55 protein-coding genes, 1 tRNA gene and 2 pseudogenes (1 of these 58 running past the window's edge) are annotated in these 55,034 nt (G+C 64.4%); 25 read left to right on the forward strand and 33 right to left on the reverse strand.

All coding sequences use genetic code 11. The features are described 5' to 3' along the window. Positions 1 to 148: 148 nt before the first annotated feature. Both CVM73_RS23820 and CVM73_RS23825 read right to left on the reverse strand, forming a co-directional pair. Positions 149 to 697, reverse strand: coding sequence for a hypothetical protein (locus CVM73_RS23820; RefSeq protein WP_146006650.1), 549 nt, complete (start codon positions 695 to 697; stop codon positions 149 to 151). A gap of 323 nt (positions 698 to 1,020) precedes the next feature. Then, on the reverse strand, positions 1,021 to 1,251 hold the full coding sequence (locus CVM73_RS23825) for a hypothetical protein (RefSeq protein WP_146006651.1): 231 nt from the start codon (positions 1,249 to 1,251) through the stop codon (positions 1,021 to 1,023). Between the two features lie 397 nt (positions 1,252 to 1,648). Here CVM73_RS23825 and CVM73_RS23830 point away from each other — a divergent pair, with 397 nt between their 5' ends. Both CVM73_RS23830 and CVM73_RS23835 read left to right on the forward strand, forming a co-directional pair. Then, on the forward strand, positions 1,649 to 2,101 hold the full coding sequence (locus tag CVM73_RS23830; RefSeq protein ID WP_100234295.1) for a VOC family protein: 453 nt from the start codon (positions 1,649 to 1,651) through the stop codon (positions 2,099 to 2,101). A 289-nt stretch (positions 2,102 to 2,390) separates the two neighbouring features. Next, a complete protein-coding gene (locus CVM73_RS23835; RefSeq protein WP_100234296.1) occupies positions 2,391 to 3,029 on the forward strand; it encodes a glutathione S-transferase family protein in 639 nt (212 codons plus the stop codon). A 211-nt stretch (positions 3,030 to 3,240) separates the two neighbouring features. On the opposite strand, the gene CVM73_RS23840 is transcribed toward CVM73_RS23835, so the two are convergent. From CVM73_RS23840 to CVM73_RS23850, 3 genes are read right to left on the reverse strand one after another with little or no spacing between them, the layout of a single operon-like run. After that, positions 3,241 to 3,417: a hypothetical protein gene (locus tag CVM73_RS23840; protein WP_100234297.1), complete on the reverse strand. Its 177-nt coding sequence runs from the start codon at positions 3,415 to 3,417 to the stop codon at positions 3,241 to 3,243. A gap of 6 nt (positions 3,418 to 3,423) precedes the next feature. Beyond that, positions 3,424 to 3,681 carry a hypothetical protein gene (locus CVM73_RS23845; RefSeq protein WP_100234391.1) on the reverse strand — a complete coding sequence of 86 codons (258 nt, stop codon included), beginning with the start codon at positions 3,679 to 3,681 and terminating at the stop codon, positions 3,424 to 3,426. A 58-nt stretch (positions 3,682 to 3,739) separates the two neighbouring features. After that, entirely contained in the window at positions 3,740 to 3,994 is a 255-nt protein-coding gene (locus tag CVM73_RS23850) for a PilZ domain-containing protein (RefSeq protein ID WP_100234298.1), read from the reverse strand. A 225-nt stretch (positions 3,995 to 4,219) separates the two neighbouring features. Here CVM73_RS23850 and CVM73_RS23855 point away from each other — a divergent pair. Further along, positions 4,220 to 4,294, forward strand: a tRNA-Glu gene (locus tag CVM73_RS23855). Between the two features lie 81 nt (positions 4,295 to 4,375). On the opposite strand, the gene CVM73_RS23860 is transcribed toward CVM73_RS23855, so the two are convergent. Both CVM73_RS23860 and CVM73_RS23865 read right to left on the reverse strand, forming a co-directional pair. Next, positions 4,376 to 5,563, reverse strand: a complete 1,188-nt coding sequence (locus CVM73_RS23860) for a 6-phosphofructokinase (protein WP_167407024.1) — start codon at positions 5,561 to 5,563, stop codon at positions 4,376 to 4,378. Between the two features lie 51 nt (positions 5,564 to 5,614). After that, a complete protein-coding gene (locus tag CVM73_RS23865; RefSeq protein WP_283809940.1) occupies positions 5,615 to 6,829 on the reverse strand; it encodes a fructose-1,6-bisphosphatase in 1,215 nt (404 codons plus the stop codon). Between the two features lie 260 nt (positions 6,830 to 7,089). Between CVM73_RS23865 and CVM73_RS23870 the strand changes: the two genes are divergently transcribed. From CVM73_RS23870 to CVM73_RS23895, 6 genes are all read left to right on the forward strand, one after another. Then, a complete protein-coding gene (locus CVM73_RS23870) occupies positions 7,090 to 7,743 on the forward strand; it encodes a hypothetical protein (RefSeq protein ID WP_100234301.1) in 654 nt (217 codons plus the stop codon). 181 nt (positions 7,744 to 7,924) lie between these two features. Beyond that, positions 7,925 to 8,551 (forward strand): PilZ domain-containing protein, encoded by a 627-nt coding sequence (locus CVM73_RS23875; protein WP_100234302.1) that lies wholly within the window; start codon positions 7,925 to 7,927, stop codon positions 8,549 to 8,551. A gap of 104 nt (positions 8,552 to 8,655) precedes the next feature. Then, positions 8,656 to 8,928, forward strand: a complete 273-nt coding sequence (locus tag CVM73_RS40470; RefSeq protein ID WP_167407019.1) for a hypothetical protein — start codon at positions 8,656 to 8,658, stop codon at positions 8,926 to 8,928. Positions 8,929 to 9,224: 296 nt separating this feature from the next. Beyond that, on the forward strand, positions 9,225 to 10,265 hold the full coding sequence (locus CVM73_RS23885) for a PrsW family glutamic-type intramembrane protease (protein WP_100234303.1): 1,041 nt from the start codon (positions 9,225 to 9,227) through the stop codon (positions 10,263 to 10,265). Positions 10,266 to 10,339: 74 nt separating this feature from the next. Next, positions 10,340 to 10,918, forward strand: a complete 579-nt coding sequence (locus tag CVM73_RS23890; RefSeq protein ID WP_100234304.1) for an HdeD family acid-resistance protein — start codon at positions 10,340 to 10,342, stop codon at positions 10,916 to 10,918. A gap of 236 nt (positions 10,919 to 11,154) precedes the next feature. After that, positions 11,155 to 12,240 (forward strand): 3-deoxy-7-phosphoheptulonate synthase, encoded by a 1,086-nt coding sequence (locus CVM73_RS23895; RefSeq protein WP_100234305.1) that lies wholly within the window; start codon positions 11,155 to 11,157, stop codon positions 12,238 to 12,240. Between the two features lie 71 nt (positions 12,241 to 12,311). Here CVM73_RS23895 and CVM73_RS23900 read toward each other — a convergent pair whose 3' ends face one another. Genes CVM73_RS23900 through epmA form a run of 3 tightly spaced genes read right to left on the reverse strand, consistent with a single transcriptional unit; the run spans position 12,312 to position 14,756 of the window. Further along, on the reverse strand, positions 12,312 to 12,569 hold the full coding sequence (locus CVM73_RS23900; protein WP_100234306.1) for a hypothetical protein: 258 nt from the start codon (positions 12,567 to 12,569) through the stop codon (positions 12,312 to 12,314). A gap of 43 nt (positions 12,570 to 12,612) precedes the next feature. Further along, entirely contained in the window at positions 12,613 to 13,707 is a 1,095-nt protein-coding gene (locus CVM73_RS23905) for a lysine-2,3-aminomutase-like protein (RefSeq protein WP_100234307.1), read from the reverse strand. Further along, complete coding sequence (epmA, locus tag CVM73_RS23910; protein WP_100234308.1) at positions 13,704 to 14,756, reverse strand: EF-P lysine aminoacylase EpmA; 1,053 nt, start codon at positions 14,754 to 14,756, stop codon at positions 13,704 to 13,706. Before epmA ends, CVM73_RS23905 begins: the two co-directional genes overlap by 4 nt. 162 nt (positions 14,757 to 14,918) lie before the next feature. Here epmA and efp point away from each other — a divergent pair, with 162 nt between their 5' ends. The 3 genes and pseudogenes from efp to CVM73_RS23925 all read left to right on the forward strand — a co-directional run. Then, positions 14,919 to 15,485 carry an elongation factor P gene (efp, locus tag CVM73_RS23915; RefSeq protein ID WP_028177546.1) on the forward strand — a complete coding sequence of 189 codons (567 nt, stop codon included), beginning with the start codon at positions 14,919 to 14,921 and terminating at the stop codon, positions 15,483 to 15,485. Between the two features lie 44 nt (positions 15,486 to 15,529). After that, positions 15,530 to 17,131 carry a M23 family peptidase gene (locus tag CVM73_RS23920; RefSeq protein ID WP_245452416.1) on the forward strand — a complete coding sequence of 534 codons (1,602 nt, stop codon included), beginning with the start codon at positions 15,530 to 15,532 and terminating at the stop codon, positions 17,129 to 17,131. Between the two features lie 85 nt (positions 17,132 to 17,216). Beyond that, positions 17,217 to 18,191 (forward strand): annotated as a pseudogene (locus tag CVM73_RS23925) (DUF808 domain-containing protein); the annotation flags it as partial. 41 nt (positions 18,192 to 18,232) lie between these two features. Here CVM73_RS23925 and CVM73_RS23930 read toward each other — a convergent pair. Further along, the gene (locus CVM73_RS23930) at positions 18,233 to 18,736 is read right to left on the reverse strand and encodes a cupin domain-containing protein (RefSeq protein ID WP_100234310.1); all 504 of its coding nucleotides are present in this window, start codon (positions 18,734 to 18,736) and stop codon (positions 18,233 to 18,235) included. Positions 18,737 to 18,757: 21 nt separating this feature from the next. Beyond that, a complete protein-coding gene (locus tag CVM73_RS23935; RefSeq protein ID WP_100234311.1) occupies positions 18,758 to 19,237 on the reverse strand; it encodes a carboxymuconolactone decarboxylase family protein in 480 nt (159 codons plus the stop codon). Positions 19,238 to 19,291: 54 nt separating this feature from the next. Here CVM73_RS23935 and CVM73_RS23940 point away from each other — a divergent pair, with 54 nt between their 5' ends. Further along, a complete protein-coding gene (locus tag CVM73_RS23940) occupies positions 19,292 to 19,822 on the forward strand; it encodes a MarR family winged helix-turn-helix transcriptional regulator (RefSeq protein WP_100234312.1) in 531 nt (176 codons plus the stop codon). A gap of 24 nt (positions 19,823 to 19,846) precedes the next feature. Here the strand turns inward: CVM73_RS23940 and CVM73_RS23945 are convergent, their stop codons facing one another. Next, positions 19,847 to 20,098: a hypothetical protein gene (locus CVM73_RS23945; protein ID WP_100234313.1), complete on the reverse strand. Its 252-nt coding sequence runs from the start codon at positions 20,096 to 20,098 to the stop codon at positions 19,847 to 19,849. Positions 20,099 to 20,302: 204 nt separating this feature from the next. Here CVM73_RS23945 and CVM73_RS23950 point away from each other — a divergent pair, with 204 nt between their 5' ends. Continuing rightward, entirely contained in the window at positions 20,303 to 21,532 is a 1,230-nt protein-coding gene (locus tag CVM73_RS23950; RefSeq protein WP_100234314.1) for a lytic murein transglycosylase, read from the forward strand. A gap of 116 nt (positions 21,533 to 21,648) precedes the next feature. Here CVM73_RS23950 and CVM73_RS23955 read toward each other — a convergent pair whose 3' ends face one another. The 3 genes from CVM73_RS23955 to recJ form a co-directional block, all read right to left on the reverse strand. After that, positions 21,649 to 22,446: an aldolase gene (locus CVM73_RS23955; protein ID WP_100234315.1), complete on the reverse strand. Its 798-nt coding sequence runs from the start codon at positions 22,444 to 22,446 to the stop codon at positions 21,649 to 21,651. Positions 22,447 to 22,543: 97 nt separating this feature from the next. Beyond that, positions 22,544 to 23,353: an SDR family NAD(P)-dependent oxidoreductase gene (locus CVM73_RS23960; protein WP_167407020.1), complete on the reverse strand. Its 810-nt coding sequence runs from the start codon at positions 23,351 to 23,353 to the stop codon at positions 22,544 to 22,546. Positions 23,354 to 23,390: 37 nt separating this feature from the next. Further along, on the reverse strand, positions 23,391 to 25,232 hold the full coding sequence (gene recJ / locus CVM73_RS23965; protein WP_100234317.1) for a single-stranded-DNA-specific exonuclease RecJ: 1,842 nt from the start codon (positions 25,230 to 25,232) through the stop codon (positions 23,391 to 23,393). A gap of 289 nt (positions 25,233 to 25,521) precedes the next feature. On the opposite strand from recJ, the gene CVM73_RS23970 reads away from it, so the two are divergent. Beyond that, positions 25,522 to 26,598, forward strand: coding sequence for a methyl-accepting chemotaxis protein (locus CVM73_RS23970; protein WP_100234318.1), 1,077 nt, complete (start codon positions 25,522 to 25,524; stop codon positions 26,596 to 26,598). 224 nt (positions 26,599 to 26,822) lie between these two features. Here CVM73_RS23970 and CVM73_RS39790 read toward each other — a convergent pair whose 3' ends face one another. Further along, positions 26,823 to 26,960: a hypothetical protein gene (locus tag CVM73_RS39790; protein ID WP_158237603.1), complete on the reverse strand. Its 138-nt coding sequence runs from the start codon at positions 26,958 to 26,960 to the stop codon at positions 26,823 to 26,825. A 31-nt stretch (positions 26,961 to 26,991) separates the two neighbouring features. On the opposite strand from CVM73_RS39790, the gene CVM73_RS23975 reads away from it, so the two are divergent. The 3 genes from CVM73_RS23975 to CVM73_RS23985 all read left to right on the forward strand — a co-directional run bounded on the left by CVM73_RS23975 (position 26,992) and on the right by CVM73_RS23985 (position 29,745). Next, positions 26,992 to 27,735: an SDR family oxidoreductase gene (locus tag CVM73_RS23975; RefSeq protein ID WP_100234319.1), complete on the forward strand. Its 744-nt coding sequence runs from the start codon at positions 26,992 to 26,994 to the stop codon at positions 27,733 to 27,735. Between the two features lie 50 nt (positions 27,736 to 27,785). Beyond that, positions 27,786 to 28,202, forward strand: a complete 417-nt coding sequence (locus CVM73_RS23980; protein ID WP_100234320.1) for a cupin domain-containing protein — start codon at positions 27,786 to 27,788, stop codon at positions 28,200 to 28,202. A gap of 250 nt (positions 28,203 to 28,452) precedes the next feature. Then, positions 28,453 to 29,745, forward strand: coding sequence for an adenylate/guanylate cyclase domain-containing protein (locus CVM73_RS23985; RefSeq protein ID WP_146006652.1), 1,293 nt, complete (start codon positions 28,453 to 28,455; stop codon positions 29,743 to 29,745). A gap of 324 nt (positions 29,746 to 30,069) precedes the next feature. On the opposite strand, the gene CVM73_RS23990 is transcribed toward CVM73_RS23985, so the two are convergent. The 7 genes from CVM73_RS23990 to CVM73_RS24020 all read right to left on the reverse strand — a co-directional run bounded on the left by CVM73_RS23990 (position 30,070) and on the right by CVM73_RS24020 (position 37,567). Next, positions 30,070 to 30,990, reverse strand: coding sequence for a L,D-transpeptidase family protein (locus tag CVM73_RS23990; protein WP_430641318.1), 921 nt, complete (start codon positions 30,988 to 30,990; stop codon positions 30,070 to 30,072). 233 nt (positions 30,991 to 31,223) lie between these two features. Then, positions 31,224 to 32,228, reverse strand: a complete 1,005-nt coding sequence (locus tag CVM73_RS23995) for a 4-hydroxythreonine-4-phosphate dehydrogenase PdxA (RefSeq protein WP_100234323.1) — start codon at positions 32,226 to 32,228, stop codon at positions 31,224 to 31,226. Beyond that, entirely contained in the window at positions 32,225 to 33,763 is a 1,539-nt protein-coding gene (locus CVM73_RS24000; protein ID WP_100234324.1) for a tripartite tricarboxylate transporter permease, read from the reverse strand. Before CVM73_RS24000 ends, CVM73_RS23995 begins: the two co-directional genes overlap by 4 nt. A gap of 11 nt (positions 33,764 to 33,774) precedes the next feature. Next, positions 33,775 to 34,257: a tripartite tricarboxylate transporter TctB family protein gene (locus CVM73_RS24005; RefSeq protein ID WP_100234325.1), complete on the reverse strand. Its 483-nt coding sequence runs from the start codon at positions 34,255 to 34,257 to the stop codon at positions 33,775 to 33,777. 204 nt (positions 34,258 to 34,461) lie between these two features. Continuing rightward, complete coding sequence (locus CVM73_RS24010) at positions 34,462 to 35,454, reverse strand: Bug family tripartite tricarboxylate transporter substrate binding protein (RefSeq protein ID WP_100234326.1); 993 nt, start codon at positions 35,452 to 35,454, stop codon at positions 34,462 to 34,464. A gap of 49 nt (positions 35,455 to 35,503) precedes the next feature. After that, positions 35,504 to 36,763, reverse strand: coding sequence for a CaiB/BaiF CoA transferase family protein (locus CVM73_RS24015; protein WP_100234327.1), 1,260 nt, complete (start codon positions 36,761 to 36,763; stop codon positions 35,504 to 35,506). 9 nt (positions 36,764 to 36,772) lie between these two features. Continuing rightward, positions 36,773 to 37,567: an enoyl-CoA hydratase/isomerase family protein gene (locus CVM73_RS24020; protein ID WP_100234328.1), complete on the reverse strand. Its 795-nt coding sequence runs from the start codon at positions 37,565 to 37,567 to the stop codon at positions 36,773 to 36,775. Between the two features lie 116 nt (positions 37,568 to 37,683). On the opposite strand from CVM73_RS24020, the gene CVM73_RS24025 reads away from it, so the two are divergent. Beyond that, positions 37,684 to 38,349 (forward strand): GntR family transcriptional regulator, encoded by a 666-nt coding sequence (locus tag CVM73_RS24025; protein ID WP_100234329.1) that lies wholly within the window; start codon positions 37,684 to 37,686, stop codon positions 38,347 to 38,349. Between the two features lie 216 nt (positions 38,350 to 38,565). After that, complete coding sequence (locus tag CVM73_RS24030) at positions 38,566 to 39,537, forward strand: MBL fold metallo-hydrolase (RefSeq protein ID WP_100234330.1); 972 nt, start codon at positions 38,566 to 38,568, stop codon at positions 39,535 to 39,537. Positions 39,538 to 39,605: 68 nt separating this feature from the next. Here the strand turns inward: CVM73_RS24030 and CVM73_RS24035 are convergent, their stop codons facing one another. Together CVM73_RS24035 and CVM73_RS24040 are read right to left on the reverse strand one after the other, a co-directional pair. Continuing rightward, complete coding sequence (locus CVM73_RS24035; protein ID WP_100234331.1) at positions 39,606 to 42,752, reverse strand: efflux RND transporter permease subunit; 3,147 nt, start codon at positions 42,750 to 42,752, stop codon at positions 39,606 to 39,608. Between the two features lie 5 nt (positions 42,753 to 42,757). Then, complete coding sequence (locus tag CVM73_RS24040; protein WP_100234332.1) at positions 42,758 to 43,960, reverse strand: efflux RND transporter periplasmic adaptor subunit; 1,203 nt, start codon at positions 43,958 to 43,960, stop codon at positions 42,758 to 42,760. 180 nt (positions 43,961 to 44,140) lie between these two features. On the opposite strand from CVM73_RS24040, the gene CVM73_RS24045 reads away from it, so the two are divergent. Beyond that, positions 44,141 to 44,794 (forward strand): TetR/AcrR family transcriptional regulator, encoded by a 654-nt coding sequence (locus CVM73_RS24045; RefSeq protein ID WP_245452417.1) that lies wholly within the window; start codon positions 44,141 to 44,143, stop codon positions 44,792 to 44,794. A 48-nt stretch (positions 44,795 to 44,842) separates the two neighbouring features. Here CVM73_RS24045 and CVM73_RS24050 read toward each other — a convergent pair whose 3' ends face one another. The 6 genes from CVM73_RS24050 to CVM73_RS24075 all read right to left on the reverse strand — a co-directional run bounded on the left by CVM73_RS24050 (position 44,843) and on the right by CVM73_RS24075 (position 50,451). After that, on the reverse strand, positions 44,843 to 45,259 hold the full coding sequence (locus tag CVM73_RS24050) for an ASCH domain-containing protein (protein ID WP_100234333.1): 417 nt from the start codon (positions 45,257 to 45,259) through the stop codon (positions 44,843 to 44,845). Positions 45,260 to 45,336: 77 nt separating this feature from the next. Beyond that, a complete protein-coding gene (locus CVM73_RS24055; protein ID WP_100234334.1) occupies positions 45,337 to 46,056 on the reverse strand; it encodes a haloacid dehalogenase type II in 720 nt (239 codons plus the stop codon). Between the two features lie 151 nt (positions 46,057 to 46,207). Further along, on the reverse strand, positions 46,208 to 47,209 hold the full coding sequence (gene glpX, locus CVM73_RS24060; RefSeq protein ID WP_100234335.1) for a class II fructose-bisphosphatase: 1,002 nt from the start codon (positions 47,207 to 47,209) through the stop codon (positions 46,208 to 46,210). 172 nt (positions 47,210 to 47,381) lie between these two features. Further along, on the reverse strand, positions 47,382 to 48,698 hold the full coding sequence (locus CVM73_RS24065) for a homoserine dehydrogenase (protein WP_100234336.1): 1,317 nt from the start codon (positions 48,696 to 48,698) through the stop codon (positions 47,382 to 47,384). Positions 48,699 to 48,727: 29 nt separating this feature from the next. After that, the gene (locus CVM73_RS24070; protein ID WP_100234337.1) at positions 48,728 to 49,948 is read right to left on the reverse strand and encodes an LL-diaminopimelate aminotransferase; all 1,221 of its coding nucleotides are present in this window, start codon (positions 49,946 to 49,948) and stop codon (positions 48,728 to 48,730) included. A 227-nt stretch (positions 49,949 to 50,175) separates the two neighbouring features. Next, entirely contained in the window at positions 50,176 to 50,451 is a 276-nt protein-coding gene (locus tag CVM73_RS24075) for a hypothetical protein (RefSeq protein WP_100234338.1), read from the reverse strand. A gap of 253 nt (positions 50,452 to 50,704) precedes the next feature. Here CVM73_RS24075 and CVM73_RS24080 point away from each other — a divergent pair, with 253 nt between their 5' ends. The 4 genes and pseudogenes from CVM73_RS24080 (at position 50,705) to CVM73_RS24095 (ending at position 54,358) form a co-directional block, all read left to right on the forward strand. After that, positions 50,705 to 52,513, forward strand: a complete 1,809-nt coding sequence (locus CVM73_RS24080) for a PHA/PHB synthase family protein (protein WP_167407021.1) — start codon at positions 50,705 to 50,707, stop codon at positions 52,511 to 52,513. A gap of 63 nt (positions 52,514 to 52,576) precedes the next feature. Next, complete coding sequence (locus CVM73_RS24085; RefSeq protein ID WP_100234340.1) at positions 52,577 to 52,975, forward strand: MAPEG family protein; 399 nt, start codon at positions 52,577 to 52,579, stop codon at positions 52,973 to 52,975. Positions 52,976 to 53,175: 200 nt separating this feature from the next. Continuing rightward, positions 53,176 to 53,370, forward strand: a pseudogene (locus CVM73_RS41815) (ornithine carbamoyltransferase); the annotation flags it as partial. Between the two features lie 220 nt (positions 53,371 to 53,590). Further along, positions 53,591 to 54,358 carry an outer membrane protein gene (locus CVM73_RS24095; RefSeq protein WP_100234342.1) on the forward strand — a complete coding sequence of 256 codons (768 nt, stop codon included), beginning with the start codon at positions 53,591 to 53,593 and terminating at the stop codon, positions 54,356 to 54,358. A gap of 163 nt (positions 54,359 to 54,521) precedes the next feature. Here the strand turns inward: CVM73_RS24095 and argC are convergent, their stop codons facing one another. Then, positions 54,522 to 55,034, reverse strand: the 3' portion of a protein-coding gene (gene argC, locus CVM73_RS24100; RefSeq protein WP_100234343.1) for an N-acetyl-gamma-glutamyl-phosphate reductase. Its footprint extends 474 nt past the window's final position; only the last 513 of its 987 coding nucleotides appear in the window; the start codon falls outside the window, past its right edge — the gene reads right to left on this strand; the stop codon is at positions 54,522 to 54,524.

A 55,034-nucleotide genomic window follows, 5' to 3' on the forward strand; every position in this document is an offset into this window, starting at 1 on the left:
ACCCGCCTGATCGCCTTCAATTTGTAGGCCGTCGGAAACTGACGGTTCTTTGCTCGTACTGCCACAGGTCATCCTCAAAATGCCTGTCACAGGAATTATCGTGTCTCACTTAAGGGGGGCAGTCCAGCACGGTCACCGCAAATTTCGTCTAATCCGGCAGACTTTGACCTCGCAGGAAATTCAAATCGGTTACGGTGTCGCCACAAAGCTTTGTAAGAGCTTTGACTTCTGACAAGCTGAAGACGTTTTCACCGTGCTCACCGCGATCAAACTCGTCGATGTATTCCAAGTTCTGTTTAACGACGCCAACCCGGTAGGCCTGTCTGTGCTGACCATAAAACGCGCCCTGCCAGGTTTCGCCGTGGACCAAGAAATTCCGCTTGGAATGTATCTCTTTCAGGTTTCGATAGACCCGATCGACTATCGCTCGCTTCTCCGACGGAACGCCGGCGAACTCGACCCATTCCTTGAACCAACCGACTTTCGGTCCGAACGTCTTCTGGGAATATTCGTCGAATAGGCGCTCGATCGGTGCCTCGTTGATAACATCGACGTACAGCAGCATCGTAAATTCAACGCGGCCCATCTCCGTCAGAAATTCGCCGAGAGCTCTATTGAGCTGGTCAACGCTTCGCTGTGCGCGAACCTTGGCACGCCGCCGCCTGCGCGCACGCTTTGTTAAACGACTGCTAGTCATTGTCTCTTCTACGGTATCTCTCCTTTCCTGCTACCACTAATTGAACCTGATTTGTTGAGGAAATACCGGGATTCCGGAGACCGAGCACCAAATTTATTCGCTATTGCCAGTTCGCTAACTTGCGGCTGCGAGCGTGCTCGGCGGGCAGCGGCAATCGAGTGCACAGTCAACGTAGTTCTGAAGATTCCAGAATGCCGCCCCGACCTCGAGAGGTTGAGCGGTGACGCAATCGAGATAATCAAAGCCTCGCCGCGAGACGTGTAGCTTCAGTTCACGAAAGCACTGCTGACGGTTTGTCGGGGAGGATCCCGACTGGCCGCAGATCAGGGCAGCTTCCATGCCGCGATGACTAAGCCAGTAACCGTAAATGCCGTCGTAAAACACCATTGCCAGTGTTCTAGATAGAACTCGACCACGGTGTGCAAGAGCTTGGACGTCCAGTGGCGCTCGGAGCGACCTTGGATAAAGATGACCGGGATTCCCGGGACATTCTTCGGCGGTACGTATTCCCCGTTCCACCAGCGCTGCCACCACCGTCTTACGTAATCCTTCATGCGAATCTCCATGACGCTGACCATGGCCATGGATACCGAGCTGTTCTTGAATGGTCAGATATATGTCGGGTTTATCCGGGCTATTCGACCTATTCACAGCTAAAGGGATGTCCCACTTATCCAACTAATCCACAGACCGGAGGGCTTGCCTTTATCGAATACCCGTCTTCGGCGTTATCCTCTCTCACACCGAGGGGCGTTAAGATGGCTGCGGACAGAGACATGGCCGATGCTGACTACCGAGCCAGAATTCTGCACTAACCCGCCAAAACAAGGTGGGTCAGAACCCGCACATACCCTGCGTATGTGAGTGCCCTTCACTACATTTTCCTGCTATCTCTCGCCCGCCGTCCCGGCCCAAAGCAAAACCCTCCGTCCGTTCCAGGGAGCAACAACCATGCGATACCTCCACACCATGCTGCGCGTGCGCAATCTCGATGTCGCGCTGAAGTTTTACCAGGATGCGCTGGGCTTGAAGGAGGTGCGGCGGATCGAGAACGACAAGGGACGCTTCACGCTGGTGTTCCTGTGCTCGGCGGACGATCTCGAGGCCCTGAAGAAGCAGCCGCAGACGCGCGGCGCGCCGCTGGTGGAGCTCACCTACAATTGGGACGAGGAGAAGTACGGCGAGGATCGCTTCTTCGGCCATCTCGCCTATGAGGTCGACGATATCTACGCCACCTGCGAGAAGCTGATGAAGGCCGGCGTCACCATCAACCGTCCCCCGCGCGACGGCAACATGGCCTTCGTCCGTTCGCCGGACCTGCACTCGATCGAGCTGTTGCAGAAGGGCGAGCCGAAGCCGCCGCAGGAGCCGTGGGCATCGATGCCCAACATCGGCCATTGGTAAGGCGCCTGTCAGGAACAACGCCGCTGGCCCCACGTTCTCTCTTCAACGAAGCCGATTGGAGGAGGATGCGATGGCGAGAGGGCTGTTGCTGTGGATGCTTGGCGTGCCGATCCCGGTGATCATTCTGTTGTGGCTGTTCTTCGGCCGCTGACCGTCACGTTGAACTTTGCAATGGAAGCTCCGCCGCGTGCGGAGCTTTTTGCATGAGGGGCACGATGCAATCGCGCATCGCTCGGCGTGCCGAATTCCGCTATCACCCGCAGCATGCGACAATGCGGGGGATGCTTTGATGCCTGACACCAAGCTGACGATCTGGGGCCGCGCCAATTCGGTCAACGTGCAGAAGGTGCTGTGGTGCCTCACCGAGCTTGGCCTCTCCTACGAGCGCATCGATGCCGGCATGCAGTATGGCAAGACCCGCGAGGCCGAGTATCTGGCGATGAATCCCAATGCGCGGATCCCGACGCTGGTCGAGGACGACTTCGTGCTGTGGGAGTCCAATTCGATCATGCGCTATCTCTGCCTCGCGCACGGCCGCGGCACGCCGATCTACCCTGATGCGCCGAAGCAGCGCGCCTCGGTCGACCGCTGGCTCGACTGGACGCTGTCGACGGTGCAGCCGGTCGACCGCCCCGTGTTCTGGGGCATCGTGCGCACGGCGCCCGCCGAGCGCGACATGATCCAGGTGCAGCGCGATGCCGATGCCGCCGCCGAGGTCTGGGCCATCGCCGACCGCCTGCTCTCCTCGCGCCGCTTCATCGAGGGCGAACAGTTCACGCTGGCCGACATCGCGATCGGCTCCTATGCGCGGCGCTGGCTCGGCGTCGAAGGCATCAGCCGGCCGGCGCAGCCGCACCTCACCCGCTGGCTCGCCGAGCTCGGCAAGCGGCCCGGATTTGCGCAATTCGTCGCACCGCCGATGTCGTGAATGCTGGCGCGGCGTAAGCTGCGACGATCGCGCGGGGAATCGGCGTCGGAGCAAGCCGCGCGACCAATCGGCCGCATCTTTCGACGATGGCATCATACCCCTGTTTTGCCCGACGCATCGAGATTAATTTCGCAAAATCCAAATTACGAAAAACCTAAGCTTTTGCCGTGGCTTGGCTACTGTGCATGGGGTTGTTTTCGCAGTTTTTGTTTTAGGCCCCTAGCGGCCAGCCGCGCTCGACCAGCAGCACGCAGATGATCAGCAGCAGCGTCACCACGGCGGTGGCGAGGCGCGCGATCCAGCCGAGGCCGCGGCCGACCCACCACAAGAGCGCGCAATACATCAGCACGGGGACGAGGATATCGAGCCGCACCAGATCCGGCGCCATGGGCCATCAGCGCCGGATGGAGGTGTCGACGCTGATCGAGCCGCCGACCTTCACGCAGGTCCCGGTGCCCTCGACCATGACGAAGCGCGGGCCGTAGGAGGCGCACGAGCCCGCCCTGACCTTCCCGGCCGCGCCGTTCAGCGGCAGCGTCCTGCCGGTCTCCCTGCCCGCCTGCGGCCGCTCGGCAGGCGGCAGGCGCAGGCTCTCCGCCGCGGTCGCGGACGTAGCCAGCAACGAGATCAGGATGAGGAGCGGCGTGCGCATCGCCGCCTTGTAGCCCGGACCGGTGCCGCGCGCCATCGGGGCCGTCCGGGTCCCGTGGTCAGATGAACTTGACGCCGGCCGACTTGCCGCGGCGCCAGACCACCTGGCAGCTCCGCCCGGTGCGCGCGTCGCGTGCGAAGGCCATCCGGATCACGCCCGGAAGCTGGCTCGCGTCCTCGTCCATCGTGATCTTCGCGCCCGTGTCCGAGATGTCCTGGACCAGGCAGTGCCGCGCGGCGAAGCCGCCGTCGAGCGTGATCCAGGCGTGCCGGGACAGCAGCTTGCGCTCTGCGCGCTTTTTCGGCGGTGGCATTGGCGAAAATCTCCCCGTCCAGCGCTACGCAGGGAACCCTAAGAATCCGTTGAAATCGCCTCCGGATGATCCCGGGGCCGGCGCTGTCCACCGGAGCCAAAAGTCCGTTCCCGAACGGCTTGCCCGGGAGCGCAAAGGCCACTATACGTTCGCCCGCTGCAAGCCGCCGGGCACTGTTCGGCCGGCCAGCGGCCGTGCTGCGGAAAGCGGCGGGGCCCTGCGTTTGCTCCCTTCGTCTATCGGTCAGGACGCCACCCTTTCACGGTGGAGAGAGCGGTTCGATTCCGCTAGGGAGCGCCAAATTTCCAAGACATCTTTGATTTCCAAGACATCTTTGATTTCGTTTCGATTTTTGCGCGACTCGCAAACCAATATCCCTGCTCAGGACGCACGGTTGAGGAAGATCGGCAGCCCGCGCTTGTTGGAATAGAGAGGACGATAGCGCTCTGTGTTGTACGTGCTGGCGACGTCCAACACGCGCGGTCCGAGCCTGGCGTCAGGGATGGGTACAAGGTCGTAGCGGCCCTCGACCAGCGCCGACATGAGGCCTGTCTTACCTTCCAGGATGGCATCGTAGGCCATGTTGCCAAAAGTCAGGGCGACCAGCTTGTCGATGAAATCAGGATCGCCCGATCGCAGATCGTAGGTGAGATCAGAGACGATGGTCTCCTCGCCGGCGCGCCGCTTGATCTCGTCAGCAAGCGCTTCGGCGACGCTCGCCCTCTTGCGGTGACCGTAAGCGTCAGGCTCGCCGTATTCCTGCACCTTGTAGCCATCCCACTCCGCTCCCTCGCTGAGCACGATCAGCGCATAGTTGCTTGGGTTGGCGCGTTTCTCCTCGCGCAGCAACTCAATCAGCTTGCCAAGATTGACCTTGTACTCCGGTACCACGCATCGGATCGAGGTCGCGTACGCGGTATAGAGTGCCGTAAATCCGGCATCGCGGCCAAAGATGCGGAAAATGCCAATCCGCTCGTGTGAGCCGATAGTGGTGCGCTGCCGCTGGATGGCATCGCTGGCGCGGGTGATCGCGGTCGAGAAACCGATGCAATACTCGGTGTTGCGGACGTCGTTGTCCATCGTCTTCGGGATGGCGATGATCTTGACGCCGAGTCCGTTGAGCTTGTCCGCATAACTAAGTGTGTCGTCGCCGCCGATTGCGATGAGGTGCTCGATGCCAAGCCCCGATAAGTTCGCCAGTACCTGGCCGGTGACGTCCCAGGTCTTGGTTGTGACGCCGGCCTTGGTACTCTCCGAAATTGGAAGGCCTCGGCCGGCCAGATGATCGGGCAGCTTTTTCATTTTGGAGGGATTGGTGCGGCTCGAGTGCAGCACGGTGCCGCCGCGTCGGTCGATGACGCGCGTATTTTCCCGATTGAGCGGGATCAGGTAGTGGGATTTGCTGGCGGGGTCGTCCAAGTTCAGGTGCGTGAGGGCCTCCCAACCGCGCCGGAGACCGACGACCTCGATGCCGTCCTCGCTGCCGCGATAGGTCACGGTCTTGATGATTGCGTTGAGGCCGGGGACGTCGCCGCCGCCGGTGAGAATGCCGATACGTTTTCTCGCCACGCCCACCTCCCAGCATTAGCATGTCGCAATAGCGCCCGCGTCACACGTTCTCTACTCGGCCGCTTCCGGCTTGCGCTCCTCGCGCAGCCGAAAACGCTTCAGGAGTGCGGATACGGTGTCGCGGAAGCCGCCATACTCCAATTCGGAATAGGGCAGCATCGCAGCGCCGGACCAGCCTTGGCTGCGCATCTCGATTGCCTTGCTTTGCGCACGCCGGCGCACCTCGTCCCAGGCCGGATTGTCGAAGAAATCGGTATAGGACTCGGAAAAGCGGCCTTCCTTGTCGATCGAGAAGCCAGCGCAGGAAACGATCGGCAGGCAGTACATGCCAGTCACCGGCGTATTAAGCGGCACCGGCATCAGCGGCATCACGTGCGAGCCGCGTGCATCCCCACCCACGAAATGTGCCTTGGCGAAGGGCGAGACGATCTCCTCGGGAGCCGGGAAAATTCCCTGGTTCCTGATGATCGCGACCGGATCATCCTTGCCGGTATACTTGCCTGCGATTGCGTGAAGACGTTGCGCCGACACCGCGGCGGCAACCTCGCCATATGTTTGAGAAACGATGCGGTCGATGCCAAAACGCTCGTTGTCTCGGAGCAACGCGGCAATGTGGTAATTGTCAGCAGGCGCGTCGAGTTCGATCACGCTGTCGCCCGCCGTGCAATCCATGTCGATGACATGGAAACGGAATCCCTTGATCATCGGGGGCAGCATGAGCCCCGCGCAATACATGGGATCAGCGAAGGCGAGGTAGAGCGGCAGGTTGTAGGCGCCGGGGCCGCATTTGTCGGCGGCGAACACCATGAACGACTCCGCGGGCCTCCGGCCCGATAAGTGCTCGAAGCTGAGTTCGGCGACGCCCGGGCCGGCACCGCGAATATTTCCGGAAGGCGCGTCTGCGAGAAGATCCTGACCGGCGCCGTAGAGACCGGAAGTCTTCGCAACCGAAGTCGCCGCGAGAAACGTCTTCCAGGCGAATTGATGGACCTCGGAGCTGCCTTCGCCCCGCGTGTGCGTCATGATGATCGCGATGTCGTCGCCGGTGTGGCAGACGAAGCCGTCGATCAAAAGACCAGTAGCAATCGCCTTCCCGACTTCGACATCGACAGCCGCCATCATGTGTGAAGACGGTTTCGTATGCCCTCCAACAGAGCCAACGTCCGCCTTGATGACCGAAAGAGTGAGTCTCATAACCGTTCCTCCCCACGCAGGCTTGCGCCTCGGCCTCGGCGCTTGCTGCGCCGGGGCGACGGCGCTGCTCATTCACGGCAAGAACTCTCTGGTGTTGCGATAGGTTCCAGCGTTGAGTTGATAGCTCTCCGCAACTGAGTGAGCGGTCCTGCCCATTTGCTGCAGGCTTTGCCTTTTAGAAAAGTGGCAAACCAGTTGAGTTCGTTCGCACATCGCCCTTCGCTAGGAAGCGCCAGCTGCGAGGGCTCGCCAGGGGCGACAAATCTGCCGCCGCGACATGAACCTCCCCGCCTCCAACCTTCGACCAACGTCCGATCGGAACCGGTAGGCCCATGGAGCAGCGCGAGACCATCCCGAAAGGCCAGTCCGGCGCTGCCTCGGAGCCGCCGTCCTGGATGCATCGTACGGCCCCCTATGCGCCGGACCGGCGTGCCAAGATGCTGGAGCATATGGCGCGCGCCAGATCGCTTCCGCAGCGCCAAGCCCCGGCTGCGCAGTCGCCGCTCGCGGCCGGCATGACCATTCTCGGTGATGCCTACGGCTACGCAGTCCTGTTCGGCATCATTGCGCTGCTCTTCCAGTCCCGCGTTCCTCTCTACCTCGGCGCGTTTCTTTTCCTGACCGACGGCACGCGCATCGAAAGCGCGCTCGCAGCGATCGGTATCAGGCTCGAGCCCGATACGATCGGGCCCGATATCGTTAAGGGCTCCGTGTTCTGGTTCGCCTGGATCGCGCTGCTCGTGTCCATCAGAGGCTCCGTCCCGGCCTGGCTCGCGGCGTGGATGCCACCAGCCCAGTCATGGTCCGCGATCGCTGGCATCGCTCTTGAGCTCGCCATGGTCGATGCGCTCACGACATTGACTATCCGGCGCACAGTTCCGTGGTTCGGCCTGGCGATCAGGCCAGACGGCCTGATCTGGACAGGGATCAAGCTCGTCATTCTCGTCGGTGCGCTGGCGCTGCTGGTGCTGCTCGGGGCGGTCTGAACGCCACCGCCCGGATTACCCGATGACGACGTTGTGACTATCCGCCGCGCGTTATCGCGCGTCGCCGGGCCCCGTGCATTTACCGGAAATTTACCCCTGCTCATGTGCGCCGGTATCAATTGCTTAGAGTTTCGCCGCTACCGTGGAACTACGGGAATGATCCAAAAACAGATTGGCGCACATGTCCGTCGCAGAGTTCCTCAGGCAGCGAGCAGTTGACCTTGCGGTGAGCGGCAGCTACTCGCTGCCCCGCTGGTACGATTGCGAGGGCAAGCTCCGCAGCTTCGCCTGCCGAACCAAGCGTGTCTCGCCGTTCCGGATGATCGTGGACGTGCCTGTCGTCGGCAAGGTCGGCGAGCGCGTGACCTCCTACTTCCAGGATTTCGGCGAGTTCCAGTGCACCATCAGCGCGACACTGAAGGCGGGCTTCCTGATGGAGCTCGAGATGACGCGGGCGCGGCGCGCCTGGATGTCGGAAAAGCTGACCTGGCTCGAGAAGAAGCAGAAGGATGCCAGCGTTCGCGAGCTGCGGCGTGACGCGCGTTTCGTTCCGCAGGTCTCGCACACCGTCCTGACCCTCGCGGACGGCAGCAGTCACCCGTGCTTCATCATCGACGTCTCGACGGCCGGCGTCGCGGTGTCCTCCGAATACGATCCGACGGTCGGAACCCCGCTTGCGGTCGGCGCCTGCGTCGGGCGGGTGATCCGCAAGTTCGACCACGGCTTTGCGGTCAAATTCGCCGAAAAGCAGAACCGGGACGACCTCGACCGCCTGATCGTCCGCACGCCCTTGCTGAAGTCGGCCTGACCCTCGGCCTCGCTGCCCTATAGCGGCCCCAATGCCGGATCAGCTTTTGCAGGTCTGTGCCTGGTGCAGGACGTCATTTTGCAGACTTGCGATCGGGGGACCGAATGGCAGTCGACAAGATCACGGCTGATAAAATCAAAGTCGGTAAGATCACCTGGGACAGGGTCGGCCGGGTCACCGAGCCCGGACGCTACATGTACACGTTCGGCTGGCTCACCATCACCGCCGGCGATCTCGAGATCTGGAAGCGATACCCACAGGCCGCGTTCACGCTGCTGGTGCAGCATTCCGAGTCACACGAGTCCGTCGGCGAGGAATTCCATCTCGGCGCCTTCGACGTCGCCCCCGACGCACCGACTCCGATCACCACGCACTGAGCCGGAGAAGCGCGGGGCCGCCGCCGGACCGCGTGCGCCATGAATCGAAGAAACCTGCGTATTTCCTTGATCTGGCTCGCCAATCTCGATCCCTTATCTGGCGCGCGGTTGTTGCCATGGATGACGAGCATTCCTTGTCATGCAATTGATCGCGCTTGTATTCTACTTCTTGTTGGTCCGCGGCGCCGATGAACGGAAGCTGTCGCGCGCGTTAAGCGAGCCGACAGCTGGCGCATGACACATGGTCGCATCGGTGAGCGTAGATATGCGGATCAAGGGAACCTATTTTCGGCGCAATGTACCTGATCGAAGCGCTACCCACCGTCATTGGAACTGCCGCGATCGCCCCGGCGCTACTCATGCTGTGGCTTGTCATTGCCGCCGAAGAGCGCCCCGGCCCGCCGGCCCAGGTCTGGACTGCCTTCCTGTTAGGTGCGGCCAGCATTTCGCTGCTGGGCCTCGCCCGCGCCCCCTTCGCCAAGATGGTCGCCGCCCCCGACGACCCCTGGGCGGCGCTGGCCATGCATTCGATCTTCGGCGTCGCGCTGCCTGAGGAGGCCGTCAAGGTGATCGCCATCGTGCTGGTCTCCTCGACCAAGCGGCGGACCTTTGCCAATCCGATGGACACCGTGGTTTATGGCGCCGCGGTCGGCCTCGGCTTCGCCGCCTACGAGAACCTCGCCTATCTGGTCCAGCACGCCGAGATGTGGCGCTCGCTGGCCGCCCTGCGCAGCGTGCTGACCGTGCCATTCCACGGCGCGCTCGGCATCATTGCCGGCGCTTACCTGACGATCGCGCGCGCCGGCACGGCACTGGGCGCGAACCGCCACCATCGCGATTGGGCCCGTCTCTCCAGCCGGCTATTGATCTTCGTCGGCCCGCTCGCCCTGCATTCGGCCTTCGACTTCCCGCTGCTGACGCTTCAGCGCATGCCCGATCTCGATCCAACGCTGCGGATGTGGCTGGGTGCCGCGAGCCTCCTGATCGGCTTCAGCTCGATAGCCTTCGCCATCCGCCTGGTCCGGCGCGTCGCGCGCCACCATGCGCCGCGGACCGATGTGGCACGCGAGCGCCTCAGCCAGTTGCGGCGGATGTGGGCGTTGCTGCTGGCCGGCGGCGGCATCGGCTTTCTCGGGCTCGCCTTCGTGCTGACCTCGATCCATCACTGGCTGATCAATCCCGAGCGCAACCTGACGCTGGCCCTGATCCCGATTGGTTTCGTCTCGATCCTGCTCGGCCTCGCGCTTCTGATTGTCACAACGGCGATCTACATTCTCGGCCGCAACCGCATCCGCACCAGCGCGGAGGGTTTTTCCTCGGCGCCCGGCGGTGGCTGAGGCGCGGGGATGGCAAGCACGGTGCGCAGCTATTAGATTGAGTCGCATGGGCGGCTTACGGGATCGAGGCCATCATGACATCGCCTGAGGAATTTTCACGGCTGCAATCCGCGATGAGCCAGGCGGTCAAGGCGCATTGGAAGGCCTTCTTGTTCGAAGGCATCCTGCTCGTGGTTCTCGGCGTTGCCGCATTGATCCTCCCGCCGCTCGCGAGCCTTGCCACCGCGATCTTCCTCGGCTGGATGTTTTTGATCAGCGGTATCGGCGGACTGATCGCGACCTATTGGGCGCGCAGCACGCCAGGCTTCTGGTGGTCGCTGATCTCGGCCGCGCTGGCCGTACTCGCCGGTATGCTGCTGCTGGCCCGGCCGATGCAGGCCGTGCTGACGCTGACCATCGTGCTCGGCGCCTATTTCCTCGCCGAGGGCGTCGCCACCATCATGTACGCACTGGAGCACCGCCGCGAGTTGAGCAGCCGCTGGTCGTGGCTCCTGATCTCGGGCCTCGTCGACATCGCGATCTCGTTCATGGTGATCACGGGACTGCCGAGCTCGGCGGAATGGGCGATCGGCATCCTCGTCGGTATCAACCTGCTGTTCGGCGGCGCCACCCTGATCGGCATGGCGCTGGCGGCGCGCAAGAGCAACACCTGAGACGCCTCATCGCGCCCTGCGCCGTTTTGGGGGTGACAACCCGGCAGCGGCACGCTATATGGCCTGCCATGATCACCGTCGCCACCAGCTATTTTTGGTATTTTAGCTACGACAGCTCGCTGGCGGCGGGAGGATCGCGCTCAATCTGACACATTGCAGCAAACGTCCGAACAAGCCGCCAGACCTGGCGGCTTTTTTATTGGCCGGCAGGTTTCCAACACAGACAGGAGCCAGCCGTGCTGAGCACGACCGACGATCTTCGCATCCGTGAACTGAAAGAACTGAGCACGCCGGAAGAGGTCATGCGGGAGGTCCCGCGTACGCTCACCGCAACACGCGTGGTGATGGCCGCCCGCAACGCCATCCACGCCATCCTGAGCGGCCAGGACGACCGTCTGCTGGTCGTGGTCGGCCCCTGCTCGGTGCACGATCCCAAGGCCGCGCTCGACTACGCCGAGCGCCTCGCACATCTGCGCGAAGACCTTGCCGACCAGCTCGAGATCGTGATGCGGGTCTATTTCGAGAAGCCGCGCACCACCATCGGCTGGAAGGGCCTGATCAACGACCCCGATCTCGACGGCAGCTTCGACATCAACAAGGGCCTGCGGCTCGCCCGCAACGTGCTGTCGGCGGTGAACAATCTCGGCCTGCCCGCGGGCACCGAATTCCTTGATATGACGACGCCGCAATACATCGCGGACCTCGTGTCCTGGGCCGCGATCGGCGCCCGCACGACCGAGAGCCAGATCCATCGCGAGCTGGCCTCCGGGCTGTCCTGCCCGGTCGGCTTCAAGAACGGCACCGACGGCAATGTGCGGATCGCGGCGGACGCGGTGAAGTCGGCCTCGCATCCGCATCACTTCATGGCGGTGACGAAGCTCGGCCGTTCGGCGATCGCCTCGACCGCCGGCAACGAGGATTGCCACATCATCCTGCGCGGCGGCAGCAAGCCGAACTACGATGCGGCGAGCGTTGCGGCCGCCTGCAATGAATTGACCAGATCCGGCGTCGCGCCGCTCGTGATGGTCGATGCGAGCCATGCCAATTCAAGCAAGAAGCCGGAGAACCAGCCGCTGGTGATGACCGATATCGCAGGTCAGATCTCGGGCGGCGAGAGCCGCATCATGGGCGTGATGATCGAGAGCAACCTCGTTGCCGGTCGACAGGATGTTGTGCCGGGCAAGCCGCTCACTTACGGCCAAAGCATCACCGACGGCTGCATCGACTGGCCGGCCACGGCAACCGTGCTCGAGCAGCTCGCCGACGCGGTCGAGATCCGCCGCAACACCCGGCGCGCAGGGCTGCACGAGCGGTCGGCGTAAGGCATGACGAGGCGAAGTGTCAGTCGCTTGCTCCGCTCCTCACCTCTCCCCTTGCGGGAGAGGTGAAAGCCTCAGCAGCCGCGGCAGATGCTCTTGATCTTGCGATCGAGCTCCGCGTCTTCCTTGTTCGCGGGTGTATTCGGGTTGCTCAGGTTCTTCTCGCTCGGCACATCGGCCGCGCGCGGCTGGCGGTGGCCGACGGGCGCCGGCAACACCGTTCCCGGGATCGCGCCGCCGGATGTCGATGATCCCTTGGAACCGCCGGTCTGTGCAACCGCAGCGCCGCCGAGCAAGACCACGAGCGATGCTGCCAGCATGATCTTTTTCATGTCCGCTTCTCCATTCTCAAACCGGCTCGCATTTCAGCCCCGCTCATTTTTCGGGGGGATAGAGATGAACATCGCCGCAATAATCCACGATACGATAGCGCGTTTCGGCTCCCGCTTCACGCGCATCGTCTGCGATATTTTGTGCCACCGACACATAATTCGGACCGACCGGTGATTTGCCGGCGCCGCCGGGAATATCGATGACGTAGTCAGGCTGACACAGCCCCGACACTCGCCCGCGCAACTGCCGCATCAAATCCTGTCCCTCGGCCAGCGTCGTTCGCAAATGCACGGTGCCCGGCGCGAGATCACCGTGATGCAGGTAATAGGGCTTGATCCGGCATTCGACGAAAGCTCGCATCAAATCCGACAGAGCGGCGATATTGTCATTGACGCCGCGCAAGAGCACGGACTGGCTCACCATGGGAATACCGGCGTCGACGAGACGCGCGCAGGCGGCGCGCGCCGTTCCGGTCAGCTCCCGCGCATGGTTGGCATGCAGCGCAACCCAGGTGGTGGCTCCCTCGACCTTCAGTGCCGCAACCATCTCCACGCTGACGCGCGCGGGTTCGGCCACGGGCACGCGGGTGTGGAGACGGATGATCTTGACGTGATCGATTGCCGCGAGGTCGGCCATGATCTCGCTTATCCGCCGCGGCGACAACATCAGGGGGTCGCCGCCGGTCAGGATCACCTCCCAGATCTCGCCATGCTCGCGGATGTAGTCGATCGCCGCGCGATAGGCGCCGTCCGAGAGCGCATTCTCCTTGCCGGGCCCCACCATCTCGCGGCGGAAGCAGAACCGGCAATAGACCGCGCAGACGTGAACGAGCTTGAACAGCACGCGGTCGGGATAGCGGTGCACGATCCCGGAAACCGGCGAATGCGGATGGTCGCCGATCGGATCGGCGCTCTCGCCCGGCTGCACGTCGAGCTCGGCCGCGGTCGGAACGAACTGCCGCGCGATGGGATCGTCGGGATCGGTCGTCTCAATCAGCTCGACCAGATCAGGCGTGATCGCCACGGCATAGCGCGCGGCAACGCGTTCGAGCGCCGGCAGCGCCGATGCGGGAGCCAGGCCCTCGGCCACCAGCTCGGCAGGCTCGCGCAGGGTGCGTGCAAGATTCGTCTTCGTCATCTCTCATCCGCAGGCGGTGTCCAGACCACCTGATCAATTCGTGTTGCACCGCTCGCCAGCATGACCAGCCGGTCGAAGCCGAGTGCGACGCCACTCGCCTCCGGCATTGCGGCAACCGCGGCCAGAAAGTCCTCGTCGAGCGGATAGGCTTCGCCGTAGCGGCGCTGCTTCTCCGTCATCGATTCCGTGAAGCGTTTTCGCTGCTCCTCGGCATCGGTCAGCTCTCCAAAGCCATTGGCGAGCTCGACGCCGCACGCATAGACCTCGAAACGCTCGGCGACCCTCGGATCGTCCGCTTTCACCCGCGCCAGCGCCGCCTCTGGAGATGGGTATTCAAACAGGATCGTCAAACGCCCCTGCCCCAGACGCGGCTCGACATGCTCGACCAGGACCTTGCTGAAGATATCCGACCAGGTGTCGTCCTCGGCCACACGGACCTTGCCGCGGGCGGCCGCGGCGAGCGCGGCACGGTTACCCTCGCCGCCCGAAATTGTCGACAGCAGGTCGATGTCGGCGAAGCGCTCGAAGGCGCCCGCCACCGTCAGGAGTTCCGGCTCGGCGAAGGGATCGGCGGTCCGGCCGCGGAAGGAGAAGGTCCCGATCCCGGTCACCTGCGCCGCACGGGCGATCACGACGACGCAATCGGCGATGATGGCGTCATAGGGGGCGCCTGCCCGGTACCATTCCAGCATGGTGAATTCGGGCAGATGCAGGTCCCCGCGCTCGCGGTCGCGGAACACCCGGGCGAACTCGAAAATCCGCATCTCGCCTGCCGCCAGCAGCTTCTTGCAGGCAAATTCCGGCGAGGTCCGCAGGTATCGGTTGGTCCGGCTGCCGTCGGGCCGCATGATTTCGGTCCGGGGGGCATGCAGATGGGTCTCATTGCCCGGGGAGACCTGCAGGACCGAGGTTTCGACCTCAACGAAGCCCTGTTCGGCGAAAAAGCCCCGCAAAGCTCCGGTGACGGCGCTCCTGGCCTGGAGGAACGGCCGGCGGTCGAGGTGCCGCGAGGGCGACCAGAACGGCGAGATTGGCTTGTCCCCAGCCATTAACCGACTGCCCCAACCTGCAGCAAAGTGCTGGCATCCAACGGCAAAATCAGTATGTTGCGGCCCGAAACGGGCGCCGAGGTCCGATTTGAGGCCCCAAGTCCCCCATCAATTTGACCACGTCCTGGCCGCAGCCGGGCCAAGCAAGCAGGAAATACAGCTTTGAGAGTCATCGCCAGTTCTATTCGCAAGGGCAACGTCATCGAGCAAGACGGCAAGCTTTATGTCGTCGTGAGCGCCGAGAACATCCATCCCGGCAAGGGCACCCCGGTCAGCCAGATCGAAATGCGCCGAATCTCGGACGGGGTAAAGATCTCCGAACGCTACAAGACCACCGACCAGGTCGAAAAGGCCACGATCGAAGAGCGCAACTACACCTATCTCTATGAGGATGGCGACGGCTACCACTTCATGAACCCGGAGACCTACGACCAGGTCCAGGTTTCCAAGGACGTGGTCGGCGACGCCGCCGCCTATCTTCAGGAGAGCATGACGGTCAAGCTGTCCATGCACGACACCAACCCGGTGTCGATCGCCCTGCCGCAGCGCGTGACGCTGGAAGTGGTGGACACCGAGCCCGTGACCAAGGGCCAGACCGCCTCATCCTCCTACAAGCCCGCGGTGCTTTCCAACGGCGTGCGCACCACCGTGCCGCCGCACATCACGGTCGGCACCCGCGTGGTGGTGATGACCGAAGACGGCTCCTACGCCGAGCGCGCCAAGGACTAAGCGAGCAATCGAGGATCGGAACAGGTACCGCCGGGGGCGAGACAGTGGGCAGGGAGAGTTTCCGCTTCGTCTCGCCTCTCCTGGCGCTGCTGTCCCTCCTTATTGCCGGACCGCTCGCTGCGGATGAATTCCGCAGCTCCTCGCTCACGGCCCTGCGCGTCGACTGGCGCGCGGCGCTCGATCAGCTCCGTATCGAGATCAATGGCCACCCCCAGATTGCGGGCGACTTCATCTTCGCACCGCGCCGTTCGGTGCCGCGCTACGATCCGCGCGCGATGCCCGCGCTGGTGCAGCTCAACGCGATCTCCTCGCACTTCTTCACCGGCATTACCCGAAGTCCCGTGCCGGTGCTGCTGCCGTTTGACGCCGCCGCGTACCTCGAGGCGCAGCGCAGCGGCGTGCCGGTGACGCTCGCGCTGTCGCGCTACCAGGCTGACTTCAATCCCGTCGAGATGTTCGATGCCGGTCCTGCCGGCTACAGCGCGACCTTCTCGTTCGAGCCTGGCGCCGGCGACGGCATGCCGAGCCGAGTGTTCGCAAGGCCCGTCGAAGTGCAAATCACGGGCTCAGCGCTCGTCTACGACATCGCCGATCCCGCCGGCGGCAAAGGCGAGCCAGTCAAGCCGCTCGCGGCAACCTACCCGGATCTGCGCAAGTTCATCCGGGAAGGCTATGTTCGCTACGCCTTCACCCGTTTCGGCGTCGCCTATGTGGTGTCGATCCAGTGCCTCGACAGCGTCGCCAGACCGCGGCGACTCGCCTGCAAGGAGGCCTATCCGGTTGCCGAGCGCTTCCTGAAGGCGCTGCGCGTCGCAGGCGGCCAGCGCATGCGGCCGCTGACGGACATTGCCTCCAATGTCATCGATCGCCCCGCGGCGCGTTCACCGGATTTCAGCTACCGGCCGAGCGGTGACATCATCCCGAACACCGGCTACCGCAAGCAGGGCGGCCATCCCGACACGATCGCCTATGCCCAGATCCGCTTTCCGCTGGAGAAGGCGCCCGCCTTCGTGCGTTCGCAATCCTATGGCAAGCGCGACAAGAGCGAAGGTCTGACCGCCTATCCCTGGCGCGACAATTTCTGCGAGTCGCGCAGTTTCGAGGTGTGGCAATGTGGTGGAGGCTACGGCCACCAGGGCGAGGATATCCGCGCCGCCGACTGCCCGCCGCCCGGTGAAGGCCGCGAGCCCTGCGATCCCAAGCAGCGCGGCGTCGTCGCGGTACGCGATGCGATCGTCATCCGCGGAGCCAAGGACCAGGCCGCGACGCTTCAAGTCAACAGCCGCACCGAGCACATCCGTTTCCGCTACATGCACATGAATCCGCAGGTGATGAACGCCGATGGCGTGCTCAATGGCCGCATCGTCACCGAAGGCGAGAAGATCGGTGTGATCTCGAACTATCTCGACCACCCCGCCGGCACGTCGATGCACCTGCATTTCGACGTCCAGGTGTTCACCCGCGACGGCTGGATCTGGGTCAGCCCTTACGTCACGCTGGTCTCTGCCTATGAACGCCTGATCCGCGCCCGCGGCCGCGAGGTCGGGCCCGACATTGCGGGGGCCCCACAGCCTGTGGCGCATGCGCTGCCCGAGGACGTGCTCAAGCCGGACCTGCGCGAGGGATCGAGCGGCGAGGACAATTGACGGCTTGCTCGTTCCGATGCCCCGGGCGGTGCAAGAGTGTGTTGTCGCGCACACCACCGGCCCGAACGAAGAAGGGACAGGGTTGATGAGTGTCGGACTGATTGGTCTTCTCGATGATATCGCGGCGATTGCAAAGGTGGCAGCGGCCTCGCTCGACGATGTGGCGAGCCAGGCGGCCAAGGCGGGCACGAAGGCGGCTGGCGTGGTCATCGATGACACGGCCGTCACGCCGAACTACGTCATCGGCTTCGCTTCGAAACGCGAACTGCCGATCGTCGGTAAGATCGCGGTCGGATCGCTGCGCAATAAATTGCTGATCCTGCTGCCCATTGCCCTGCTGCTTGGTTATTTCCTTCCCGCCGCGGTCACGCCATTGCTCATGCTAGGCGGAGCCTTTCTCTGCTACGAGGGCGCCGAGAAGGTGCTTGAGGCCATGCTGCCGCATCACGCGCACCACCACGAGTCTCAGCTCCAGCCGATCGCGTTGAATGCCCGATCCGTCGAGGACGAGAAGGTCGCGAGTGCCATCAAGACCGATTTCATCCTGTCGGCGGAAATCATGGCGATCACGCTGGCGGCCCTCCCGGCGGGCAGCATCTGGACGCAGGCGCTGGTGTTGGCGCTGGTCGGCCTCTTCATCACCGTTGGGGTCTATGGCGTGGTCGCGCTGATCGTGAAGGCGGACGATGTCGGCGTGGCCCTTGCGCGCTACGACGGCGCCTCTGTCATTGGCGGCGCGATCCGCCTGCTCGGACGCGCGCTCGTCCGCGGCATGCCCTCCTTCCTGGCGGTGCTGAGCACGATTGGCACCGCCGCCATGATCTGGGTCGGCGGCGGCATCATCCTGCACGGCATTGAAAAATACGGCCCGCCCGCGATCGGCCGCGCGGCGCATGCCGCGACCGAGGCTGCCGCGCATGTCCTTCCATCGGTTGCCGGCATCATCGAATGGTCGGTCGAGGCAGCCATCTCAGGCGCACTTGGACTGCTTGTCGGCGCACTTGCAATTCCGGCAGTCGAATACGGTCTCGCGCCGGCATGGAAACGGTTGAGACGATCGAGGTCGACCGGAACACGGCGGTTGCGGATTACGAGTGCCAGCTACTCCAAGAACGTCGTGAGCTGGGCGCCCTCATCAGCCACGAACACTGCGATCAACTCCGCAGGCTCGGTCGCGCTGGCATTTGCCGAGACGAGATGCGTCGAGCCGGGCGGTTCGAAGAAGGACTGGCCGACGCCGAACGTCTCGACCGGGCCACCGCCGAGCTGCGAGCGGATCTCGCCCTTGGTGATGTAGGCCGTCACCGAGCCCGCGTGACGATGCGGCCGCGAAAACCCGCCCGGACCATAGGACACGCGCACGATGGTGACGCGCTTGCCCGGGACGTTCGGCAGCGCGTAGGAGCCGATCGGCTCGACCTTGTCGAGCGGCGAACTCTCCGCCGCGGTGGCGCAAAGCGGGGCCAGCACGCCTGAGACGGTGTCCATCGTCACCGGCAGCGCCTTGCCGATCGCAAGCGCGCAGGCGAGCCCTGCGACGACGGCGAGCGTCGTCGAACGCGACGGCGCCGGACACTGCACGGCAGCAAAGCTCATGGCTGTCATCGTGATCTCCCCTTGTCTCCATCAGGATGCAGCGGCGGCCGCTGCGACCGGCCGCTTTGCAGGCGTCCAGCGAAACGCCGCGCCAAAGCGGTTCCAGACGTTGATCGAGGCAACCGCTGACGTCAGGTACGTCAGCTCAGTCTCGGAGAATTCGCCAGACGCTTCCGCGTAGACCTCCTCGCTGACGCCGTCGGGCAGGCAGGTCAGCGCCTCGGCCCAGGCCAGCGCAGCACGCTCGCGCGGCGAAAAGATCGGCGCCTCGCGCCAGACCGCGACCAGATGGAGCTTGTCGACGGGAACCCCGATCCGTTCCGACAACAGGACGTGATGCTGCACGCAAAAGGCGCAGCCGTTGATCTGCGAGGCGCGCAGCTTGACCAGCTCGAGCAGCTGCTTGTCGAGGCCGGCCTTGGCCGCGAGCTGGCCCAGCGCCAGCACCAGATCGTACGCATCGGGCGCGATCCGCTTGAAATCTTCATATTCGCTGCGGGCGTGTGACATTGCCGCTCACCTCGTCTTATTATAAGTGTGCTTACATCTTATAAGAGTTCTGATATGTCACGCAAGGCCGCGGCCGCCGCAAGATCGAAAACCGCCCGCAAGACGCCCGCACCTGCCGACGGCGGCGTCGTGCATATTCCCGCGCCCGGCGAAGGCAAACGTGGTGAGCAAGGCTATCTGGGCTATCTTCTGCGCCAGGCCCACGCCGCGGTTCGCCTGACGATGGAACGCACTCTCGCCGATCTCGGCGTGACCTCACCGCAATTCGCGGTGCTGACCATGCTGAACGCCTATCCGGGCCTCTCGGGGGCCGACGTCGCCCGCCTCACCTTCCTGACGCCCCAGACCGTCGGCGTCATCATCCGCAATCTCGAACGCGACGGCGCGATCGCGATGACGCCCCATCCGGTCCACGGCCGCATCCAGCAGTGGACGCTGACACCGCGCGGGGCGGCTCTTTTGAAAGCGTGCCGGCAGCGTGTGCTCGAATTGGAGAAGCGCCTCGCTCGGGGCTTGGATATCAAGGCGGAAACTGCGATCCGCCGCTGGCTCGCCGGCATCGCGGCCGAGTTGCAGGAGGGCTAGGCGGTCTTCGCGCTCATAAGGATGCTACCCGCCCTTCAACGCATCCTTGACCTCGCCATCCGGCCAGGTCTCGTCGGCCGGGATCACCCGCACGCGGCTTTGGTCGCCGGTATTCACCAGCACGTGCGAACTCATCCGCTCACCGCACTGCTCGATACGCAGATCGGTTTCGGGCTTCCAGCTCAGCGTGGTCGCGAGGTCGCCGGGAAAGATCTTCCATTGCGATCCGTCGTCGAGTTCGACGACATGGCTTTCCGCATGCTTGCGTATCTTCATTCCACCCCGAAGTTTCAATGAACGGACGGCATACGGAGGCGGGGCCGCGGCATATCGCCAAGGCCCAGCTCCGTCAGTCGTTGAATGCGGGAGATGCGACACTTGTTCCGATGGGAACGGCCGGCGCAATCCGGCAGAATTGACACGTCCTTGCTGTTCCAGGAACCGACTCACACGGGCCATGTTTCCGGCTAGAATGTGCCCATGAAGCACGCTGATTCCTCGCTCCGCTGCACGCGCCGGGCCCTGCTCCAGTCAACGCTCGGTGCAGCCGCTTTGCTTGCACTCCCGCCCCACGCTCTCGCCGCGCCTCCGGGCTTCGACGAATGGCGCGAGAGCTTTCGCGCACGCGCGATGGCAAAAGGTATTTCCACCGCGACATGGCAGCGCGCGATGGGACGGGTCGAGCCGGACATGAGCGTGTTCAAGCAGATGCGCAATCAGCCCGAATTTCACGAGCAGGTCTGGCAATACATCAACCGCCGAGTCTCGGACTGGCGCATCATCAACGGCAAGATCGCGCTGAAGAGCAACGAGGCTCTGCTCGCCCGCATCGAGCGCGATTTCGGCGTCGAGCGCGGCACGCTGCTGGCGCTGTGGGGCGTCGAGTCCGCTTATGGCGATCCCCTGGTGCAGCAGAACCACATGAGGCCGGTGTTTCCGTCGCTCGCCGCGCTCGCCTGGGATGAGCCGCGCCGCAAGGCCTATTGGGAGACCGAGCTGATCAACGCGCTGCGCATCGTCGACAAGGGCTGGAGCACGCCGGAGGAGATGCGGGGATCCTGGGCCGGTGCGATGGGGCATTCGCAATGGATGCCGGAGGTCTGGCTCAATGTCGGCATCGACTATGACGGCGACGGCAAGGTCTCGCCGTTCGGCAGGCCCGACGACGCGCTGGGCTCGACCGCGAAATATCTCGTCAATCGCGGCAAGTGGCACCGGGGCGAGCACTGGGGCTACGAAGTGCGTGCGCCCGGCGAGATGAGCGGCAGCCGGACCTATGCAGCTTGGGCTGCCGCTGGCGTCACCCGCGCGGACGGCCAGGCGTTTCCTCAGCCGAACGCATCCGCGCAGATGTGGACGCCCGTTGCGGGCGGGCCAACCTTCCTGCTCGGACCGAATTTCTATTCGGTGAAGAGCTACAACCCTTCCATGAACTATGCGCTGGCGATCTGCCATCTCGGCGATCGCTGCCTGGGAGCCCCATCCTTCATCCAACCCTTCCCCGGCTCCGAGCGCGCGCTGACGCTCGCCGAGGTGCAGGAGATGCAGACGCGCCTGACCAAGGCCGGCTTCGATACCGGCGGCACCGACGGGCGCGTCGGCAACGACACGATGAAGGCGGTCAAGGATTTTCAGCAGCGCGCCGGGATCACGCCGGCCGATGGCTATGGCGGGCTGAAGGTGCTGGCGAAGCTGCGGCAGGGGTCGTAGCTGTCATTCCGGGGCGCGCCACTTGGCGCGAGCCCGGAATCCATTTCCCCACCTCGCCTGCTGCGCGATGGATTCCGGGCTCGCGCTTCGCGCGCCCCGGAATGACATTTGCGGCTTCAGTGCCGATACTGCGGCTCCTCCGCATCGAGCTGACGGCGGATCGCGGCGAGGTGCAGCCGCGCGGATTCGGAGTCGCCCTCACGCATCTGCCTGTAGGTCTCGGCCGCAACAGCGGGATCCACTGGCAGCACTTTCCGTCCTGTCGACATCGCCAGCACCTGAACCTCGGCGGCGCGCTCGAGGTAATAGAGATCGTCCCAGGCTTCGGCGATGGTCGGGGCCAGCACCATCACGCCGTGATGCTTCATGAAGACGATGTCGGCATCGCCGACAGCGGACGCGATACGCGCACCTTCGCGGTTGTCGAGCGCGAGGCCGTTGTAATCGCGATCGACCGCGGTGCGGCCGTAGAATTTCAGCGCGGTCTGGCCGGCCCAGATCAGGGGCTCGCCCTCGGTCATCGACAGCGCCGTGGCGTAGGGCATGTGCGTGTGGAAGGCGACCTTGGCGCGTGGCAGGCGCTTGTGCATCTCGGCATGGATGTAGAAGGCGGTCGCTTCGGGCACGCCCTCGCCGTCGAGCACGTTGCCGTGGAAGTCGCAGATCAAGAGCTTTGACGCGGTCAGCTCGCGGAAGGCGTAGCCGTAGGGGTTGACCAGGAAGAGATCGTCATGCCCCGGCACCACGGCCGAGAAGTGATTGCAGATGCCCTCCTCAAAACCGTTGCGCGCGGCCATGCGGAAGCAGGCGGCCAAATCCTCGCGCGCGGTGCGGATCGCATCGGTGGCGAGGTCCGGCCGGTTGGAGCGGAATGGCGCTGGCGCGGGTGAGGAAGCGTGAAGGCTGTGCGCCATGGCAAGGACACCTCTGTCGGTCGGGAGCTGCCTACGCGTTGTACAGGGACTGCGCCTGCACGTCAGCCCCTGCGACCGCCACCCTGCCCTGCGCGGCTCAGGCCCGCCGCGGCACGCCGCCCGCGTTCATGCCGCCGTCGATGACGAGCTCGCTGCCGGTGACGTAGCGCGAAGCATCGGAGCCCAGATACAGCACGCCGGACGCGATCTCCGCCGCCTGGCCGGCACGGGCAAGTGGCGTGACGACACGAGCGCGCTCCTCGGGATCGATCGGCGCGTTCTGGCCGGCGCCGGTCGCGCCTGTCGGGATCTTGCCCCAGATCGGGGTATCGATGATGCCGGGATGAACCGAGTTGACGCGGATGCCGTCGCCGGCCGCGGCGCACTCCATCGCGATCGACTTCGCAAACAGCCGCACGCCGCCCTTGGTGGCGGAATAGGCCGACAGGCCGGGCGCACCGCGCAGGCCCGCCAGCGAGGACATCATGATGATCGAGCCGCCGCCGGTTTTGCGCATCAACGGCAGGCAATGCTTGACCGAAAGAAACACGCCGTCGAGATTGATCGCATTCTGCTTGCGCCAGTCACCGAGCGTCATGTCGACGATCGATGGCACGGAGATGCCGATGCCGGCATTGGAGACGAGCACGTCGAGCCGGCCGTAGCGCTTGCCGATCTCTGCGACGATCTCGATCCAGCGCTCCTCGCTGGTGACATCCTGCTCCAGGAAGATCGCCTTGCCGCCGGCGCTTGTGACGCGCTTGGCGAGTTCAGGGCCGCGCAGCTCGTCGATGTCAGTGATGACAACGGTCGCGCCCTCGCGCGCGAACAGCTCGACGATAGCTTCACCGATGCCCGAGGCGCCGCCCGTCACCAGTGCGACCTTGCCCTCAACCTGCCCTGCCATGTTCACTCCCTTTCTTTTTTGTTGTTCGAGGCCGTAATTATCTAATCACGGATGGCCCCTGATCCGGTAGCGCGACGTCGACGACGCGGAATTGCACACGCTCGGCGCCCTGGTAGCGATCGACCGAGAGCGAGCCCGCGACATGCATCTGCTGGCCGCGATTGGCGAGCAGCGCATTGCCGAGCTTCTGGCCGACCGAACGGAATGCGATGCCGTTGACGATGGCGCCGTCACCCGCCTTGAAGCGCAGGCGCAGATGCGCCTGCCCGACCTCGTCAGCGAACACGAGTTGATGTGCCGGCAGCGCCAGCACCGGCTCCGGATTGCCGCTGCCGAAGGGACCGGCGCGGTTGAGCGTGGTCGCAAGCTCCGGCGTCACCGCACGCGCCGAGACCGCACCATCGATATAGAGCTCGTTGACGTGGCGCGCCTCGGCGACGTCGCGTGCCAGCGCCTGTTCGAGATAGGCGCGGAATTCGGCGAGCTTCTCCTTCCGCAGCGTCACGCCCGCGGCCATCGCATGCCCGCCGCCCTTGAGCAGAATACCGTCGGCGACCGCCTGCCGCACCGCCTTGCCGAGATCGACGCCGGCGATCGAGCGGCCCGAGCCGGTGCCGATGCCGCCGGGCTCGAGCGCGATGGCAAAGGCAGGCCGCGAAAACTTCTCCTTCAGCCGCGAGGCGACGAGGCCGACCACACCGGGATGCCAGCCTTCGGAGGCCGTGACGATGACGCCGAGCTTGTCCTCGAAACCGATCGAAGCCAGAGCCTCGGCTTCGGCCTGCGCTTCGGCCGCCTGCTCGATGACGCGGCGCTCATTGTTGAGCCGGTCGAGCTCGGCCGCGATCCGTGCTGCCTCGACGCTGTCACCTTCGAGCAGCAGCCGCACGCCGAGATCGGCGCGGCCGATGCGGCCCCCGGCATTGACGCGCGGCCCCAGCATGAAGCCGAGATGCCAGGCTTCCGGCGGGCCATTGAGCCGTGCGACATCCATCAGCGCGGTATGGCCGACATGGTCGCGCCGCCGCATCGCAATCAGACCCTTGGCGACGACGGCGCGGTTGAGGCCGATCAGCGGGGCCACGTCGGCGACCGTGCCGAGCGCGACGTGATGCAGCATGCCGAGCAGGTCGGGCTCGGGCATCTCGCTCGTCCAGAAACCGCTCTGGCGCAGCTCGCGATTGACCGCGACCAGCGTCACCAGCACGAGCCCGACGGCGGCGAGGTGGCCAAGGCCCGAAAGATCGTCGGGGCGGTTCGGGTTCACCAGAGCATCGACCTCGGGGAGATCCAGACCGCATTGGTGGTGGTCGATCACCACCACGGACATGCCGAGGCGCTTCGCCTCGGCGAGCGGCTCGATGCTGGTGGTGCCGCAATCGACGGTGACGAGCAGCGTCGCGCCCTTTGCCGCCAACCCGCGCACGGCTTCGACGTTCGGGCCGTAGCCCTCAAAAATCCGGTCGGGAATGTGGATCAGCGGATCGAGCCCGCAATGGCGCAGGTGCCAGGCCAGCAGCGCCGCCGAGGTCGCGCCGTCGACGTCGTAGTCGCCGAAGATCGCGACCTTCTCGCCTTTCGCCGCCGCATCGGCGATCCGCTTGGCGGCGGCCTCCATCTCCGTCACCGTGAACGGATCCGGCAGCAGCTTTCGAATGGTCGGATCGAGAAAGTCAGGCACCGCGTCGATATCGATACCGCGGCCGGCCAGCACCCGCGCCAGCAGCTCCGGCAGCTGGTGCCGCTGCACGATGGCGAGCGCCTGGGCCGCCCCGCGCCCGTCCAGACGGTCGCGCCAGAGCTTGTCGGTGAGCGAACGCGCCACGCCCAGGAAAGCCTGGGGCGCTTCGATGGGCAAGGCGGTGGCGGGTGGCGTCATGACGGGGAAGGCAGGTTGTTGGGAACTCGAAGGTCCAGGCGATCACGCGGGACGCACGGTCACTGGCTTCAAGGGATTGGCCGGCAATCGGCCCGGATTTGCAACGGCCCGGCCACACAAAGCGGTGGATGGCCGCCCGGCAGGCCGGAGTGACTACCATTTAGGCATTCCGCCGAACAGCAAATTAAGCAGGCGTTAGGCGGAATCCTCGAAAAAGAATCGTATTCGATCTGTAAGTTGTTGTTCCCAGTTCATTGCAGATCAGACCTCATTGCCAAGGGAAGTCCCGATGTCTGCTGCGCTGGGTCTGAAAGCCAAGCCGATTGCCACCGAACCTACTGACGATGATTCCGACATCTCCGCGCTGATCAACCGCCTGACTGCGGAGGTCAACCAGATCGCGGTCGACAAGACCAAGTCGATCCAGCAGATCACCAACCAGATGAAGATGCTGGCGCTGAACGCGCTGATCGAGAGCTCGCGCGCCGGCTCGCAAGGCGCGGGCTTTGCGGTAGTGGCGCAGGAGGTGCGCGGCGTCGGCCAGCAGGTCGAGACCATCGCCCGCGAGCTCGAGACCCAATTGACGAAACGCACGGGCGATCTCGTCGCCTCGATCGAGCGCATGAGCCAGCGCTCCCGCGGCGAGCGGATGGTCGACCTGTCGCTCAACGCGATCGAGCTGATCGACCGCAATCTCTATGAACGCACCTGCGACGTGCGCTGGTGGGCGACCGACTCCGCCGTGGTCGATTGCGCGGCCTCACCTGGCGCTGCGGTCGTCTCCCATGCCTCGCAGCGCCTCGGCGTGATCCTCGGGGCCTACACCGTCTATCTCGATCTGTGGCTCTGCGACCTCGACGGCAACGTCATCGCCAACGGTCGCGCCGACCGCTTCCGCGTCGTCGGCCAGAACGTCGCCCACACCAAATGGTTTCGCGAGGCGCGATCCTTGCGCTCCGGCGACGACTATGTCGCCGGCGACGTCGAGAACCAGCCGCTGCTCGGCAATGCGCAGGTCGCGACCTATTGCGCCAGCGTCCGTGCCGGCGGCCAGGCCAATGGTGCGCCGATCGGCGTCCTCGCCATCCATTTCGACTGGGAGCCGCAGGCCCGCGCCATCGTCCAGGGCGTGCGCGTCGGCGACAGCGACAAGGCGCGCGTGCTGCTGGTCGATTCGAATTTTCGCGTGATCGCGGCCTCCGACGGCCAGGGCATCCTCAGCGAGCGCATCTCGATCTCGCTGAACGGCCAGCGCTCCGGCTTCTATCACGAACGCACCGGGACGCTGGTCGCGTTCCATGCCACGCCGGGCTACGAGACCTATCGCGGGCTCGGCTGGTACGGCGTGATCGTCTGCGCGGCGTGAGGCGAGAAGCGGCCGTCATCTCGCCCCGATCCAAACTCGCGAAAACAACCCCATGCACAGTAGCTTGAGGGTTGTTTTCATTGGCGTTTTCTAAAGGCTTCGTTGCCGTCTTGCCGCCGTCAAAACGCTTTGACACGTCGGGCAAAACACTGGCAATCTACGACCATTGCAGGTTGCGTTCACGGCCCGAGGGAATGATCCCCTTGCGGTCCGATCTTGTGACATCACAGCCCAGCTTCTAAAGCATTTTCCGGCAAGACACGTCCGTTACGGGCAAGAGCCAGCGCCTCGGGTCGGATAGAGTCGCTTCGCATCACGTTGATCGACGTGAGAAGCGCGAGTTCCCGATTGGCCGTCGTCATCTCGCGCTCCGAAATAACGAGGAGACATGCCATGAAGATCGTCGTCATCGGCGGAACGGGATTGATCGGATCCAGGCTCGTGGCGAAGCTCAAACGGCAGGGCCACGAGGCGGTGGCAGCCTCGCCGAAATCCGGCGTGAACGCCGTGACCGGGGAAGGCCTTGCCGCGGCGCTGGCCGGTGCTGACGTCGTCGTCGACGTCGCCAACGCGCCGTCCTGGGAGCCGGCTGCCGTGCTCGATTTCTTCCAGCGTTCGAGCAAGAATCTCGTCGCGGCCGAGGCCGCAGCGAGCGTGAAACATCACGTGGCGCTCTCGATCGTCGGCACCGACCGCTCACCCGACAACGCCTATTTCCGTGCCAAGCTGGCGCAGGAAACCATCATCAAGTCCGCCTCGGTCCCCTACTCGATCGTGCGCGCCACCCAGTTCTTCGAATTCCTCGGGGCCATCGCCGACACCGGCGTGATCGACGGAAAGATCGTCGTTCCCACGGCTCAGTTTCAGCCGATAGCGGCCGACGACGTCGTCGATCGCCTCGCGGAGGTCACAACCGGCCGGCCGCTCAACGGCACGATCGATATCGCGGGACCTGAGAAGGCCCCCTTCAATGAATTCATCGCGCGCCGCCTGAAGGCGTCCGGCGACACACGTCCCGTGATCGGAGATCCGAAGGCGCTGTATTACGGCGCCCCCATCGACGACACATCGCTGAACCCGCTCGGCGAGGCGCGGCTCGGAACGACGCCGCTCGCAACATGGCTCGCGAGCCTCTGAGGCTCAGGCGGTCCTGCCATCACTCCAGCTCCGGCAATGAAGGAAATCCCATGCGCAGACTATTGATCGCAACGGCGGTTTATGCCGCATCCGTCCTGACGGCCCATGCAGCCGAGCCGGCGGCCCCATCGGCGAAAGTGTCGATCGTGTTCGACCAGGCGCTGCCGAACGTCCCGGGCAAGAGCATGAAGGGCGTTCTGGTCGAGTACGGTCCCGGAGGCTCCTCGCCGGCCCACATCCACGCGCCCTCGGCCTTCATCTATGCCACGGTCCTGGAAGGCGCGATCCGCAGCCAGCTCAATGACGGCCCCGCAAAGGTCTTTCACAGGGGAGAGAACTTCTTTGAAAAGCCAGGCGATCGCCATGCCGTCAGCGCCAACGCCAGCGACACCGAGCCTGCGAAGCTGCTTGCCGTGTTCGTGGTCGACACGAACGACAAGGAGTTGACGACGCCTCTCGCGAAGTAGTGTCAGACCTGCCAGCGGAGACCGACAATCGTCACGCTATCGATGCGTCGTCGTCCAGCGGGATGCTCCCCTCCGCGGAGTTCCGTGCACAAGCATGTGAACCCATAAGTCGATCGCTGGTGGAACCGGCTCAGGCCCCGCTGAAACGCCACTTGTCGCGCGGCCAGCACGCCCCAAATGAACGGAGTGGGCGACCGCTCGATTTCCGTTGGGCGGGACCCATCCGAGGTTCTCCGTCGCGGAGGCCGACATGCCGTTATTGGCACCCACAAATGAAAGTGAGAGGTTGGCCGCTCTGCACGCGCTCGGCATCGTAGATAGCGCGCCGGAAGCCGCTTACGACGAAATCACAGAGCTCGCGGCGCAAATTTGCGGCTGCCCGGTCTCGCATATCAGCTTTATCGACGACGACCGGCGCTGGCTCAAGGCACGATATGGCCTGCCGGCCGAAGTCACCGATGCTCCGCGCGAGACTGCCGTCTGCACAACGACGATTTGCGGCACCGAACTGCTCGTCATTCCCGACCTGAAGCGAGATCCGCGCTTTGAAAACAGCCCGATGGTTTCGCTGACACCGCCCTGTCGGTTCTATTGCGGCATGCCGCTCATTACCGACGAGGGTTATGCACTCGGAACGCTTTGCGTGATGGACTTCGAGCCCAGGCAGCTTTCCTTCGAGCAGACAGAGGCGCTGCGAATGTTGTCGCACCAGGTGCTCGCCCAACTGGAACTGCGCCGGAAGCTGATCGAATATCACCAGACGATCAGGCAGTTGGAACAGGCTCGCCTCGAGACCGCCGCCGAACGAGCGCGTGCCGAGGAACTGCTGCGCAACGTCTTACCGGCGCCGATCGCCGACGAGCTGACGCAACGCGGCAGAGTTCAGCCGAAATACACCCGGTCTGCCACCATTCTATTTGCGGATATTCAGGGATTTACGCAACTGGCCGAACGGACCGAGCCGGCCAGCCTCATCCATCTCCTCGACGAATATTTCTCGGCCCTGGACGAAATCGGCGCACGCTATGGCCTGGAGAAAGTCAAGACCATGGGCGACGCCTATATGGCCGTTGCGGGCGTCATTTCGCCCGACCGGCGGCACTCGATCGATGTCTGCCTCGCGGCGCTGGAGATGCGGGCGCGGCTTGATCACCTGAGGGCGCAGTGCGAAGCAATCGGCGAACGCGCCCTGCAATTGCGCATCGGAATCCATACCGGACCGGTCATTTCCGGTGTCGTCGGTAACCGTAGAATGACCTTCGACATCTGGGGCGATGCCGTCAACACCGCGTGGTTCATGGAAGCCTTCGGGGTTGCCGGACACATCAACGTCTCGGAGACCGTGGCCGGACACGTCCACGGGCTGTTCGAGCTGCGCTCGCGCGGCCCCATCGAAGCCAAGCACGCGCGCACACACGAGATGTTCTTTCTCAATGGCTTGAAGAGGGAATATTCCCGCAACGCGGACGGCAGTCTGCCGAACGAGCATTTTCTTGCAGAATATCGCCGTATCGGCGGTTCGCGGCTCGCTCTGGAACGGTAGAGGCGCGTTCACTTCACTACGGATGATCACGTGTTTCAGGGTGCCCGCAGGGCTATCGCATTTGCGAGCTTCTCCCTACGGCCATCCTTCGAGACGCCCGCTTTGCGCGGGCTCCTCAGGATGAGGACGGAGTGTGCGGGAGCAGTTTCAACGGGCGCTGACGCCGATTAGCCTCATCCTGAGCAGGCGCGTAAGCGCCGTCTCGAAGGACGAGGCGTGCGCACAATCCGCCGCAACGAGTCAAATGGTTCATATGCGATAGCCCTGAGGGTGCCCGGGTTGCGGCTGACAAGCAGTCGACTGTGGCTATCGCAACGTCACGCGTCAGCCCGAACCATCCACGAACGCGACCTGCGTACCTTTCGAGACGCTGGCTGCGACGCGTTCGGCATCCCAGTTGGTGAGGCGCACGCAGCCGTGCGACTGCGCCTTGGAGATCTTTCCCGGCGATGGCGTCCCATGAATGCCATAGCCCTCGGCGGACAGGTTGATCCAGACCGTTCCGACAGGATTGTTCGGACCGGGCTTGATGGTGAACGGCTTGCGGGAACGGACGTCCTTGAAGTGATAATCGGGATTGTAGCGGTAGGTCGGATTTCGGCTCACCTCCGTGACCTTCAGCCTGCCAGAGGGCGACGGCTTCTCTTCGCTTCCAACGGTTGCCGGATAAAATCCGATCAGCGCATTCGACTTATCGAACAGCCTCACCGTCTGCCGGCTCTTGTCGATCTCGACCCTGCCTGCCTGGACGGGCGCGCCACCTGCTCCGCCGGAAGTGTCTACGACGACGATGATGTCGCCGGCGCGATCGAAATGGCGCCCAGGGTTGAGCGTCGCCAAGAGCTGCTCGCTCATGTGAAATTTCTCGGCCAATGCCTCGCGCGGACTGGTGAAGCCGAGCTTCGGAATGTCCTTCATCTCCTCCAGCTTGGATGGCAGCTTACGCAGGAACGGGCCCGCCACGTCCTGCTCGGCGATGGTGTAGGTCGCCGTCGCCGGCCGGTCGTCGGCCAGCAGCGCCTTCCAGACCTCCGCCGTCAAGGCGTCCGAACCCGGCAATTGCTGCGCCTCCGCATAGGCACGCAGCGCCTTCCTGGCGTTCTCTCCGAACTTGCCGTCGATCTCGCCGGGCGAGAAGTGCGCCCTGTCCAGGAGGACCTGCAGCCGCCCCCCCGCCGAGGTCGGCTTCTCGTTCGAGAGAGTCTTCGTCGATGGCTGGGCCGAATTGACAGCGTCCGCGGTCATTTCGGCAGCAAGCGCAGGTACTCCCGCCAGGGCGAAGACAAGAAAGATGAATATCTGCCCCCTTTCGCACATCAGACCGTAGCCGCCGCATTTCGTAGCGGGCCGTCGTCGACCATGTTTCAGCTCCGTTGTGGAGTCGTTCATGGGACGCCAACTCGTCGCGACGGCGGAAGTTTCCAGTTTTTCCCGAAAAGGACAAACGGACGCGCGAGACGAGCCGCAGCGCGTGCAAATCAGGCGGCGCGGCGCATCGCCATCTCCGCGGCGAGCAGCAACGCGGCGCGGCCGGCGCCGATCGACGCGATGCCTTGCCCTGCGATGTCGTAGGCGGTGCCGTGCGCGGGCGTGCAGATCGGGAAAGGGAAGCCGCCGAGCAAGGTGACGCCGCGGTCGAAGCCCATCAGCTTCATCGCGATCTGGCCCTGGTCGTGATACATCGTCAGCACGGCATCGAAGGCGCCGGCCTTGGCGCGCAGGAACACGGTGTCGGCCGGGAACGGCCCCTCCGCGGCAATGCCCTCGCGCTGACCGTCCGCGACGACCGGCGCGATCACGTCGATCTCCTCGCGGCCGAAATTGCCACCGTCGCCGGCATGGGGATTGAGACCTGCCACCGCGATGCGCGGCCGCGCAAAACCGGCATTGCGCATGCAGGAATCGGTCAGCCTGAGCGCGCGATGGATACGTTCGCGCGACAGCTTGGCAGCGACGTCCTTGAGCGGGATGTGGGAGGTGACCCGTGCGTTCCAGAGCCGGTCCAGCACGTTGAATTCGCTTGCCGGCGTCTTAAGGCCGACGACCTCGGCCGAGAACGCGATCTCGTCGTCGTACTCGGCACGGGCAAGGCGCATCGCCTGCTTGTTGAAGGGGGTGAAACAGACCGCGTCGACATGACCGTCGCGGCCGAATTCGAGCGCGCGCCTGTAATTGGCCAGCGCGAATTTTCCGCCGGCGAGCGTCGCGGTCTTCGGCTCGACCTCCCTGGGATCGAGGTGGCGGAGATCGACGAACAGTGCATCTTCTCGCGCCGCGCGAAGGTCGGCGCCCTGCTCCACCATCTTCAGCTCCGGCTCGACGCCGGCAATGCGTGCGCCTTCGTCGAAGATGCGGCGGTCGCCGATGACGACGAGCCGGCAGCGGGCGCGGATGTCGTCCTGCGCCACGAGCTTGGCCGTCAGCTCCGGGCTGATGCCGGCGGGATCTCCCATTGCCAATGCAATGAGCGGCTTTGCGGTCATATGATCACCTTTTCCTGGGCCGGCGTGTCGATCGCGGGCGATGCGGGTTTGCGCCAGAGCCGCGCCAGCTGCAGCACAAGCGGAAGCAGCAGCAGCGCGATGCCGCCCACGATCAGGCACGTCACCAGCTTGTTCGCGAAGAAGATGCCCAGCGATCCCTTGGAGATCAGCATCGACTGCCGGAACGCGTCCTCGGCCTTGTCGCCGATCACGATCGCGAGCACGAGCGGCGCCAGCGGATAGAACAGCTTCTTGAAGAGATAGCCGACGATCCCGAACCCGAGCATCATGACGACGTCGAGATAGGAGTTCGACACCGAATAGGCGCCGACGACGCAGATGATCACGATCAGCGGCGCGATCACCACGAAGGGAATCCGCATCAGGGCGGCGAAGACCGGAACGGTCAGCAGCACCAGCGCGACAGCGACGATGTTGCCGACATACATCGAGGCGATCAGACCCCAGACGAAGTCCTTGCTGTCGACGAACAGCATGGGCCCGGGATTGAGGCCCCAGATCATCAGTCCGCCCATCATCACGGCCGCGGTCGCCGAGCCGGGAATGCCGAGCGAGAGCATCGGCAGCAGCGCGCTGGTCCCGGCGGCATGATCGGCCGTCTCCGGCGAGATGATGCCTTCGACCTCCCCGGTGCCGAAATGCCGGCCGCGGCGGGAGAAGCGGCGGGCGATGCCGTAGCTCATGAAAGAAGCCGCGGTCGGGCCACCCGGCGTGATACCCATCCAGCAACCGATCGCGGCGCTGCGCAGCAGGGCCACGCCGTGCCGCCGCAGCCGCCCGACGGCGCGAAACACCTCGCGCCAATCGATCTTCGAGGAGACGGCGCGGGCGTGAAACTCCTCCTCGACGGCGACCAAGAGCTCGCCAATGCCGAACAGGCCCATCACCGCGACGACGAAGCTCACGCCTTTGACCAGCTCATCCACGCCCATGGTGAGGCGCACGCTGCCGGACACCGTGTCGATGCCGATGGCGGCGATCGCAAAGCCGATCGCCAGCGCCACGACGGTCTTGATCGGCGCCGCACCGCCCATGCCGACGAAGCTGGCAAAGGCCAGGAAATAGACTGCAAAATACTCGGCCGGCCCGAACGCGAGCGCAACCTGCGCCACCCAGGATGCGAGGAAGGTGATCAGGATGACGCCGATCAGCGCGCCGAACGCCGCCGAGCCGAAGGCGGTCGCGAGCGCCGTGGTCGGCCGGCCGTCGCGCGCCATGGGATAGCCGTCGAAGGTGGTCGCGACCGACGACGGCTCGCCCGGAATGTTGAACAGGATTGAGGTCACCGAGCCGCCGAACAGCGCGCCCCAATACATGCTGGAGAGCAGGATGATCGCCGACACCGGCTGCATGCCGAAGGTCAGCGGCAACAGCAGCGATACGCCGTTCGGGGCGCCCAGCCCCGGCAGCACGCCGACGAGAATGCCGAGCAGCACGCCGACCGCCATCAGGGCCAGATGCGGCACCGTGACCGCGATGGTGAAGCCGTGCAGGAGCTCTGCGAGATTATCCATCGGTGTCTCCGTCAGAACCCGAAGGCGGCGGCGAGCGCACCGTGCGGCAGGCTGACCTGGAACATGCGCTCGAACACGACGTAGAGCGCGAGCGCCGTGGCCGCCGCCATGGCGAGCGCGCGCGGCACGGATTGGTGCCGGGGGATCGCCAGCACTGCGAAGACATACAGCGCCGAGGCGACGTACATCCCGGCGAGCGGAATCGCAGCGACGAAGATCGCAGCCGGCACGAACAGGCCGGCGAGCCGGCGCAGCTCGAGCGGCGTGATCGCGATGGGAACGCTTGCGAGCGTCGCAGCCGGCAACGCGCCCCTCACCAGATTGTACAGGCTCCCGAGCACGACGATGATTCCGGTCAGGAACGGAAACGTGCCGGCGTCCACGCCTGCGCTCGACCAGCCGATGCCGTTGTCGAGGCTGGAGGCGATTACGGCCACACCGAAGCTGCCGGTGAGGATGGCGGTCGCAAGCTCAAGCGCGCGGCGGGAGATCATGGCGTGGTACCTATGAAGGCGGAGCTATCCATGTGACTGGGGGGCCTGCCGAACGAGTTCGGCCTGCATGGTTCGAGACGCCCGCTTTGGCGGGCTCCTCACCATGAGGGTCTGACATCTCGCCGCAACTTGCGACCTCATCCTGAGGGCCCGCCTCAGGCGGGCGTCTCGAAGGATGGCCGCAGGCGACCTGCCTGCCCCGCCTCACTTGACGAGCCAGCCCTGCTCGCCCGCGACCTGCTTGACGTGTTCGAGGTCCTCCTTGATGAATTTGTCGAACGCGGCACCGGTCAGGAACGTGTCGACCTGGGAGGTCTTCTCGATGTAGTCCTTCCACTCCGGCGTCGCCTGCACCTTCTTCATGAGGTCGACATAGAACGCCGCCTGATCCGGCGTGACCTTGCCGGGCAGCCACACGGTGCGCGGCTGCTCATATTGCTTGATGTCGAGGCCCTGCTCGACGCAGGTCGGAACGTCGCTCCAGCCTTCGGTTGCAGTGACCTTCGGCCCCTGCGGCAGCCGCTTCGGGCTGAAAACGCACAGCGGTCGCTGCGTGCCGCCGCGCCATTGCCCGAGGCTTTCGCTGGGATTGTTGACGTGGGAATCGAGATGTCCGCCGGCGAGCTGCACGGCGGTCTCGGCGCCGCTCTTGAAGGGAATGTAGGTCAGCTTGACCTTGCCGGCCTTCTCGATCATGCGCGTCAACACCTCGTCGGTGTCCTTGGACTGCGCGCCGCCCATCTTGAATTCGCCCGATGCGGCCGCCTTCAGATAATCGCCCGCCGTCTTGTAGGGCGTGTCCTGCTTGACCCAGAGCAGGAACTCGTCCTGCGCCATCGCCGCAATGGGGGTGAGATCGGTGTAGTTGAACGCGACCTTGGAGACGAGCGGTTGCTGCCAGGCGTTCGAGGTGCCGAAGATCACCTTGTAGGGATCGCCCGCGGAGGCCTTGCCGTAGACGTAGCCTTCGGCGCCGCTGCCGCCGCCCTTGTTGACGACGACGATCGGCTGCTCCGTCAGCTTGTGCTTGGTGATGATGTTCTGCACCGCGCGGGCGAGGTTGTCGGTGCCGCCGCCGGGGCCGGCGGTGGCGACGAACTCGATCGGCTTTTGCGGTTGCCAGGCGGCGAGTGCCGGCATCGTGCCGGCGAGCACGGTTACGGCTGCGGAGAGCAGAAATGTTGACGTCCGACCCATGATTTCCTCCAGCTGATTTTGTCTTTTTTCTTGTCGTATCGATACCAGCTCAGGCGACGCGTTCCTCGCGTCGTCCTGATGCCAGCACGATCGCGCCTTCTTTTTCGAGCGCTTCGATTCGTGACTGGTCGAACCCGTGCTCGGCCAGCACCTCGCTCGTGTGCTCACCATAGACCGGCGCACCTGACAGCACTTTGCCCGGGGTCTCCGAAAACTTGATGGGAAGCCCGATCGTCTTGACGGGGCCGAGCTTGGAGTGCTCGACCTCGATGACCATCTCGCGCGCCAGCGTCTGCGGATCGCTGAGGGCCTCCAGCATGTCGTGCACGGGGCCGCACGGCACGCCCTTCTCGTCCAGCGCCGCGAGCCAATGCGCCCGCGACCTGGTGCGGAAGCGCTCGCTCAGGACGGCCTCGAGCTCCTTCAGGTTCGCCATGCGATCGGCGCCGGTGACGAAGCGCGGATCGGCGGCGAGCTCGCTCGCGCCGAGTGCTTCCAGCATCAACAGCCAATGCTTCTTGTTGGCGCCGCCGACCACGAGCCAGCCGTCAGAGGCTTCAAAGGCTTGATACGGCGCATTGAGCGGATGGGCCGAGCCCATCGCGCGCGGCGCAGTGCCCGCCGCGAGCGCGATGGTCGACTGCCAATAGGTCTGCACCAGCGCAGCTTCATAAAGCGAGGTCTCGACCCACTGCCCTTCGCCGGTCTTGAGACGATGCGTGTAGGCCGCAAGGATGCCCATGCTCGCGAGCAGGCCGGCGGTGATGTCGGACAGCGGCGGACCGCATTTGACGGGCGGGCCGTCGGGGCGTTCGCCGGTAAAGCTCATGATGCCGCTCATCGCTTGTGCGACAAGGTCAAATCCCCTGCGGTGCTTGTAGGGACCGGTGCGGCCGAAGCCCGACAGCGAGCAGTAGATCAGCGCCGGGAATTCGGCGTGCAGCGCCTCGTAGCCGAAGCCAAGGCGCTCCATCGCGCCGGGCGCAAAGTTCTCGACCAGCACGTCGGCATCCGCGATCAGCCGCCGCAGCACCTGCTTGCCGCCGTCGGTCTTCAGATCCAGCACGATGCCGCGCTTGTTGCGATTCATCATCAGGAAGGATGCCGCCTCGTCGCCGATCTTCGGCGGCACGGAGTGACGGGTATCGTCGCCGTTCGGCCATTTCTCGATCTTGATGACGTCGGCGCCCATGTCGGCGAGCATCAAGGTGCAGGTCGGTCCCGCCATGACGTGGGTGAGGTCGATGACCTTGAGGCCGGCCAGCGGTCCCGAACGGCGAGACGTGGATTGCGATCGATTGCTTTGCATCGGCTCGTCCTATTGGCCGCGCCATTGCGGCGCGCGCTTGTTGAGGAAAGCATCGAGCCCTTCGCGAAAGTCCTGGCTCGTGTAGCACATCAGGATGAGGTCTTCGCCCTCGTCCCGCGTCAGCCGCCGTTGCAGGCGGCTGACAGCCTGCTTGGTCGCATTCAGCGTCAGCGGCGCATGGCTCGCGACGAGCCGGGCCATCTCCTCGGTGCGCCGCTCGAGGGCGGCAAGGTCGTCGACGACCTCGCCGAGCAGCCCGACGCTTGCGGCCTCCGCGGCATCGACAAGGCGCGCGGTGAAGATGAGATCCTTGACCCGAGCGGCGCCGATCAGTGCGGTGAGACGGCTGACATTGGACATCGACAGGCAATTGCCGAGCGTCCGGGCGATGGGGAATCCGATTTTCGCGCTTCGCGTGCCGATGCGGAGGTCGCAGGCCGCAGCAATGCCCGCCCCGCCTCCGGTGCAGAACCCGTTGATCGCCGCGATCGTCGGTACCCTGCACTGCTCCAGCGTGGTCAGCACGCGATCGATGCGGTTCTCGTAGTCGATGGCGTCCTGCGGTGTCTTGAACTCGCGGAACTGGTTGATGTCGGTGCCGGAGGCGAAGGCCTTGTCGCCGGCCCCGCGCAGCACCAGCACCTTGATCGCATGGTCGCGGTTCGCCCCCTCACAGATCGCGGCAAGCCGCTCGTACATCGCGAAGGTAAAGGCATTGCGGGCCTGCGGGCGGTTGAAGGTGATCCGCCCGATGCCATCGTTGCATTCAAAAACGAGGTCGTCCGCCTCCGCAGCCAGGTCCATTTCCTCATGTCCTTCTTGTTTTTTGCATTTTTGAATGCAAAATCTGCGATTAGCAAGCTGGAACTTCCAACTATCGCCAGATAATCTCGCTTTTGCATTCAAAATGGAGCGCTTCCATGCTTCACGAGGAGGTCGTCGGCCGCATCCGCGCCATCCTGCTCGACGGTGAAATCCCGCCGGGCGCGCGGATTCCCGAGCGTGAGCTGTGCGAGCGGCTCGAGATCTCGCGCACGCCGCTGCGCGAGGCGCTCAAGGTGCTGGCCGCCGAGGGCCTCGTGCAGCTGCTGCCGCACCGCGGCTCGCGCGCGGCAAAACTGACCGACAAGGACATGCGCGACCTGTTCGAGGTCTGCCAGGGCCTCGAGGCCCTCGCCGGCGAGCTCGCCTGCGAGCGCATCACGGACGCAGAGATCGATGAGATCGCCGCTGCGCATGCGGACATGGTGCGGCATTATTCCGAGGGCGACCTGATCCAGTACTATCGCGGCAATCGCGCCATTCACGAAGCCATCGTCACCGCAGCCGGAAATCCCGCGCTGACGTCGCTCTACGCCTCGGTGACCGCGCGCATCCGGCGCGCGCGCTACGTCACGCCGATGACGCCGCAGCGCTGGGCGCTCGCCGTGAAGGAGCACGAGGCGATCCTCAACGCGCTTCAGCGCCGCGACGGCGTCGGCCTCGCCCATATCCTGCGTGCGCATCTCCGTCACAAGCGCGAAGAGGTCCTGCAGGCGGGTTTTGCCGAGACAGAGGGCAACGACGTCACTTTGAGAATTGCGTAACGCGCAATTCCGTGCTCGGGCGCATCCTGCCTTTGCACGTCGCCTTCGCGCTTCGACCATCGTTCTCGTTCAGCGTGTAGTGCCAAGTAATTCCACTTGCTAGCTTGTCGCAACCGGCGCAGCATGCCTTGCACCGTCGCTGGCCACGGGGCCGATCAGGCGGTCGCAACGCGCGAACAACTTGCGCAAAACAAAAGACAAAGGCGGAGGAAACGCATGACACTCGATGTCTCACGTCGGTCCCTACTCGCACTCGGCGCCGGTCTCGGCGCCAGCGCAATACTCGGCAGCAATGCGATGGCGCGGGCTCCCAAGCTCGGCACCCAGACGCCCTATTGGCACCGCTTCATCCTCGGCGATGCGGAAGTGACCGTCGTCTCCGACGGGCCGCTGCCGCTCGGCGACCCCTCCGGGACATTCCTTGGCGTTCCCAAGGAAGAGGTCAAGAAGATGCTCGCCGACAATTTCCTGTCGCCGGACAATGTCGTGCTCGAACAGAATTCGCCGATCGTGAACACCGGCGACAAGCTCATCCTGTTCGATACCGGCATGGGCAGCTCAAAGATGTTCGGCGCCAGCACCGGCCGGCAGCAGAAGAGCATGACCGAGGCCGGCATCAAGCCGGAGGACATCGACGCCGTGGTTTGCTCGCATGCCCATATCGACCACATCGGGGGCATCGTCGACGAGGGCGGCAAGCCGCTGTTTCCGAATGCGCAAGTCTACATCTCCCAGACCGATTTCGATTTCTGGACCGACGAGGGCAAGCTGGGCAGCCCGGCCAAGGACTTCGTCGTTCACGCCCGCAAGAATCTGTTGCCGGTCCGCGACCGCATCGTGTTCTTCAAGGACGGCCAGGAATTCCTGCCCGGCGTGCAGGCGATCGCGGCGCCCGGCCATACCGTCGGCCACACCATCTTCATGGTCTCGTCGGCGGGGAAATCGTTCGCGTTCCTCGGCGACCTCTCGCACCATTCGGTGCTGCTGCTGGAGCGGCCGCGAATGGAGTTCTCCTATGACACGGATCCCAAGCAGGCGGCTGAATCGCGCGTCAAACTGCTGACGATGCTGGCGGCGAACAAGACCCCGGTGATGTCCTATCACTTCGCCTGGCCGGGCTATGGCCACGTCGCCAAGGCAGGCGACGGCTTCCACTACTATCCGGAGCCGATGAAGATGACGTTGTAGGTCGGCAGATCAGCTCCGGGCACACGCGCTGCCCGGAGCTGCGATGCACCTCATTCCGCGGGCTCGCCTCATTCCGCGGGCTGTGTGAGGGCACGTGACTCCGAGGCGACAGCGTCCGTTCGCGCGCCCGGAAATATCCGCCGGACCAGAACGAACAGCGCCGGAACGAAGAAGATGCCGAGGACGGTTGCCGCGATCATGCCGCCGGCAACGCCGATGCCGACCGCGTTCTGGCTGGCGGAGCCCGCGCCAGTCGCCACTGCCAGCGGCAGCACGCCGAGGATAAAGGCGAGCGACGTCATCAGGATCGGGCGCAGACGCTGACGCGCTGCGTACAGCGTAGCGTCCACAAGGCTGCGGCCGGCGGCAATTTGCTCCAGGGCGAATTCGACGATGAGGATCGCGTTCTTCGCCGCAAGACCGATCGTGGTGAGCAGGCCGACCTGAAAATACACGTCGTTAGCCTGACCGAACAGCGTCGCGGCGAGCAGCGCGCCGAGCACGCCGATCGGTACCGTCAGCATGACCGCGAACGGAACCGACCAGCTCTCATAGAGCGCAGCAAGGCTGAGGAACACGATCAGGAGCGAGATCGAATAGAGGTACAGAGTCTGACTGCCGGTGAGCCGCTCCTGGAACGACAATCCAGTCCATTCGTGGCCGTAGCCCTTGGGCAGCTTGGCCATCTGCTCCTCCACCGCCTGCATGGCGAGGCCCGAGCTGATGCCCGGCCCCGCCTGGCCCTGGAGCTCGACGGCGGCAACGCCGTTGTAGCGCTCCAGGCGCGGCGAGCCGAAGCTCCAGCGATCGGTGGCCAGCGCCGAGAACGGCACCATCGAGCCCGCGGCATTGCGGACGTACCAGCGGCCGATGTCGCTGGTGTCCATGCGGAACGGCGCGTCGCTTTGCACATAGACTTGCTTGACGCGGCCGCGGTCGATGAAGTCGTTGACATAGGCGCCGCCCCAGGCCGCCGAGAGCGTGGTGTTGAGATCGCTGAGGTTGACGCCGAGAGCCGTGGCCTTGGCCTGATCGACGTCGAGGTTGAACTGCGGCGTATCGTCCTGCCCGTTCGGCCGCGCCTGCGCGACGCGCGGATCCGTCGCCAGCTGGCCCAGCAGCTGGTTGCGCGCCTGGATCAGCGCTTCGTGACCGTTGCCGCCGGTGTCCTGCAGGTAGACGTCGAAACCGCCGGCATTGCCGAAGCCCGGAATCGGGGGCGGCAGCACCGCAAATACCATGGCGTCGCGGATCTTTGCGAACGCCCCCATGGCGCGGCCGACCACGGCCTGCGCCGAGCTCGCAGGACTCTTGCGCTCGTCGAACGGCTTCAGGCTGACGAAGGCCAGGCCCACATTTTGCCCCTGCCCCGCAAAGCTGAAACCACTGACCGCGAATACGCCCGCCACGGTGTCCTTCTCGTTATCGAGATATTGATGCTCGATCTGCTTGATGACATCGAGCGTGCGCGTCGCGGTGGCGCCGACCGGAAGCTGAATCAGGGTCATGATCGATCCCTGATCTTCCTCGGGCAGGAACGAGCTCGGCAGCCGCTGGAACAGGACGACCATGCCGGCGACGACCGCCACGAAGGCGATCAGGACGCCGGCGACGCGCCTGATCGCGCCGCCCGCGGCGCGCTGATAGCCGTCGGCCATGCGGTCGAAGCCACGGTTGAACAGCCCGAAGAATCCGCGCCGGGTGCCATGATGTTTCGCCGGCTTCAGGATGGTGGCGCACAGCGCCGGTGTCAGCACCAGCGCCACCAGCACCGAGAGCAGCATCGCCGTGACGATGGTCAGCGCAAACTGCCGGTAGATGATGCCGACCGAGCCGTTGAAGAACGCCATGGGGATGAACACGGCCGAGAGCACCACGCCGATGCCGACCAGCGCGCCGGTGATCTCGCGCATGGACTTTTCGGTCGCCTCGCGCGGGCCGAGCTGCTCCTCGGCCATCACGCGCTCGACGTTCTCGACCACGACGATGGCGTCGTCGACCAGGAGGCCGATCGCCAGCACCATCGCGAACATCGTCAGCGTGTTGATGGAATAGCCAGCAAGCGAGAGCACGCCGAAGGTCCCGAGCAGCACCACCGGCACCGCGATGGTCGGAATGATGGTGGCGCGCCAGCTCTGCAGGAACACGAACATGACGACGAAGACGAGGACGATAGCCTCGAACAGCGTGTGCACCACCTTCTCGATCGACAGCTTGACGAAGGGCGTGGTGTCGTAGGGGTAGATGACGCGAAGCCCCTCCGGCATGGTGGCACTGAGCTGGGCAATGCGCGCCTTCACCGCCTCCGAGGTCGCAACCGCATTGGCGCCGGTCGCAAGGCTGATGCCCATGCCGGCGGCGGGCTTGCCGTTGTAGCGCGCCGCTGAATCATAGGACTTCGAGCCGAGCTCGACACGCGCGACGTCGCCGATGCGCACCACCTGGCCCGACGACGCGGTACGAAGGATGATGTCCTTGAACTGCTCGACCGTCTGCAAGCGACTCTGCGAGGTGATGGTGGCATTGAGCTGCTGGCCGCCGACGGCCGGCAGGCCGCCGAGCTGGCCGGCGGTGACCTGCGTGTTCTGGGTCTGGATCGCCGCAGTGACGTCGCCCGGCATCAGATTGTATTTGGCCAGCTTGTCGGGATCGAGCCAGATGCGCATGGCGTATTCGGCGCCAAACAACGTCACCTGGCCGACGCCGGCGACGCGGCTGATGGGATCGTTGACCGAGGACGCCACGTAGTCGGCGATGTCGCTGGCGGCCAGCCTGCCGTCCTCGGACACGAAGCCGAGCACCATCAGGAAGCTCGCCGACGATTTCACCACCTTGATGCCCTGCTGCTGCACGACCTGCGGCAGCAGCGGGGTGGCGAGCTGGAGCTTGTTCTGCACCTGGACCTGGGCGATGTCGGCATCGGCCTCGTTGGTGAAGGTCAGCGAGATCTGCACGACGCCGGTCGAGGTGCTCGACGAGGACATGTATTGGAGATAGTCAAGGCCCGTCATATTCTGCTCGATGACCTTGGTCACCGAGTTCTCGGCGGTCTGGGCGTTGGCGCCGGGATAGGTCGCGGTGATCGTGACGACGGTCGGCGCGATCTGCGGATATTGCGCGATCGGCAGCCGCATGATCGCGAGCACGCCGCCCAGCATGATCAGGATGGCGATGACCCAGGCGAAGATCGGCCGCTTGATGAAGAAATGCGACATGACGATTACTGCTCGGTTGTTGCGGCCGCCGGCCGCGCGTCGGCCTGCCGCGTCGAATTCACCGTGAGGCCGGTTGCCGGATCGACCGCGACCTCGACGGTCTTCACGGGAGCACCGGGACGGGCCTTCTGCGTTCCGTCGACGACGAGGCGATCGCCCGGCTTGGCGCCCGACCGCACCAACCAGTTGCCGTCGACGTCCTCGCCGAGATCCAGCGTGCGCTGCTCGACCTTGCCGTCCTTGTCGACGAACATCGCGACGGCCTTCCCCAGCGGATTGCGCGACACCGCCCGCTGCGGCACCAGGATCGCGCTCGGATCGACGCCGGCGACGACGCGGGCGCGCACATACATGCCCGGCAGCAGCGCCCGCTCGGGATTGGCGAAGATCGCACGCGAGGAGACCGAGCCGGTGCTCTCGTTGACGCTAGCATCGGTGAAGCCGTACTTGCCCTTGTGGCCGTAGGCCTTGCCACTCTCCATCAAGAGTTCGACCTGCACGCCCTCGGCCGGACGCTTGAGCTTCCCGCTCGCGATCTGGCTGCGCAGGCGCTCCATCTCGGAGGTCGACTGGTCGAGATCGACATAGACGGGATCGAGCTGCTGGATCGTCGTCATCGCGGTTGCCTGGCTGGCGGTGACCAGCGCACCGGGCGTGATCGATGACTTGCCGATCCGGCCCGAAATCGACGCGGTGACCTTGGTACGGTCGAGCGAAATTGCGGCGGTGTCGCGGTTGGCCTCGGCCGCCTTCAGATCCGCCTCGCCCTGCTTGTAGGCGGCGACTGCGTCGTCGACGTCCTGCTGGCTTGCCGCGTTGGTCTGGAGCAGCTGGGTCTTGCGCGCGGCCTTCAGCTTAACGCTGACCAGCGTTGCCTCGGCTCGCTGCACCGCGGCCTCTGCGCTGGCGAGGCCAGCCTTGTACTGCACGGGGTCGATCTCATAGAGCAGGTCGCCCTCCTTGACCTCGGCTCCTTCCACGAAGTCGCGCTTGAGCAGGATGCCGGTGACCTGCGGCCGCACCTCGGAGACCTGGTAGGCCACGACGCGGCCCGGCAGGACCGTCGAAATCTTCGCCTGCTGCGCCTTCAAGGTCAGGACGCCGACTTCCGGCACCATCTGCGGGAATTCCGCTTGCTGGCCCTGCTCCCCGCAAGCAGCGAGCAGCAGAGCAATGAGCGGAACGGCGAGGACGATCGAGGGACGCATGATGACGATCCATGGGTGATTGCGCGCTCCCCATGAAGACCGCGCACGGAAACAAATGGAAACTATTCAGTTTCCATTTGGAAACTTGGTAGTTTCCATCCTTGAAGTCAAGTGCTAGGCTGTCTCCATGACCGGGCTCAAGCAGTCGTGAAGAAGCCCGGATCCGGCGGCAGGTTTGACATGGCGAAGACCTCGGAGAATCGCAGGCGCGTCGACCGCAATCCCACTGCGGAACGGAGCGTTGACCGCGCCGCCCCGGACGCACGCATGATGCAGTTGCTGACGGCGGCGAAGGACACCTTCACCAGCAAGGGCTTTGCCGCGACGACGATGGACGACATCGCGGGCGCCGCCGGAATGTCGAAGAAGACGCTCTACAAATTGTTCGAGAGCAAGACCGAGCTGTTTCGCGCCATGCTGCTGCGCAGCCTGCCCGAAGCCGATTACGCAGACGCGCCTTCGGAAGGATCGCCGGTGACCCGGCTTCGAAACATGCTCCGGGAGGCGGCGGACGTGGCGCTATCGCCGGGCGAGATCGCCCTGCAGCGTCTGATCATCGGTGAACGTCAGGCCTCGCCGGAGCTGGGGCGCATGTTCGCCGAGGTCATTATGGAAAGCGGCACCGAACATATCGTCGACCTGCTCAGGACGATTCGCCTGGAGCCTCGCTTCGACGGCGTGCCGCTGCACCTGATCGCCGAGATGCTGTTCGGCATGGTGTTCGGCCATGATCATTTCAAGCTGCTGACCGACACCGGATTTAAGCTCAATCGCCGCGTGCTGGACCGGCGAATCGACCTTGCGATTGCGACGTTCTGCGCGCCCGGCGATTAGGCCCGTGAACCGCATGCGCAAGCGCACAACGGCGTCGCGGTGCTGAAGCTATGAGCCCTCGCCCGGCATGTCGCCGAACACCTCGACCAGGCGAAAACGCTCGCACATCAGCATCATGTCATCGCTATACCGCCCAAGCCTGCCGAAATAGGACTGATGGGCACGGCGCCAATAGGCCAGGCTCCGGTCGCCTTCTCCCTCCTCATGCGCAAAGGCTGCGTCGACCTCGTTGAAGCGGCGATACGTCACGTCGATGGATTCAATGACGCAACGCGGCTCACCTCGCCCGTCGAGCACGACCCAGCGCTCACCGGGCGTGGAGGTGTTCGGCTCGTCTTCGGTGCTGCACGTCGCGGTCTTGATGCCCTTGACGACGAGCTCGACCAGTTCATCCGCCAGCGCAGGGCTGTCGCCGAACGCGAAAGTTCGGAGATGTTGATAGCGCTCGGGGACCCGCCTACCCATGCTCTCTCGCATGTCACGTTACCTGCGCCAGGGCGGCCCTGGAAGCAACCGGGCCAAGCGCCTCATCAAGGCGCGGCCTAACAGCCCAATTTGTCGGCGATGCCGCCAAAATCCTTCGCCACGATGTCCCAATTGCCGGTGGCCTCGAAATCGACCTTCTGAAGCGGACCGTATTCGGTCGGCCGCGCCACGAACGCGGTCCTCAATCCGTTCTTCTGCGCGGCCGCGAGATCGCCGTTGTGGGCGGCGACCATCATCACCTGTTCCGGCTTGAGGCAGAGCAGGCGCGCGGCGCCGAGATAGGTCTCGGGATCGGGCTTGTAGTGCTCGAACAGCTCGGCCGACATGATGAGGTCCCATGGGAGACCCGCGAACTTCGCCATGTTGGTGAGCAGCGCGACGTTGCCGTTCGAGAGCGGCGCGATCACGAATTTGGTCTTGAGCCGCCTCAGGCCGGCGACGCTGTCGGGCCAGGGATTGAGGCGATGCCAGCCCTTGGTGAGGTAATCGAGATCGGCCTCGGTGAGGCCTTTGATCGAGAATTGATCGACCAGCTTTTCCAGCGAGCGGCGGTGCAGATCATCGAGCATGACGTAGCCGCGCTCGGGATGTTTGCGCACGTCGTCCATCGAGGCCATGTACATGCCGCGCCAGCCGTCGACCAAGGCGGTCCAATCAGCGGCGATGCCGCGTTGCTTGCCCCACCACATGAAATCGGTGACCAAACTGGTGCGCCAGTCCACGACGGTGCCGAACACGTCGAAGACGAGGGCTTTGACGGCGGAGAGATCGGACATGTGCGCTTCCTTTTGTTTTTATCGTTGTCATTCCGGGGCGATGCGCAGCATCGAACCCGGAATCCATTTCGCACCGGACACTGCCGCCCGATGGATTCCGGGTTCTCCGGGCCGCGCGCTTTGCGCGGTCCCGTCGCCCCGGAATGACTTCTCAATCCAAATGGAACTTCGCGAGCTCGCGGTGCTCGGCCTTGATGTAGCGCACGGTGCCGGTGACGGAGCGCATCACCACCGTCTCGGTCTCGATCACGCCATCCTTGCGGAATTTGACGCCCGAGAGCAGCGAGCCCGTGGTGACGCCGGTGGCGGCGAACAGGCAGTCGCCGCGCGCCATGTCCTCGATGCCGTAGATCATCTTGGGATCGTTGACGCCCATCTTGGCGGCGCGCTCGCGCTTCTCGTCGGAATCGAGGATGAGGCGGCACTGCATCTGGCCGCCGATGCAGCGCAGCGCCACGGCCGCGAGCACGCCTTCCGGCGCACCGCCGGTGCCGAGATACATGTCGACGCCGGTGTTGTCGGGATCGGCGCAGTGGATCACGCCGGCGACGTCGCCGTCGGTGATGAGGCGCACGGCGGCGCCGGTCGAGCGCACGCTGGCGATGATGTCCGCATGACGCGGACGATCGAGCACCAGAACGGTGATGCCTTCCGGCTTGACGCCCTTGGCCTTGGCGAGGCGGCGGACGTTGTCGGCCGGCGAAGCGTCGAGATCGACGATGCCCTTGTCGTAGCCTGGCCCGATCGCGAGCTTCTGCATGTAGACGTCGGGGGCATGCAGCAGCGTGCCGCCATCGGCCATCGCCATGGTCGCGATGGCGCCAGGCATGTTCTTGGCGCACAGCGTGGTGCCCTCGAGCGGATCGACGGCGATATCGACCTGGGGACCGGCATTCATGCCGACCTTCTCGCCGATGAAGAGCATCGGCGCCTCGTCGCGCTCGCCTTCGCCGATCACGATAGTGCCTTCGATCGGCAGCTTGTTGAGCTCGCGGCGCATGGCGTCGACGGCGGCCTGGTCAGCCTGCTTCTCGTTGCCGTGCCCGCGCAGTCGCGCCGACGACACCGCCGCCCGCTCCGTCACCCGCACAATCTCCAGCGTGAGGATGCGCTCGAGCAATGCGTGCGGCGGGACTGAAATATGGGACGACATCGGCTTACTCCTTCGAAACGGTTTGGGACAGAGATCTCTGCCCGCATCAACTCTCAACGCCCGGTGTTCGTTCGAACCAACGACCGCCTTTTAGTTTGAGCATGCACTTTCCGGAAAACCGCTTCGCACTTTGCGCTAGCGCGGCGCTCCGGGTCCGGGTCCGGGTCATGCTCTAGTTCTTCTCGATCCGGATCACCTGCGGCCGTCCGCTGATGACCTTGTCGTGCTGCACGGCGGCGAGTGCGCGGCGCACGGCGTCCTCATGCGTGGCATAGGTTATCAGAATGACGGGCACGGGGACCACCTTGCCGTCGGCCGGCGCAGCGCCGCCATTGGGATGACGCTGCACGATCGACTCGATCGAAATCTTCTGCTCCGCAAGCCGGGTCGCGATCGCCGCCGCAGTGCCGGGAAAATCGCGCGCGAGCAAGCGGATGTAGTAACCGCCCTCGTGCCGTTCCATCGGCGCCTTCTTGGTGTCGCGCAGCTGCGAGATCGGCCGGCCGAACGGATTGGCGCGGATGCCGCGCGCGACATCGGCGATATCGGCGACCACCGCGGATGCGGTCGCTGCGCCCCCGGCGCCGGGGCCGACCAGCGTGATCGGCGGAATGCCCTCGCCATCGATCGTGACCGCATTGGTGACACCCATCACCTGCGCGATCGAGGAGGATTTGGGAACCATGGTCGGATGCACGCGCTGCTCGATGCCCTTGGCGGTGCGAACCGCAACGCCGAGCAGCTTGACGCGGTAGCCGAGATCGGCGGCGGCGCGAAGATCTTCCGGCGCGATGGATGAGATGCCTTCGACATACACCGCGCTTTGAGCAACTTTCGTGCCGAAAGCGAGGCTGGCGAGAATGGCAAGTTTTTGCGCGGTGTCGTGACCGTCGACGTCGAATGACGGATTCGCCTCGGCATAGCCGAGCCGCTGCGCGTCCTTGAGGCATTCGGCGAAGGACAGGCCCTCCTGCTCCATCCGGGTCAGGATGTAATTGCAGGTGCCGTTGAGGATGCCGTAGACGCGGTTGATGCCGGTTCCGGCAAGACCTTCGCGTAACGTCTTGATGACGGGGATCGCGGCGCCGACGGCTGCCTCGAAATTCAGCGCGCCGCCGTGCTTTTCAGCCGCCTTGGCGAGCTTGAGGCCGTGCTTGGCCAGCAGCGCCTTGTTGGCGGTGACGACCGACTTGCCGGCGCCCAGCGCGGCGTCCACCGCCGACAGCGCGGGATCGCCGGCGCCGCCCATCAGCTCGACGAAGCAATCGACCTCCGGATGGGTGGCGAGCGCCATCGGATCTTTTGCCCATTCGACGCCGCGCAGGTCGATGCCGCGCTTCTTCGCCTTCGAGCGCGCGGTGACGGCGACGACACGGATGCCGCGACCGCTGCGGCCCGCGAGCACGCGCGCCTGCGTTTCAATCAAACGGACAACTTCGGCGCCCACGGTGCCGAGCCCCGCTATGCCCACTTTCAGGGGTGCAACCATGATGCCTTAGAAAACCTGCCGAAGAGAACTCAACGCCGATTGGCGAGCGGAACGACGTTGTGCAACGTTTCGATGCCGCTTTCAAGGAAGCGGCGCACGCCGCGCGCGGCCTGCCTGATCCGTTGCTCGTTTTCCACCATGGCGATGCGGACATATCCTTCACCATGCTCGCCGAAGCCGACGCCGGGCGAGACCGCGACGCCGGATTTCTCCACCATCAGGGTTGCGAACTGCATGCTGCCGACGCTGCGGAAAGCTTCCGGCAGCGGCACCCAGGCGAACATCGAGGCCTCCGGCGGCGGGATCTCCCAGCCGGCACGGCCGAACGATTCCACCAGCGCGTCGCGGCGCTTGCGGTAGGTGTCGCGCATCTCCTTGATGCAATCGTCCGGGCCGTTCAGCGCCGCGGTCGCGGCGACCTGCACCGGCGTGAAGGCGCCGTAGTCGAGGTAGGATTTGACGCGGGCGAGCGCTGCGATCACGCGCTCATTGCCGACCGCAAAGCCCATGCGCCAGCCGGCCATCGAATAGGTCTTCGACATCGAGGTGAACTCGACCGTGACGTCCATCGCGCCCGGCACCTGCAGCACCGAGGGCGGCGGGTTGTTCTCGTCGAAATAGACTTCGGCATAAGCGAGATCGGACAGGATCAGGATCTCGTGCTTCTTCGCGAAGGCGACGAGGTCCTTGTAGAAATCGAGGCTCGCGACATAGGCGGTGGGGTTCGAGGGATAGCAGACGACGAGCGCGAGCGGCTTCGGGATCGAGTGGATGATCGCCCGCTCGGCCGCCTCGAAGAACTGCGGCGTCGGCTCCGATGGCACCGAGCGGATCACGCCGCCCGCCATCAAAAAGCCGAAGGCGTGAATCGGGTAGCTCGGGTTCGGACAGAGGATGACGTCGCCGGGCGCGGTGATCGCCTGCGCCACGTTGGCAAAACCTTCCTTCGAACCCAGCGTCGCCACCACCTGGGTGTCGGGGTTCAGCTTCACACCGAAGCGACGGGCATAGTAGGCGGCCTGGGCCCGGCGCAGCCCGGGGATGCCGCGCGAGGCCGAGTAGCGGTCGGTACGCGGCTTGCCGAGCGTCTCTTTCAGCTTCTCCAGCACATGCGGCGGTGCCGGCAGGTCCGGATTGCCCATGCCGAGGTCGATGATGTCGGCGCCGGCATTCCGCGCAGCCGCCTTGGCCCGGTTGACCTGCTCGAACACGTAAGGCGGAAGGCGGCGAATGCGGTAAAATTCTTCCATGGCTCTCTGGGCTCCGGGCAACCGGTCAGGACAGAATCGACAGGCCACGAGGGCCATTCTAGAAGGCGTTCAGAATCGTCGCGAAAATTACTCAAAATCAAATACTTAGAGCAATCGTCGACGACGAAGACTGAAGTCGTTCGCCCTGACTCGTGGCTGAACCGAGGTCTTTTAGCACGGCAAAGCGGAGGCGCCAGCGATTACGTTGCCCGTCTCATGTCACGGGCCTATTTGGCGTCCTTGGCGGCCACAGCCTGGCGATCGCGCGCAGCGGCGAGTTCGGCCTCGATCTTGGCGCGCTGCTCCGGCGGAATGGTTGCCTGATCGCGATCCGGCGGCAGATCGTGCACCGGCAGATAGGTGCCGGGCTCCCTCACATGCGGCTGCGCATCCGCTGGCGCCAGATCCGCGAGCTGGCTCGAACACCCGCCCAGGGCGAGTGCCGCAATCAACAGCGCGCCGCAGATCGGCAGCGTCCTTTGCAGGTCCCATAACGCCAACACTTGGGAAATCCCCTACTCGTCCCAAAGCACGGCCCCAGGCAACCTTACCCAAGACCGCGCCCAAGCTCAAACCATTGCTGCCCAGATGGCGTGAGCGAGAAAACAGCCAATGCCCAACAAGCCGAGCGGTGCGGCCCGATTGTGACGGAACCAAGAAGATTTGTCGCAGTGCAACACATCTTCGAGAGTGTTTAACGTCAAACATGCGAGCTTCGCGGTGACGAATACGGAATGAATCGTTACTGTTCTGCTCATGAGTATGGCCACGACCGACACGCCGAAACCCGAGACGAAGTTCGATGCGGAAGCCTTCGCGATGAATGTCGCGCGGGCGATGGAGAGCGGCGGCAAGGCACTTGCCGCTTACCTTAAGCCGCGCGAGAGCGGCGAGGTACAGGATCGTCCACCGGCCGAGCTCGCCGAGGTCGTCAAGACCTTCACGTCGGTCGCCGAATATTGGCTGTCGGATACGTCCCGCTCCTCCGATCTCCAGGCCAAGCTCGCCAAGGACTATCTCGACCTCTGGGGCTCGGCGGCGCGCCGCATGGCCGGCCAGGAGGCCCAGCCCGCAATCGCGCCCTCGCCGCGCGACAAGCGCTTTGCCGATCCGGAATGGAAGTCGAACCAGTTCTTCGATTTCGTCATGCAGCTCTATCTGCTCACGACCAAATGGGCGCAGGAGCTGGTGCGCGATGCAGAAGGGCTCGATCCGCACACGCGCCGCAAGGCCGAGTTCTACGTCCAGCAGGTCACCAACGCGCTCTCGCCATCGAACTTCGTGCTGACGAATCCCGAGGTGCTGCGCGAGACCGTCGCATCCAGCGGCGAGAACCTTGCGCGCGGACTGACGATGCTGGCCGAGGACATCGCGGCCGGCAAAGGCATGCTGAAGATCCGCCAGTCCAATCCGGACAATCTCGTCGTCGGCGTCAACATGGCGACGACGCCGGGCAAAGTGATCTACCAGAACGAGATGATGCAACTGATCCAGTATTCGCCGACCACGGAGAAGGTGCTGCGCACCCCGCTCCTGATCGTGCCGCCCTGGATCAACAAGTTCTACATCCTCGATCTCAAGCCGGAGAAATCCTACATCAAGTGGTGCGTCGACCAGGGCATCACCGTGTTCGTGATCTCATGGGTCAATCCCGACAAGCGGCTCGGCAACAAGAGCTGGGAAGACTACATGAAGGAAGGCCCGCTCACGGCGATGGACGTGATCGAGAAGGTCACCGGCGAGATGAAGGTGCACACCGCCGGCTATTGCGTCGGCGGCACCATGCTCGCGACCACGCTGGCCTGGCTCGCCGAGAAGCGCCGTCAGCGCGTGTCGTCCGCGACGTTCTTCGCCGCCCAGGTCGACTTCACCCATGCCGGCGATCTCCTCGTCTTCGTCGACGAGGAGCAGATCGCAGCCCTCGAGCTGGATATGAAGACGGCCGGCGTGCTCGAGGGCTCGAAGATGGCGATGGCCTTCAACATGCTGCGCTCCAACGACCTGATCTGGTCCTATGTCGTCAGCAACTATCTGAAGGGCCAGCAGCCGAGCGCGTTCGACCTGCTGCACTGGAACTCCGACGCCACGCGCATGACCCAAGCCAACCATTCCTACTACTTGCGCAATTGCTATCTTGAGAACCGGCTCTCCACCGGCACGATGGTGCTCGACAACACCCTGCTCGATCTCTCCAAGGTCAAGGTCCCCGTCTACAATCTCGCCACCCGCGAAGACCACATCGCGCCCGCGGACTCGGTGCTGTACGGCTCGCAGTTCTTCGGCGGTCCGGTGAAATACGTGCTGTCGGGCTCGGGCCACATCGCGGGCGTGGTCAATCCGCCCGCCTCGAACAAGTACCAGTACTGGACCAACGACAACATCAAGGACGCCAACATCGCGCAGTGGATGAGGGGCGCCATGGAGCACAAGGGCTCGTGGTGGCCGGACTGGCGGGAGTGGCTGGGCGGGCTCGATCCCGAGGAAGTCCCGGCGCGCGCGGTCGGCAGCGAAGCATTTCCACCGATCGAGGACGCGCCCGGCAGCTATGTCAGAGTTCGCGCATAGCGGAATGTCCCGCGCTTCGTATAGACTCGCCTCAATCCAGCGACGACTCAGGGGACCGCCACTATGACACGCGAATTGTTCTGGCTGACACTGACGGTGATCCTGACGGGGGTTCTCTGGATTCCCTACATCATCAACCGATGCCAGGTTCGCGGGTTGAGCGGTGCCATGGCCAACCCCTCGCGGGGCGACAAGCCGCAGGCGGAGTGGGCGAACCGGCTGATGTTCGCGCATGACAACGCGGTCGAGAACCTCGTGATCTTCGCGCCGCTGGTGCTGATCCTGAACGCGATCGACTATTCCACGAAATGGACCGTGCTCGCCTGCGCCGTTTATTTCTGGTCGCGCGTCGCACATATCATCGTTTATGCGATAGGAATCCCGGTGTTCCGCACGCTGGCCTTCACCGTCGGCTTCCTCGCCCAGGCCGTGCTGGCGCTGGCGATCTTCGGGCTGGTTTGAACGCGCCCGGATGCGGGTTCATGCCTAGCGAATCCAGCCGGGACTTCCTCCGGTTTCAGGATCTCGATGCGGACACGATCCTGTCTATTGTTGCGCGCGCACAGGTGCTCGCGACCGCATGGACCGACCGCGCCATGCCGCAGAGCCTCGCCGGCAAACGCGTGGCCGTCATCGTCGATGATGGCGGACGGGCCGATCAACTCCTTCAATACCAGATATCGGCGCCCCTTCTCGACAGGTGCCGTCGCGACGTCATTTTCCTGCCCTGCCCGCCCGTGACCAGAGGCAAGGAGGTTAGCGCCACCGCGATGACCCATCCTGCATGTCAGAGCACGGCCGCGAAGGCTTTCCTGCTCCACGCGCAAAACGCGCTGCTGGAATGGGTCGCCGCATAGCTGGCAATTGTCAGGGGCGCTTGAGCACGCATTCCGGGCGCGGGGTGGTGGTGCCGCGCTAAAACACGTTCCCGGACTGCAACCAAAGGTTGGGTCAGACATGAACTGTTGCCGAAGGATGACAGTTCGGAAGAATCGGCAACGCCCCGCTCTGCCAGCACGCTGGCTCGTCGATCCACAGCTATATTTGCCCATCGCAATTGATTGATTCGGGGCCGACATGAATTGGAAGATTGCATCCGCGCTCGGCGCGCTCTCGCTCGCAGCAGTCACGACATCGGCCAGTGCCGCCGATCTCGCCGCCCGTCCCTACACCAAGGCGCCGCCGATGATCGCGGCGATCTATGACTGGAGCGGCTTCTACATCGGCGCCAACGGCGGCTACGGTTCATCGCGCAAGTGCTGGGACCAGATCGCCGGCTTCGGCGCCGGCGTTGCCGAAGGATGCCATGATGCGACGGGCGCCGTGGCCGGCGGCCAGGTCGGCTATCGCTGGCAGAGCAGCGCCTTCGTGTTTGGTCTCGAAGCGCAAGGCGATTGGGCCGACCTCCATGGCAGGAATGCCAGCGCCATTCTCGGCGTCGAGAACCGCACCCGCATCGATGCCTTCGGCCTGTTCACCGGCCAGGTCGGCTACGCCTGGAACAACGCACTGCTCTATGTGAAGGGCGGCGCCGCCGTCACCAGCGATCGCTACCGGGGCGCCGGCACCGGCGGTCTGGCCGGGGCGGAGTTCGATCGTGCCGACGAGACCCGCTGGGGCGCTGCGGTCGGCGTCGGCTTCGAGTACGGTTTTGCCCCGAACTGGTCGGTCGGCCTCGAATACGACCATCTGTTCATGGGCCGGCACGACGTCACGCTGACGTCCAACGGCGCGCTGGCGCCTGTCGGCACGTTCTCGCGCACCGACCGCATCAAGCAGGACGTCGATCTGATCACCGCCCGCATCAACTACCGGTTCGGCGGCCCGGTCATCGCGAAGTACTGAGGACTTCGCGCAAGTCGACGTCCCGTGTCCCGGCCAAGGCGCAGCACGACAGTGATGCGCCGCAGAGCCGGGACCCAGAACGCCACAAGCAAAGCTAGAATGGGCCCCGGTCTGCAGCGCACCGCCAAGAGGCGCTGCGCTGCGTCCGGCGCACGGGCCTGCCCTACTCCTCCTCCGGCAGGCCCAGCATCAGGCGCATGTTCTGCACGGCTGCGCCGGATGCTCCCTTGCCGAGATTGTCGAGCCGGGCGACCAGCAACGCCTGGTGATACTTGTCGCTGGCGAAGACGTAGAGCTCGAGCATGTTGGTCTCGTTGAGCGCCTCCGGCTCGAGCCGGCCGCCCTTGGTCGCCTCGTTCTGCAGCGGCATCACCTTGACGTATTTCGAGCCGGCGTAACGCTTTGCCATCGCCGCTTGCAGGTCGGCGCCGCCAGGCTTGCCCGGCAGCGTGTCGAGCTGGAGCGGCACCGAGACCAGCATGCCCTGCCGGTAGTTGCCGACCGATGGAATGAAGATCGGCCGCCGCGTTAAATTGGAATAGAGCTGCATCTCCGGCAGATGCTTGTGCTCGAAGCCGAGGCCATAGAGCTCGAAGGACGGCGCGCTGCCATCCTCGAAGCTCGCGATCATCGACTTGCCGCCGCCGGAATAGCCGCTCACCGCGTTGACGGTGAC

The organism is Bradyrhizobium forestalis, assembly GCF_002795245.1.
Taxonomy (GTDB): Bacteria; Pseudomonadota; Alphaproteobacteria; order Rhizobiales; family Xanthobacteraceae; genus Bradyrhizobium; species Bradyrhizobium forestalis.

Coding starts and splice junctions, on each gene's coding strand:
- CVM73_RS23820 (WP_146006650.1), bottom strand. CDS start 697: ATGACTAGCAGTCGTTTAACAAAGCGTGCGCGCAGGCGGCGGCGTGCC.
- CVM73_RS23825 (WP_146006651.1), bottom strand. CDS start 1,251: ATGAAGGATTACGTAAGACGGTGGTGGCAGCGCTGGTGGAACGGGGAA.
- CVM73_RS23830 (WP_100234295.1), top strand. CDS start 1,649: ATGCGATACCTCCACACCATGCTGCGCGTGCGCAATCTCGATGTCGCG.
- CVM73_RS23835 (WP_100234296.1), top strand. CDS start 2,391: ATGCCTGACACCAAGCTGACGATCTGGGGCCGCGCCAATTCGGTCAAC.
- CVM73_RS23840 (WP_100234297.1), bottom strand. CDS start 3,417: ATGGCGCCGGATCTGGTGCGGCTCGATATCCTCGTCCCCGTGCTGATG.
- CVM73_RS23845 (WP_100234391.1), bottom strand. CDS start 3,681: ATGCGCACGCCGCTCCTCATCCTGATCTCGTTGCTGGCTACGTCCGCG.
- CVM73_RS23850 (WP_100234298.1), bottom strand. CDS start 3,994: ATGCCACCGCCGAAAAAGCGCGCAGAGCGCAAGCTGCTGTCCCGGCAC.
- CVM73_RS23865 (WP_283809940.1), bottom strand. CDS start 6,829: ATGAGCAGCGCCGTCGCCCCGGCGCAGCAAGCGCCGAGGCCGAGGCGC.
- CVM73_RS23870 (WP_100234301.1), top strand. CDS start 7,090: ATGGAGCAGCGCGAGACCATCCCGAAAGGCCAGTCCGGCGCTGCCTCG.
- CVM73_RS23875 (WP_100234302.1), top strand. CDS start 7,925: ATGTCCGTCGCAGAGTTCCTCAGGCAGCGAGCAGTTGACCTTGCGGTG.
- CVM73_RS40470 (WP_167407019.1), top strand. CDS start 8,656: ATGGCAGTCGACAAGATCACGGCTGATAAAATCAAAGTCGGTAAGATC.
- CVM73_RS23885 (WP_100234303.1), top strand. CDS start 9,225: ATGTACCTGATCGAAGCGCTACCCACCGTCATTGGAACTGCCGCGATC.
- CVM73_RS23890 (WP_100234304.1), top strand. CDS start 10,340: ATGACATCGCCTGAGGAATTTTCACGGCTGCAATCCGCGATGAGCCAG.
- CVM73_RS23900 (WP_100234306.1), bottom strand. CDS start 12,569: ATGAAAAAGATCATGCTGGCAGCATCGCTCGTGGTCTTGCTCGGCGGC.
- CVM73_RS23905 (WP_100234307.1), bottom strand. CDS start 13,707: ATGACGAAGACGAATCTTGCACGCACCCTGCGCGAGCCTGCCGAGCTG.
- epmA (WP_100234308.1), bottom strand. CDS start 14,756: ATGGCTGGGGACAAGCCAATCTCGCCGTTCTGGTCGCCCTCGCGGCAC.
- CVM73_RS23930 (WP_100234310.1), bottom strand. CDS start 18,736: ATGACAGCCATGAGCTTTGCTGCCGTGCAGTGTCCGGCGCCGTCGCGT.
- CVM73_RS23935 (WP_100234311.1), bottom strand. CDS start 19,237: ATGTCACACGCCCGCAGCGAATATGAAGATTTCAAGCGGATCGCGCCC.
- CVM73_RS23940 (WP_100234312.1), top strand. CDS start 19,292: ATGTCACGCAAGGCCGCGGCCGCCGCAAGATCGAAAACCGCCCGCAAG.
- CVM73_RS23945 (WP_100234313.1), bottom strand. CDS start 20,098: ATGAAGATACGCAAGCATGCGGAAAGCCATGTCGTCGAACTCGACGAC.
- CVM73_RS23950 (WP_100234314.1), top strand. CDS start 20,303: ATGAAGCACGCTGATTCCTCGCTCCGCTGCACGCGCCGGGCCCTGCTC.
- CVM73_RS23955 (WP_100234315.1), bottom strand. CDS start 22,446: ATGGCGCACAGCCTTCACGCTTCCTCACCCGCGCCAGCGCCATTCCGC.
- CVM73_RS23960 (WP_167407020.1), bottom strand. CDS start 23,353: ATGGCAGGGCAGGTTGAGGGCAAGGTCGCACTGGTGACGGGCGGCGCC.
- recJ (WP_100234317.1), bottom strand. CDS start 25,232: ATGACGCCACCCGCCACCGCCTTGCCCATCGAAGCGCCCCAGGCTTTC.
- CVM73_RS23970 (WP_100234318.1), top strand. CDS start 25,522: ATGTCTGCTGCGCTGGGTCTGAAAGCCAAGCCGATTGCCACCGAACCT.
- CVM73_RS39790 (WP_158237603.1), bottom strand. CDS start 26,960: ATGACGACGGCCAATCGGGAACTCGCGCTTCTCACGTCGATCAACGTG.
- CVM73_RS23975 (WP_100234319.1), top strand. CDS start 26,992: ATGAAGATCGTCGTCATCGGCGGAACGGGATTGATCGGATCCAGGCTC.
- CVM73_RS23980 (WP_100234320.1), top strand. CDS start 27,786: ATGCGCAGACTATTGATCGCAACGGCGGTTTATGCCGCATCCGTCCTG.
- CVM73_RS23985 (WP_146006652.1), top strand. CDS start 28,453: ATGCCGTTATTGGCACCCACAAATGAAAGTGAGAGGTTGGCCGCTCTG.
- CVM73_RS23990 (WP_430641318.1), bottom strand. CDS start 30,990: ATGACCGCGGACGCTGTCAATTCGGCCCAGCCATCGACGAAGACTCTC.
- CVM73_RS23995 (WP_100234323.1), bottom strand. CDS start 32,228: ATGACCGCAAAGCCGCTCATTGCATTGGCAATGGGAGATCCCGCCGGC.
- CVM73_RS24000 (WP_100234324.1), bottom strand. CDS start 33,763: ATGGATAATCTCGCAGAGCTCCTGCACGGCTTCACCATCGCGGTCACG.
- CVM73_RS24005 (WP_100234325.1), bottom strand. CDS start 34,257: ATGATCTCCCGCCGCGCGCTTGAGCTTGCGACCGCCATCCTCACCGGC.
- CVM73_RS24010 (WP_100234326.1), bottom strand. CDS start 35,454: ATGGGTCGGACGTCAACATTTCTGCTCTCCGCAGCCGTAACCGTGCTC.
- CVM73_RS24015 (WP_100234327.1), bottom strand. CDS start 36,763: ATGCAAAGCAATCGATCGCAATCCACGTCTCGCCGTTCGGGACCGCTG.
- CVM73_RS24020 (WP_100234328.1), bottom strand. CDS start 37,567: ATGGACCTGGCTGCGGAGGCGGACGACCTCGTTTTTGAATGCAACGAT.
- CVM73_RS24025 (WP_100234329.1), top strand. CDS start 37,684: ATGCTTCACGAGGAGGTCGTCGGCCGCATCCGCGCCATCCTGCTCGAC.
- CVM73_RS24030 (WP_100234330.1), top strand. CDS start 38,566: ATGACACTCGATGTCTCACGTCGGTCCCTACTCGCACTCGGCGCCGGT.
- CVM73_RS24035 (WP_100234331.1), bottom strand. CDS start 42,752: ATGTCGCATTTCTTCATCAAGCGGCCGATCTTCGCCTGGGTCATCGCC.
- CVM73_RS24040 (WP_100234332.1), bottom strand. CDS start 43,960: ATGCGTCCCTCGATCGTCCTCGCCGTTCCGCTCATTGCTCTGCTGCTC.
- CVM73_RS24045 (WP_245452417.1), top strand. CDS start 44,141: ATGGCGAAGACCTCGGAGAATCGCAGGCGCGTCGACCGCAATCCCACT.
- CVM73_RS24050 (WP_100234333.1), bottom strand. CDS start 45,259: ATGGGTAGGCGGGTCCCCGAGCGCTATCAACATCTCCGAACTTTCGCG.
- CVM73_RS24055 (WP_100234334.1), bottom strand. CDS start 46,056: ATGTCCGATCTCTCCGCCGTCAAAGCCCTCGTCTTCGACGTGTTCGGC.
- glpX (WP_100234335.1), bottom strand. CDS start 47,209: ATGTCGTCCCATATTTCAGTCCCGCCGCACGCATTGCTCGAGCGCATC.
- CVM73_RS24065 (WP_100234336.1), bottom strand. CDS start 48,698: ATGGTTGCACCCCTGAAAGTGGGCATAGCGGGGCTCGGCACCGTGGGC.
- CVM73_RS24070 (WP_100234337.1), bottom strand. CDS start 49,948: ATGGAAGAATTTTACCGCATTCGCCGCCTTCCGCCTTACGTGTTCGAG.
- CVM73_RS24080 (WP_167407021.1), top strand. CDS start 50,705: ATGAGTATGGCCACGACCGACACGCCGAAACCCGAGACGAAGTTCGAT.
- CVM73_RS24085 (WP_100234340.1), top strand. CDS start 52,577: ATGACACGCGAATTGTTCTGGCTGACACTGACGGTGATCCTGACGGGG.
- CVM73_RS24095 (WP_100234342.1), top strand. CDS start 53,591: ATGAATTGGAAGATTGCATCCGCGCTCGGCGCGCTCTCGCTCGCAGCA.